The 42,926-nt window shown below is 72.8% G+C and carries 43 protein-coding genes; 30 read left to right on the forward strand and 13 right to left on the reverse strand.

What is annotated here, in order from left to right; translation table 11 throughout:
- From FK498_RS19175 to FK498_RS03750, 11 genes are all read left to right on the forward strand, one after another.
- Positions 1 to 336 (forward strand): hypothetical protein (locus FK498_RS19175; protein WP_202614729.1); only part of this gene is annotated, 336 nt, incomplete at its 5' end.
- A 24-nt stretch (positions 337 to 360) separates the two neighbouring features.
- A complete protein-coding gene (locus FK498_RS03705; protein ID WP_141851655.1) occupies positions 361 to 1,788 on the forward strand; it encodes an aldehyde dehydrogenase family protein in 1,428 nt (475 codons plus the stop codon).
- Between the two features lie 152 nt (positions 1,789 to 1,940).
- Positions 1,941 to 2,711, forward strand: a complete 771-nt coding sequence (locus FK498_RS03710) for an ABC transporter ATP-binding protein (protein WP_141851657.1) — start codon at positions 1,941 to 1,943, stop codon at positions 2,709 to 2,711.
- Complete coding sequence (locus tag FK498_RS03715; protein ID WP_141851659.1) at positions 2,708 to 3,436, forward strand: ABC transporter ATP-binding protein; 729 nt, start codon at positions 2,708 to 2,710, stop codon at positions 3,434 to 3,436. The genes FK498_RS03710 and FK498_RS03715 overlap by 4 nt, the downstream gene beginning before the upstream one ends.
- Before the next feature lie 43 nt (positions 3,437 to 3,479).
- Entirely contained in the window at positions 3,480 to 4,673 is a 1,194-nt protein-coding gene (locus FK498_RS03720) for an ABC transporter substrate-binding protein (RefSeq protein WP_141851661.1), read from the forward strand.
- A 4-nt stretch (positions 4,674 to 4,677) separates the two neighbouring features.
- Positions 4,678 to 5,568: a branched-chain amino acid ABC transporter permease gene (locus tag FK498_RS03725; protein WP_141851663.1), complete on the forward strand. Its 891-nt coding sequence runs from the start codon at positions 4,678 to 4,680 to the stop codon at positions 5,566 to 5,568.
- Entirely contained in the window at positions 5,568 to 6,482 is a 915-nt protein-coding gene (locus FK498_RS03730) for a branched-chain amino acid ABC transporter permease (RefSeq protein WP_141851665.1), read from the forward strand. The genes FK498_RS03725 and FK498_RS03730 overlap by 1 nt, the downstream gene beginning before the upstream one ends.
- Complete coding sequence (locus FK498_RS03735; protein WP_141851667.1) at positions 6,479 to 6,979, forward strand: GAF domain-containing protein; 501 nt, start codon at positions 6,479 to 6,481, stop codon at positions 6,977 to 6,979. Before FK498_RS03730 ends, FK498_RS03735 begins: the two co-directional genes overlap by 4 nt.
- 10 nt (positions 6,980 to 6,989) lie before the next feature.
- Entirely contained in the window at positions 6,990 to 8,180 is a 1,191-nt protein-coding gene (locus FK498_RS03740) for a Xaa-Pro peptidase family protein (protein WP_141851669.1), read from the forward strand.
- Between the two features lie 229 nt (positions 8,181 to 8,409).
- Positions 8,410 to 9,726, forward strand: coding sequence for an NAD(P)/FAD-dependent oxidoreductase (locus FK498_RS03745; RefSeq protein WP_141851671.1), 1,317 nt, complete (start codon positions 8,410 to 8,412; stop codon positions 9,724 to 9,726).
- A gap of 11 nt (positions 9,727 to 9,737) precedes the next feature.
- Complete coding sequence (locus tag FK498_RS03750; RefSeq protein ID WP_141851673.1) at positions 9,738 to 10,130, forward strand: DUF5368 family protein; 393 nt, start codon at positions 9,738 to 9,740, stop codon at positions 10,128 to 10,130.
- Here the strand turns inward: FK498_RS03750 and FK498_RS03755 are convergent.
- From FK498_RS03755 to FK498_RS03775, 5 genes are all read right to left on the reverse strand, one after another.
- A complete protein-coding gene (locus FK498_RS03755) occupies positions 10,100 to 11,014 on the reverse strand; it encodes an ABC transporter permease (protein WP_141851675.1) in 915 nt (304 codons plus the stop codon). The genes FK498_RS03750 and FK498_RS03755 overlap by 31 nt on opposite strands.
- 4 nt (positions 11,015 to 11,018) lie before the next feature.
- Positions 11,019 to 12,053 (reverse strand): extracellular solute-binding protein, encoded by a 1,035-nt coding sequence (locus FK498_RS03760; RefSeq protein WP_141851677.1) that lies wholly within the window; start codon positions 12,051 to 12,053, stop codon positions 11,019 to 11,021.
- Entirely contained in the window at positions 12,053 to 13,144 is a 1,092-nt protein-coding gene (locus FK498_RS03765) for an ABC transporter ATP-binding protein (RefSeq protein ID WP_141851678.1), read from the reverse strand. The genes FK498_RS03760 and FK498_RS03765 overlap by 1 nt, the downstream gene beginning before the upstream one ends.
- Before the next feature lie 4 nt (positions 13,145 to 13,148).
- A complete protein-coding gene (locus tag FK498_RS03770; RefSeq protein ID WP_141851680.1) occupies positions 13,149 to 14,021 on the reverse strand; it encodes an ABC transporter permease in 873 nt (290 codons plus the stop codon).
- Between the two features lie 68 nt (positions 14,022 to 14,089).
- Positions 14,090 to 15,325 (reverse strand): amidohydrolase family protein, encoded by a 1,236-nt coding sequence (locus tag FK498_RS03775; RefSeq protein WP_141851681.1) that lies wholly within the window; start codon positions 15,323 to 15,325, stop codon positions 14,090 to 14,092.
- A gap of 110 nt (positions 15,326 to 15,435) precedes the next feature.
- Here FK498_RS03775 and FK498_RS03780 point away from each other — a divergent pair, with 110 nt between their 5' ends.
- Both FK498_RS03780 and FK498_RS03785 read left to right on the forward strand, forming a co-directional pair.
- Positions 15,436 to 16,659, forward strand: coding sequence for a Xaa-Pro peptidase family protein (locus tag FK498_RS03780; RefSeq protein WP_141851682.1), 1,224 nt, complete (start codon positions 15,436 to 15,438; stop codon positions 16,657 to 16,659).
- Positions 16,660 to 16,671: 12 nt separating this feature from the next.
- A complete protein-coding gene (locus FK498_RS03785) occupies positions 16,672 to 17,640 on the forward strand; it encodes a D-2-hydroxyacid dehydrogenase (RefSeq protein ID WP_202614730.1) in 969 nt (322 codons plus the stop codon).
- Between the two features lie 3 nt (positions 17,641 to 17,643).
- Here FK498_RS03785 and FK498_RS03790 read toward each other — a convergent pair whose 3' ends face one another.
- A complete protein-coding gene (locus FK498_RS03790; RefSeq protein WP_141851684.1) occupies positions 17,644 to 18,810 on the reverse strand; it encodes an FAD-binding oxidoreductase in 1,167 nt (388 codons plus the stop codon).
- A 56-nt stretch (positions 18,811 to 18,866) separates the two neighbouring features.
- On the opposite strand from FK498_RS03790, the gene FK498_RS03795 reads away from it, so the two are divergent.
- The 17 genes from FK498_RS03795 to FK498_RS03875 all read left to right on the forward strand — a co-directional run bounded on the left by FK498_RS03795 (position 18,867) and on the right by FK498_RS03875 (position 36,870).
- Positions 18,867 to 19,796 (forward strand): ornithine cyclodeaminase family protein, encoded by a 930-nt coding sequence (locus FK498_RS03795; RefSeq protein WP_141851685.1) that lies wholly within the window; start codon positions 18,867 to 18,869, stop codon positions 19,794 to 19,796.
- A complete protein-coding gene (locus FK498_RS03800) occupies positions 19,793 to 20,797 on the forward strand; it encodes an NADP-dependent oxidoreductase (RefSeq protein ID WP_141851687.1) in 1,005 nt (334 codons plus the stop codon). Before FK498_RS03795 ends, FK498_RS03800 begins: the two co-directional genes overlap by 4 nt.
- Before the next feature lie 86 nt (positions 20,798 to 20,883).
- Positions 20,884 to 21,867: an ABC transporter substrate-binding protein gene (locus FK498_RS03805; protein WP_141851689.1), complete on the forward strand. Its 984-nt coding sequence runs from the start codon at positions 20,884 to 20,886 to the stop codon at positions 21,865 to 21,867.
- Positions 21,864 to 22,700 (forward strand): ABC transporter ATP-binding protein, encoded by an 837-nt coding sequence (locus FK498_RS03810; RefSeq protein ID WP_141851690.1) that lies wholly within the window; start codon positions 21,864 to 21,866, stop codon positions 22,698 to 22,700. Before FK498_RS03805 ends, FK498_RS03810 begins: the two co-directional genes overlap by 4 nt.
- On the forward strand, positions 22,697 to 23,452 hold the full coding sequence (locus tag FK498_RS03815) for an ABC transporter permease (protein ID WP_141851692.1): 756 nt from the start codon (positions 22,697 to 22,699) through the stop codon (positions 23,450 to 23,452). The genes FK498_RS03810 and FK498_RS03815 overlap by 4 nt, the downstream gene beginning before the upstream one ends.
- The gene (locus tag FK498_RS03820) at positions 23,449 to 24,213 is read left to right on the forward strand and encodes an ABC transporter permease (protein ID WP_141851694.1); all 765 of its coding nucleotides are present in this window, start codon (positions 23,449 to 23,451) and stop codon (positions 24,211 to 24,213) included. The genes FK498_RS03815 and FK498_RS03820 overlap by 4 nt, the downstream gene beginning before the upstream one ends.
- A 62-nt stretch (positions 24,214 to 24,275) precedes the next feature.
- Positions 24,276 to 25,487, forward strand: a complete 1,212-nt coding sequence (locus FK498_RS03825; protein ID WP_141851696.1) for an ABC transporter substrate-binding protein — start codon at positions 24,276 to 24,278, stop codon at positions 25,485 to 25,487.
- Positions 25,488 to 25,560: 73 nt separating this feature from the next.
- Positions 25,561 to 26,433, forward strand: coding sequence for a branched-chain amino acid ABC transporter permease (locus tag FK498_RS03830; protein ID WP_141851698.1), 873 nt, complete (start codon positions 25,561 to 25,563; stop codon positions 26,431 to 26,433).
- Positions 26,430 to 27,401 carry a branched-chain amino acid ABC transporter permease gene (locus FK498_RS03835; RefSeq protein ID WP_141851700.1) on the forward strand — a complete coding sequence of 324 codons (972 nt, stop codon included), beginning with the start codon at positions 26,430 to 26,432 and terminating at the stop codon, positions 27,399 to 27,401. Before FK498_RS03830 ends, FK498_RS03835 begins: the two co-directional genes overlap by 4 nt.
- Positions 27,398 to 28,150 (forward strand): ABC transporter ATP-binding protein, encoded by a 753-nt coding sequence (locus tag FK498_RS03840; RefSeq protein WP_141851702.1) that lies wholly within the window; start codon positions 27,398 to 27,400, stop codon positions 28,148 to 28,150. Before FK498_RS03835 ends, FK498_RS03840 begins: the two co-directional genes overlap by 4 nt.
- Before the next feature lie 4 nt (positions 28,151 to 28,154).
- Complete coding sequence (locus FK498_RS03845) at positions 28,155 to 28,856, forward strand: ABC transporter ATP-binding protein (protein WP_141851727.1); 702 nt, start codon at positions 28,155 to 28,157, stop codon at positions 28,854 to 28,856.
- A 6-nt stretch (positions 28,857 to 28,862) separates the two neighbouring features.
- Entirely contained in the window at positions 28,863 to 30,248 is a 1,386-nt protein-coding gene (locus FK498_RS03850) for an MmgE/PrpD family protein (protein WP_141851704.1), read from the forward strand.
- Positions 30,249 to 30,250: 2 nt separating this feature from the next.
- Entirely contained in the window at positions 30,251 to 31,108 is an 858-nt protein-coding gene (locus tag FK498_RS03855; RefSeq protein ID WP_141851706.1) for an oxaloacetate decarboxylase, read from the forward strand.
- Positions 31,105 to 32,841, forward strand: a complete 1,737-nt coding sequence (locus FK498_RS03860) for a hydantoinase B/oxoprolinase family protein (RefSeq protein WP_141851708.1) — start codon at positions 31,105 to 31,107, stop codon at positions 32,839 to 32,841. The genes FK498_RS03855 and FK498_RS03860 overlap by 4 nt, the downstream gene beginning before the upstream one ends.
- Positions 32,838 to 34,889 (forward strand): hydantoinase/oxoprolinase family protein, encoded by a 2,052-nt coding sequence (locus FK498_RS03865; RefSeq protein WP_141851710.1) that lies wholly within the window; start codon positions 32,838 to 32,840, stop codon positions 34,887 to 34,889. Before FK498_RS03860 ends, FK498_RS03865 begins: the two co-directional genes overlap by 4 nt.
- Positions 34,886 to 35,482 carry a cysteine hydrolase family protein gene (locus FK498_RS03870; RefSeq protein WP_141851712.1) on the forward strand — a complete coding sequence of 199 codons (597 nt, stop codon included), beginning with the start codon at positions 34,886 to 34,888 and terminating at the stop codon, positions 35,480 to 35,482. The genes FK498_RS03865 and FK498_RS03870 overlap by 4 nt, the downstream gene beginning before the upstream one ends.
- Positions 35,479 to 36,870, forward strand: a complete 1,392-nt coding sequence (locus tag FK498_RS03875) for an FAD-dependent oxidoreductase (RefSeq protein ID WP_141851714.1) — start codon at positions 35,479 to 35,481, stop codon at positions 36,868 to 36,870. Before FK498_RS03870 ends, FK498_RS03875 begins: the two co-directional genes overlap by 4 nt.
- Here FK498_RS03875 and pqqE read toward each other — a convergent pair.
- The 7 genes from pqqE to FK498_RS03910 all read right to left on the reverse strand — a co-directional run.
- Positions 36,854 to 37,978, reverse strand: coding sequence for a pyrroloquinoline quinone biosynthesis protein PqqE (pqqE, locus tag FK498_RS03880; protein ID WP_141851716.1), 1,125 nt, complete (start codon positions 37,976 to 37,978; stop codon positions 36,854 to 36,856). The two genes, FK498_RS03875 and pqqE, sit on opposite strands and share 17 nt — an antisense overlap.
- Positions 37,975 to 38,253: a pyrroloquinoline quinone biosynthesis peptide chaperone PqqD gene (pqqD, locus tag FK498_RS03885; protein WP_202614732.1), complete on the reverse strand. Its 279-nt coding sequence runs from the start codon at positions 38,251 to 38,253 to the stop codon at positions 37,975 to 37,977. Before pqqD ends, pqqE begins: the two co-directional genes overlap by 4 nt.
- Complete coding sequence (gene pqqC / locus FK498_RS03890; protein ID WP_237560822.1) at positions 38,250 to 39,011, reverse strand: pyrroloquinoline-quinone synthase PqqC; 762 nt, start codon at positions 39,009 to 39,011, stop codon at positions 38,250 to 38,252. The genes pqqD and pqqC overlap by 4 nt, the downstream gene beginning before the upstream one ends.
- Positions 39,008 to 39,925 (reverse strand): pyrroloquinoline quinone biosynthesis protein PqqB, encoded by a 918-nt coding sequence (pqqB, locus tag FK498_RS03895; protein ID WP_141851720.1) that lies wholly within the window; start codon positions 39,923 to 39,925, stop codon positions 39,008 to 39,010. Before pqqB ends, pqqC begins: the two co-directional genes overlap by 4 nt.
- 250 nt (positions 39,926 to 40,175) lie before the next feature.
- Positions 40,176 to 40,937 (reverse strand): SDR family NAD(P)-dependent oxidoreductase, encoded by a 762-nt coding sequence (locus tag FK498_RS03900; RefSeq protein ID WP_141851722.1) that lies wholly within the window; start codon positions 40,935 to 40,937, stop codon positions 40,176 to 40,178.
- Entirely contained in the window at positions 40,934 to 41,872 is a 939-nt protein-coding gene (locus tag FK498_RS03905; protein ID WP_237560823.1) for a 3-hydroxyacyl-CoA dehydrogenase family protein, read from the reverse strand. The genes FK498_RS03900 and FK498_RS03905 overlap by 4 nt, the downstream gene beginning before the upstream one ends.
- A partial coding sequence (locus FK498_RS03910; protein WP_141851725.1) for a thiamine pyrophosphate-binding protein occupies positions 41,872 to 42,926 on the reverse strand: 1,055 nt, incomplete at its 5' end. The genes FK498_RS03905 and FK498_RS03910, both read right to left, overlap by 1 nt.

The following is a 42,926-nucleotide window of genomic DNA, read 5'->3' on the forward strand; positions in this document are numbered from 1 at the left end:
GCGCTGCCCCTCGTCGTGCCGCTGCTCGGTGCCGCAGGCGGGTTCTTCGCCGCCACCAATGTCGGCTCGAACAGCATCCTGATGCCGGTCGTCGCCGCGCTGCCGCTGTCGCTGCCGCCGGCCTTCGCCGCCGCGGTGCAGAACTTCACCGGCTCGGCCTTCTGCGTGATCGCGCCGATGCGGCTCGCGGCGACCGCGGCGCTCGCGGCGGACGGCACCAGCCCGGGCGCCATCGGGCGGCGGCTGCGGGCGGCGGGCGCGGCCGCGGTGGCGGTGGCCTGGATCGCGACCGGAGCCCTTGCGGTCGCCGGCGCACCCGGCAATGGTCCAGCCTGACAACGAACACCAAGGAGACCGCGCATGCCCGATGCCGCGCACCTGATCGGCGGCCGCTGGCAGGAATCCGCCGCCACGCTCGACGTGATCGACCCGTCCGACGGGGCGGCCTTCGCGCGCATCGGCCGCGGCGGCGCGGCCGAGATCGACGCCGCGGTCGCCGCCGCGCAGGCCGCGCTGGACGGCGCCTGGGGGCGGATGACGGCGACCGAGCGCGGCCGGCTGCTCACGCGGCTTGCGGCGCTGATCGCACGCGACGCGGAGCGGCTCGCCGCGCTCGAGAGCCGCGACGTCGGCAAGCCGATCCGCCAGGCGCGCGCCGATGCCGCCGCCTGCGCGCGCTACTTCGAGTTCTACGGCGGCGCCGCCGACAAGGTGATGGGCGACACGATCCCCTACCAGGACGGCTTCACCGTCTTCACGCTCTGGGAGCCGCACGGGGTGACCGCCCACATCGTGCCGTGGAACTACCCCCTGCAGATCGCCGGGCGGTCGGTCGCGGCGGCGCTGGCGATGGGCAATGCCTGCGTGCTGAAGCCGGCCGAGGACGCCTCGCTCACCTGCCTCGCGATCGCGCGCCTGGCCGAGGAGGCGGGCTTCCCGGCGGGCGCGCTCAACGTCGTGACGGGCCTCGGCGAGGAGGCCGGCGCGGCGCTCTCGGCCCATCCCGGCATCGGGCACGTCTCCTTCACCGGCAGCCCGGAGGTCGGCCGGCTGATCCAGGCCGCGGCGGCGCGCAACACGATCCCGGTGACGCTCGAGCTCGGCGGCAAGTCGCCGCAGCTCGTCTTCGCCGATGCCGATCTCGACACCGCCGCGGCGACGGTGGTGAACGCGGTGATCCAGAACGCGGGGCAGACCTGCTCGGCCGGGTCGCGCGTGCTGGTGGAGGGGCGCATCTACGATCGTTTCGTCGCCGATCTCGGCGCGCGCTTCGATGCGCTGGTCGCCGGCCCCGCCGATCGCGATCTCGACCTCGGCCCGGTGATCAGCGCGGCGCAGAAGGCGCGCATCGAGGGATATCTGGCGCGCGCCGAGGGGCTGCGCGTCGCCGGGCGCGGGCAGGTCGCCTCGAACGCGCCGCCGGGCGGGTTCTATGTGCGCCCGGTGCTGTTCGCCGACGTGCCGCCCGACCACGTGCTGGCGCAGGAGGAGGTGTTCGGCCCGGTGCTGGTGGCGATCCACGTCAGGGACGAGGAGGAGGCGTTGCGCGTCGCGAACGGTACGCCCTACGGGCTCGTTTCCGGTGTCTGGACCGGCGATGCGGGCCGCGCGATGCGGCTCGCGCGGCGGCTGCGCACCGGCCAGGTGTTCGTCAACAACTACGGCGCCGGCGGCGGCATCGAACTGCCCTTCGGCGGCATGAAGGGTTCCGGGCACGGGCGCGAGAAGGGCTTCGCCGCGCTCTATGGCTTCGCGACCATGAAGACCGTGGCGGTGAGGCACGGCTAGGGCGGATCGCGTACGGCTGGAACCAGCCGGATGCGTGAAGATGCTCGCCTGACGGGTTGGAGCGGTTTCCACTGGTGCGGAAACCGCTCGAGAGCCGCCGGGCAAGGGCCATGGGCCCTTCCCCGCCACCCCCATCCCGTTAATCTCCCCCCATGCCCCTGCTCGAGGTCCGCGGCCTCGCCCGCAGCTTCTACGGCGTCCAGGCGCTGACCGGCCTCGACCTCGACGTCGAGGCCGGCACCATCACCGGCCTGATCGGCCCGAACGGCGCCGGCAAGACCACCGCCTTCAACGTCATCACCGGCCTCGTCCCGCCGGATGCCGGCACGGTGCGCTTCGACGGCGTCGACATCACCGGGTTGCGCCCCGACCGCATCACCGGCCTCGGCCTCGTGCGCACCTTCCAGATCGCGCGCGGCTTCCCGCGCCTCTCGGTGCTCGAGAACCTGATGCTCTACGGCGCGCGCCAGCCGGGCGAATCCCTCCCCCTCGCCATCCTTCCCTCCCGCGCCGCCCGCGCGCGCGAGGCCGAACTGCTCGAGCGCGCCATCACGACCGCCCGGCGTCTGAACCTGCTGCGGGTGGCGAACAATCCGGCCTCGGACCTCTCCGGCGGCCAGAAGAAGCTGCTCGAGCTCGGCCGCGCCCTGATGACCGACCCCAAGCTCATCCTGCTCGACGAGCCGATCGCCGGCGTGAACCCCACGCTCGCCGGCGAGATCGGCGACCACCTGATGCGGCTGCGCGACGAGGGGATCACCTTCCTCATCATCGAGCACCACATGGACGCGATCGCGCGGCTCTGCGCGCCCGTCATCGTCATGGCCGAAGGCCGCAAGCTCGCCGAAGGCGCGTTCGACGCGATCGCCGCCGACCACGCCGTCCAGGAGGCCTACATGGGCCGCCGCTTCGCCTCCGCATGAGCGGTCCGCTGCCCTCCGCGCCCCTGCTCAGCGCGCGTGGCGTGGTCGCGGGCTACGCCGTCGCCGACATGATCCTCAAGGGCGTGGATCTCGACGTCCACCCGGGCGAGGTCGTCGCGGTCATCGGGCCCAACGGCGCCGGCAAGTCGACGCTCCTGAAGGCGATCGCCGGCATCCTCGTCCCCTCCGCGGGCACCATCACGCTCGCGGGCGCGCCGATCGCCGGCCATCCGCCGCGCGAGATCGCCGCGCGCGGGATCGCCTTCGTGCCCCAGGAGCAGAACGTCTTCCCCACCATGTCGGTGCGCGAGAACCTGGAGATGGGCGGCTTCATCAGCCCCAGGGAGACGCCGCGCCGCATCGAGGCGATCTTCGCCCGCTTCCCCGTGCTCGCCGAGAAGCGCCGCCAGGCCGCGCGCACCCTCTCGGGCGGACAGCGCCAGATGCTGGCGATGGCGATGGCGCTGATGGTGGACCCCAAGGTGCTGCTGCTCGACGAGCCCTCCGCCGGCCTCTCGCCGGTCGCGGCCGAGGCGCTGTTCGACACCATCCGCGCCATCAACGCCGAGGGCACCGCGATCGCCATGGTCGAGCAGAACGCGCTCGAGGCGCTCGCGATCGCGCGCCGCGGCGTGATCCTGGTGGACGGCCGCAACGCCCGCACGGGCGACGCCGCAGCACTCGCCGCCGACCCCGAGGTGCGGCGGCTCTTCCTCGGCGGCTGAAACCACGCCATCCTCTGACGGAAAGGCCCGAGGGAGACCACGCATGCCGATGTCCCTGAACCGCCGCGGCCTGCTCGCCGGGACCGCCGCCGCGCTTGCCGCCCCCTCCGTCATCCGCGCCCAGGCGGAGCCGATCCGCCTCGGCGCGCTCAACCCGCTCACCGGCGCCGGCGGGCCCTACGGTCCCTCGATGCGCAAGGCGATCGAGGGGATCGTCGAGGCGGTGAACGCCGCCGGCGGCATCGGCGGCCGGCGCGTCCAGCTCTTCGGCGAGGACACCCAGACCAATCCCGACGCCGCGGTGCGCGCCGCGCGCAAGCTGATCGACGTCGATCGCGTCGCCGCCATCATGGGGACCTGGGCCTCCGCCGTGACCACCGCCGTCGCGCCGCTCTGCTGGGAGAGCCGCACCATGCTGTTCACCGTCTCGGGCGCGGACAGCATCACCCAGCTGCCGCATCGCGGCTTCATCATCCGCACCCAGCCCAACTCGAGCCTGCAGATCACCAAGCTCGCCGAGTTCCTGGGCGAGCGCGGTGCCAGGAACATCTTCATCCTCGCCGCCCAGACCCCGTTCGCCGAGCCGAACCGCGTCATCCTCGAGCGCGAGATGCCGAAATACGGCGGCAGGGTCGCCGGCCAGGTGATCTACGACCGCGACAAGACCGTGTTCCGCTCCGAGGTCGACCAGGCGCTCCGCGCGAGGCCCGACTACATCTTCCTCAACGGCTACACCCCCGACGTGACCATCATCCTGCGCGAGCTGTTCCGCGCCGGCTGGACCGGCGGCAAGGTCGCGCCCGCCTACGCGGTGAACCAGCGCCTGCTCGACTCGCTGCCCGCCGAGGTGACCAACGGCACCGTCACCTGGGCGCCGAGCCCGGATGTCGAGAGCCCGGCCTTCAAGCGGCTGCAGGCGCTGCTCGGCACCAACGATCCGGACCCCTATTCGTGCCAGACCAACGACCACGCCTCGCTCGCCTGCCTCGCCATCGCGCGCGCCGGCGCGGCCACGGGCGAGGCGATCCGCGAGCATGTGCGCCAGATCAGCCAGGGCGGCGGCGAGCGCGTGACCGACGTGGTCGAGGGGCTCAGGCTGCTGAGGGAGGGCAGGAAGATCGACTATGCCGGCGCCTCCGGCGCCTGCGACTTCACCGACACCGGCGACATCCTGACCTGCCCGTTCCGCTACGAGATCGCGGAGGGCGCGAAGCTGCGCACGCTGCGCATCGCCTGAGCGCGTGCTGTCCGATCTGATCGGGGAGCTGCCCCAGCTTCTCGTCAACGGGCTTGTCGCCGGCACCATCCTCGCGCTGCCGGCGATCGGCTTCACCGCCATCTACGCCGTGCTGCGCTTCCCGAACTTCGCGATCGCCTCGCACGCCACGATGGGCGCCTATGCGGGCTATGTCGCGAATGTCTGGCTCGGCCTGCCGGTGATCCCGAGCCTGCTCGCCGCCTTCGTCGTCCCCGCCCTCTCCGGCATGGCCTGCGACGAGGTGGTGCTGAAGCCGCTGCGCCGCACCGGGCCGCTCACCGCGGCGATCGCGGCCGTCGCGCTGACCATCGCGCTCGAGAACGTCATCCGCTTCGTCTTCGGCAACGACCTGCGCGGCTACGACCTGCCGGTCTGGCGCGACTGGCGCTTCGATCTCGGCTTCGCCGTCCTGCGCGTCGGCCCCCAGCAGGTCGAGAACGCGGCGATCAGCGTCGCGGTCATGGCGATGGTGTTCCTGTTCCTCGCCTTCACGCGCACCGGCAAGATGATGCGCGCGGTCGCCGACAACCCCATGCTCGCGGGCATCAAGGGGATCAACGCCGACACGGTCGCGCGGCTCGGCTCGTTCATGGGCATGGGGCTGGTCGGCGTGGGCGGGATGCTGCTCGGGCTCGACACCTCGATCGATCCGCTGACCGGCTTCCGCGCCGTGCTCTCGGTGTTCGCCGCCGCGGTGGTGGGCGGGCTCGGCTCGATCCCGGGGGCCGTGGTCGGCGCGGCGGTGGTCGGCGTCGGCGAGGAGCTCTCGCTCCTGGTGCTCGACGCCTCCTACCGCACCGCGGTCGGCTTCCTCGCCATCGTCGTCGTGCTGCTGGTGCGCCCGCGCGGCATCCTCGGGGAGCGCGCCTTCTGATGGAGAACTACCTCGTCGCGATGGCCGTGTTCGCCGGGCTCTACGGGCTGATGGCCTTGGGGCTCAACGTGATCTGGGGCATGGCCGGGATGATCAATCTCGGCCTGGTGGGCTTCATGGCGGTCGGCGCCTACACCTCGGCGCTGCTGACGGTGCGCCACGCCACCTGGCCGATCCCGCTCGGCATCCTCGCCGCCGTGCTGGTGACCGCGACCGCGGGCGCGCTGGTCGCGCGCATCACGGCGAGGATGCGCGGCGACTACCTCGCGATCGTGACACTCGGCTTCTCGGAGGTGGTGCGTCTGGTCGCCGCGAACGAGATCCGCTTCACCAACGGCACGGACGGGATCAGCGCGATCCCAGGTCCCTGGCGCGGGGAGGTCGCGCCGGCCACCTTCAACCTGATCTTCCTCGGCCTGACCGCGCTCGCGGTGCTGGTGGTCTATCTCGTCTGCCAGCGCATCCGCCACTCGCCCTACGGCCGCGTGCTGCGCGCGATCCGCGACGACGACCAGGTGACGGCGGTCGCCGGCAAGCCCGTGCTGCGCTTCAAGACCGAGGCCTTCGCCGTGGGGGCGGCGATCACCGGCTTCGCCGGTGCGCTCTACGGCCACTACAACGCCTACATCGCGCCCGAGGGCTTCGTGCCGCTGATCACCATCTATGTCGTGCTGGCGCTCACCGCCGGCGGCACCGGCACCAATGCCGGCGCGGTGGTCGGAGCCGTGCTGGTGGTCGCCTTCATGGAGGGCACGCGCTTCGTGGTCGCGGCGATCCCCGGCCTCGCCGCGGTCCAGATCGCCGCGGTGCGCGAGTTCCTGATCGCCGCCCTGCTGATCCTGCTGCTGCGCGTCCGCCCCCAGGGCCTGTTCCCCGAACGCCACATCCGCCATCCGGTCCCCGATCCGCGATGACCGACCGTTCCGATCCGCTGCCGCATCTCCTGGCCGTCGCGCAGGCCGTCCGCCGCGAGGGCCAGCCGCGCGCGACCTTCGCCGCCCTGCAGGCCGGCATGGGTGCCGCGATCGGCCAGATCCTGTTCACCGTGCTGCTGCACCACGCCGACAGCGGCGAGAGCGAGCGCGTCTGGACCAGCCACCCGACCCAGTATCCGGTCGGCGGCCGCAAGCCCCTGAACCCGACGCCCTGGACGCGGCAGGTCCTGCGCGACCTGCGCGCCTATGTCGGGCACACCGCCGAGGACATCCGCGCCGTGTTCGCCGACCATGCGCTGATCGCCTCGCTCGGCTGCGAGTCGGTGCTGAACGTGCCGGTGGTGTGGAACGGCCGCGCGCTCGGCACGCTCAACCTCCTGCACCGTGCGCACTGGTACCGCGAGACCGACGTGCCGGTGGCGGAGGCGTTTGCCGCCCTCGCCGTGCCGGCCTATCAGATGCTGCTTCACCGCTGAGAGGACCCCGATGGCCAACTTCCTGAGCCGTGCCGTGTTCGACTATCGGCGCGGGCTGATGACCGCGCTGATGGACCGCGAGCGCTGGGACGCGATCGCCTTCACCACGCCCGACTTCTTCCAGTTCGGCACCAACTTCCACACCGACGTGCAGACCTGGGAACGCCCGATCCTGCTGGTCGTGCCGCGCGACGGCGCGCCCTTCGCGGTGATGCACGAGCTCTCCACCAACCACATCCGCTTCGCGCGCGAGGCAGGACGGCTCTGGGTGGAGGACATCACGCTCTACGCCGAGCATCCGCGCATCGGCGCGCGGCTGGCGCTCTATCCGCAGTGGCCCGACCTCGTCGCCGAGACGCTGAAGGCCAGGGGCCTGGGCCGCGCGCGGATCGGCGCGGACGCGGGCGGCGGCCCGCTCGCCCGCGCGTTCTCCCTGCTGCCCGAGGCGACGCTGATCCCGGCGACCGCGGCGATCCGCACGCTGCGCCTCGTCAAGTGCGACGAGGAGATCGCGCTGATGCGCGAGGCGGCGGCGCTGTCCGACTGGGTGCAGGACCGCTACCGCGAGAACATCCGCCCCGGCCGCCTGGTGCAGGAGCTCGACATGAGCATGGCCGCGCTGATGGCCGAGGAGGCGGCGCGACGCTTCCCCGGCCAGAACGTGGAGCTGCGCTGCTTCACCCTCTCCGGCCCCGCCTCCTGCGCCCCGCACGGCGACGGCCAGCCCACGGGAGCGCGCATCGAGGCCGGCCACGTGCTGGTCAACATCGTCATCCCGCGCCTGAACGGGCTCGTGGTGGAGAACGAGCGCACCTGGTTCTGCGGCAAGCCCTCCGACCTCCAGGTGAAGGCCTTCGAGGCGGCGAACGCGGCGAACGAGGCGGCGATCGCGGCGCTGGTCGAGGGCAACCCGGTCTCCGCCTTCGACGCGGCGGCGCAGAGCGTGATCGAGCGCGCGGGCTTCGGCGCCAACATCCTGCACCGCACCGGCCACGGCATGGGCACGCTCGGCCACGAGTTCCCCGACGACACCGCCTTCCTGCACCGGCCGCTGATGGCCAACGAGGTCTATTCCTGCGAACCGGGGATCTATCTCTGGGGCGTGGGCGGGTTCCGCCAGGACGACACGGTGGTGGTGGGCAGGACGCCCGAGGTGCTGACCAGGGCGCCGAAGGACCTGAGGAGCCAGACGGTGGGCTGATACCCTCCGCACAAAGGCTCGACCTTTGTGCGGAGGGTATCGCGCGCGGGGCTGGTGGGGCGGCCGCGCGCGAACATGACCCCGTACCAGCCCGCCGAAGGTCAACCCTTCGGCGGGCTGGTATGAGACGTCCCGCAGCGGAACCTCTGACATAGATCAACGACAGGGAGGGACCCGGCAGCGTTATTTGTGACCTTCGAAGATAAAAATCTTCGCGGAGGAGAACGCCATGCCGGGCCCCGCCCTCGCACCCCTGAACCGCCGCGATCTCGTCCGTCTCGCGGTCGCCGCCGGCGTCGCCGCGCCGGTTGCGGGTGCTGCCCGTGCCCAGCCCCTGCGCACGCCGGCGCGCGTCGTCATCGCCGGCGCCGGCGCGGCCGGGCTGACGATGGCGTCGAAGCTCTCGCGCCTGCTGGAGGGTGCGCGCATCACCCTCATCGGCGCCCGCACGGCGCACTGGTACCAGCCCGGCTTCACCATGGTCGCCTCCGGCGTCTGGCCGGCAACCAAGGTGGTGAGCGAGACCGCCGACTACATCGCCCCGGGCGTCACCTGGGTGCGCGCCGACGTCGCCGCGTTCGAGCCCGAGGCGAAGCGCGTGGTGGCGACCGACGGCTCGACGCACCCCTACGACGCGCTGGTGGTCGCCACCGGCTGCACGCTGGAGTGGAGCCGGATCGAAGGCATGGACCCGACGCTGATCGGCCGCGAGGGCATCGCCTCGGTCTATGCCGGGCCGGAGGGTGCGGCGGCGACCTGGCGCGTGCTGCAGCGCTTCATGGAGACCGGCGGGGTGGCGCTGCATGGCCGTCCGCCGACCGAGATGAAATGCGCCGGCGCGCCGCTGAAGGGCGCGCTCCTGTGGGATGCGCGGCTGCGCGAGGCAGGCACGCGCGGCCGCGCCGAGCTCCACTACTTCACGCCGTTCCGCAACCTGTTCGCGGTCGCGCCGGTGCACGCCAAGGTGCTGGAGCTGTTCGCCGCGCGCGACATCGCCTTCGCCTACGACCACACCCTGACCGCGGTCGATCCGGCTGCCAGGACCGCGACCTTCCGCACGCCCGACGGGCCGAAGACGCTGCGCTACGACTACCTGCACGTGGTGCCGCCGATGGCAGCGCCGCAGCCGGTGCGCGAGAGCGCGCTCGCCTGGGGCTCCGGCCCCTTCGCCGCGGACGGCTGGGTGGAGGTGAACCGCGACACCCTGCAGCACCCGCGCTTCCCGGAGGTGTTCGCCGTCGGCGATGTCGCCGGCGTGCCGCGCGGCAAGACGGCCGCGAGCGTGAAGACGCAGGCGCCGGTCGCCGCGGCCAATCTCGTCTCGTTCCTCGCCGGCGAGCAGCTCGAGGCGGCCTACAACGGCTACACCTCCTGTCCGCTGATCACCCGGCCCGGCCGGGCGATGCTGGTGGAGTTCGACTACGAGGGCCGGCTGACCCCGACCTTCCCCTTCATCGATCCGCTCGCCGAGCACTGGGTGCCCTGGGTGATGAAGGACAGGCTGCTCGGCCCGATCTACCGGGCGATGCTGCACGGCTCGATCTGAGGGAGGCGACCATGGAGCTGTTCGCACCGCGCGCGCTCGCCGCGATCCTCGGCGAGATGTTCGGCGGGCTTCTGTGGGTCGCCGCGGCCACCGCCGCGCTGGCTCTCGCCCTCTGCCTGCTGGCCCTGCGGCGCGGCGTGCGCTGGCGGCTTGCCCTGCGCGGCGCGGCCGCGTTCGGTGCGCTGGTCGCGGCCGGCGTGCTCGCAGCGCTTCCGGGCTTCACCAACGCCACGCATGCCGACCTCGCGGGCGCGCTCGACTGGCTGATCTGGGGGGTGGTCGGGCTCGGCGTCGGCCTCGCGGCTGCGCTCGCGGTGCTGCCGATGCTGGCCCTCGCACTCGGCGAGCGCGCGGACGCGCCCGCGCGGAGGCCTCAGCGCGGCGCGGCCTCCAGCCTGCGATGATGCATCCGGCGTGACAGCACGGTGGTGCCGATCACCGTCAGCACCAGCGTCGAGACCATCAGGATGAAGGCGAGCGCCGCGCCGAACGGCCAGTTGGTCGTGCGCACGAACTGGTCGTAGAGGGCGGGCGCCATCATCTTGAACTGCGGCCCGCCCAGCAGCACGGGCGTGGCGTAGGCGTTCATGCACAGGATGAACACGAGCGTCGAGCCCGCGATCACGCCCGGCAGCGAGAGCGGCAGCAGCACGCGGCGGAACACCGTGATCGGCCCCGCGCCGAGATTGCTCGCCGCCTCCTCGACGTCGCGGCCGATCCCCTCGATCACGCTCTGCAGCGTCAGGATCATGTAGGGCAGCACCACCGCGATGATGCCCACATGCACCGCGAAGGGCGTGTACATCAGCCGCACCGGCTGCGTGACCAGGCCGAGCCCGAGCAGCGCATGGTTGACGATGCCGTCATTGCCGAGCACCGCCATCCAGCCGGCGGCGCGCACCACGTTGCCGACCATCAGCGGGAACACCACCGCGATCACCAGCGCGCTCTTCCAGCGGCTGTCGGTGCGCGCGAGCAGGTAGGCGAGCGGGAAGGCGAACAGCAGCGACACCGCCGTGCACACCGCCGCCACCTGCACCGTGGTGGCGAGCACGCCGATGAAGTAGGCGTCGGTGAAGAAGCGGATGTAGTTCTCCGCCGTCACCGCATCGATCATGAACTCGCGCGGGCTGTAGCGGTTCAGCGAGTAGCGGAACAGCACCGCGAGCGGCGCGGCGAGGAAGGCCGCGACCAGCAGCGCGGCCGGCACGGCCAGCGCCGGGCCGAGGCTGAACGCCCCCGCCCGGCGCCCGGAACGCGCGGCCGCCAGTGCCGCCGCCCTCGCCACCGCCTCAGCCCTTGAACTCGCGCGTCCACCAGTCGAGATAGGCCGCGTTGTTGTCGGCGATGTACTGGTAGTCGATCTTGACGAACTTCTCCTGCTCGGCCTCGGTGAAGCTGATCTGCTTCGCCAGATCCTCGGGCAGGGTGGCGTTGCGCACCGTCGGCACGTAGCCCATGCGCGCGGCGAAGCCCGCCTGGGCCGAGGGTTCGAGCATCGCCTGCATCCACTTCCAGCCGTTCGCCTTGTTGGGCGCGTTCCTCGGCACCGCCTTGTCGAACACGATCGGGGTCGCGCCCTCCTCGGGCACCGCGTGCTCGACCGGGATGCCGGCCTGCTTCCACATGAAGCCGCGCGCGAGCCACATGATCGTCGCCCACACCTCCTCGCCCTTCAGCGCCGCCGCCAGCGCCTCGTTCGAGGGATAGACCTTGGCGCCGAGCGCCTTCAGCTCCAGGAGCTTCTTCTTCGCCGGCTCGAAGTTGCTCGGGCTGCCGCCGTTGATCAGCGCCGCGGTCTCGATGAACTGCATGTAGAGCCCGTCGGCGAGGCCGACGCGCCCGCGCAGCTTCGGATCCCACAGGTCGTTGTAGGACCTGGGCTTGGCCATCTTCGCCGGGTTGTAGAGGATCACCTTGCCCGAATAGATGTGCGGCAGGGCGTAGCGCTTGGCCAGCGCCGGGATGACGTTGCGCATGTTCGGCACGAGGTCGGGGGTGGGCTCGTCGAACAGGTTCTGCTGCGCCATCTCGAACATGTCGATGTCGGACAGGCAGGCGACGTCGAAGGTGCCGCGCCGCGTCATCCGCTCGGCGAGCAGCTTGGTCTTGCGCGGCGGCGCCACCGCGACGTCGTAGAGCACCTCGATCCCCTGCGGCTTCATCAGCGGATCGTCGATGTTCGCCTTCAGCAGGTCCTGGTAGTCGCCGCCCCAGGTGCCGACCACGCAGCGCCCGCCGCCCTGCGCGCGCGGCACCCCGGGTGCCGCGAGCAGCCCCGCCGCCGCGCCGACCAGCGCGCGCCGGCCGATCGTCATCCGTGTCATCATGAGCCTCCTTCGTCCGTTGGGGCGCCCCGGTCGGGCGCGAGCAGCCGGCAGGTCTCGGCCGGCCAGGTCAGGGTGACGACGTCGCCGGCGCCGACCCGCTTCAGCGGATCGCCCGGCCGCGGCGTCGCCATGGACGCGGTGAGCGACTCGCCGCCGTCGAGCGTGACGCGGTACTCGGTCGCGGCACCGAGATAGGTGACGAGCGCGACCCGTCCGCTCACCCCGTTGCCGGCCGCGCCGGGGATCACGGTGATCCGCTCCGGCCGGAGCGCGAGCGCGGCCGCCCCCGGTTCGAACCCGTCGGTCGGCACCGCGAGCGCGAGCCCGGCCTCGGTGACGAAACGGCCCCGCTCCACCACGCGCCCGCGCAGCACGTTGGAGCGGCCGATGAAGCCGGCGACGAACAGGTTGGCCGGCGCCTCGTAGAGTTCCTCCGGCGTGCCGACCTGCTGCACCACGCCGTGGTCCAGCACCACCAGGCGGTCGGCCAGCGTCAGCGCCTCCTCCTGGTCGTGGGTGACGAAGACGGTGGTGAGCCCGAGCCGCTTCTGCAGCTCGCGGATCTCGACGCGCACCTCGAGCCGGAGCTTGGCATCGAGGTTCGAGAGCGGCTCGTCGAGCAGGAACACGCCCGGGTTCACCACGAGCGCGCGCGCGAGCGCGACGCGCTGCTGCTGCCCGCCCGAGAGCTGGCGCGGCAGCCGGTCGGCGAGATGGCCGAGCCGGACCAGGTCCAGCGCCCGGCGCACCCGCGTCTCGGCCTCGGCGCGCGGCACCTTGCGCATCTCGAGGCCGAAGGCGACGTTCTGCGCCACCGTCATGTGCGGGAAGAGCGCGTAGGACTGGAACACCATCCCCGTGTCGCGGCGGTAGGGCGGGTCCCAGGTGACGTCGCGCCCGCCGATCGTGATCCGCCCGGCGGTCGGCTCGATGAAGCCCGCGATCATGCGGAGCGTGGTGGTCTTGCCGCAGCCCGAGGGGCCGAGCAGGGCGACGAGCTCGCCCTCCCGCACGTGCAGCGAGACGTCGTCCACCGCGACGAAGCTGCCGTACTCCTTGCGCAGGCGGTCGAGGACGAGTTCGCTCATCGGCTCAGACGATCCGCGAGAGCTTCACGAAGCGGTCGGTGATCAGCATCAGCGCGCCGATCAGCACGATCTGCACGGTCGCGACCGCGGCGATGGTGGGGTCGATGCGGAACTCGAGGTAGTTGAGCATCGCCACCGGCAGGGTGGTGCGGCCCGGGCCGACCAGCAGCAGGGTGAGTTCCAGGTTCTCGAAGGACTGGATGAAGCTGAACAGGGACGCCGCCACCAGGCCCGGGCGCATCATCGGCAGGGTGATGCGGCGGAACGTGGTCCAGGGCCCCGCGCCCAGGTTCATCGCCGCCTCCTCGACCGCACGGTCGAGCCCGATCAGCGAGGCCGAGACGAGGCGCACCGTCCACGGGATGGTCAGCAGGATGTGGCCGAGCACCAGCCCGTGCAGGGTGGCGCGGAAATCCATGTCGAGGATGTTCTCGACCATGATGTAGTAGACGTAGAGCGAGGTGCCGGCGACGATCCCGGGCACCACCAGCGGCCCGAGCAGCAGCGTGTTCAGCGCCTCGCGCCCGGGGAAGCGGAAGCGCACGATCGCGTAGGCGGCGGCCGCGCCGGAGGTGACACCGATCAGCATGGCCAGGAAGGCGACCTGCAGGCTCAGGCCGAAGCCGTCGCGGAACTCGGTCCGCGCGAAGGCGTTCTCGTACCAGCGCAGCGTGTAGCCCTCGGGCGGGAACGAGACGATCTGCTGCTGGAACAGGCTGATCCAGACGACGAAGATCACCGGGATGAAGATGAAGAAGAACACCAGCGCCGCGATCGCGCGCAGCACCCAGCGTCCGGCGCGGCGCTTCAGCCGCGCGGCGCGACCCGCCGGCGCCATGACGACCTCCTTCCCCGCCGCCAGCGCGCGCGTGGTCACGTCCCGTCGGTCTCCCTCGCCTCTCGTGCGTCGATCCTAGGAACGGCGCGCCCGCGCGGCAAGCGCGGTCAGTGCAGCCGGTTGCGGCGGATCGCGCCCGCCAGCATGACCAGGGGGATTCGCTCGCCCTGGCCGGTCAGCACGCCGATGTCGCGGATCGGATCGCCCTCCACCACGATCAGGTCGGCGAGCGCGCCGCGCGCGACCGTGCCGAGCTCGCCTTCGCGGTTGAGCAGGGCGGCGTTGCCGCTGGTCGCCTGGGCGAGGATCTCGGCCGCGGGCAGCACCTCGCGGCGGATCACGAACTCGTCCGACTGGCGGCGGTGCATCCCGGCGAGCAGGTCGGTGCCGAAGCCCATGCGCACCCCGGCGGCCTTGAGGATCTCCAGGCTCCTGAGCCCCGCCGCGCGCACCACCTTCAGCTTCTCCTGGCTCTCCGCCGGCAGGCCCATGGCCGGACCGTCCTTCTCCAGCGCGTCGTAGGTGACGAGGGTGGGCACGGCGAACGCCCCCTTCTCCGCCATCAGCCGCGCGGTCGGCTCGTCGATCAGGTTGGCGTGCTCGATCGAGCGCACGCCGAGGCCCACCGCGCGGCCGATCGCCTCGGGGGTGTAGGCGTGCGCGACCACGTAGGTGCGCCAGGCCCTGGTCTCCCACACCGCAGTCGCGATCTCCTCGTCGCTGTACTGCAGGGTCCAGATCGGGTCGGAGGGCGAGGCGACCCCGCCCGAGGCCATGATCTTGATCGCGTGCGCGCCGCGCTTGAGCTCGGCGCGGATGGCGCGGCGCACCTCGTCCACCCCGTCGGCGATCACGCCGATCGAGAGCGCGGGCGCGGAGCAGCCGCAGAACTGCTCGAGCCAGGCGTTGGGGCGCGAATCGCCGTGCCCGCCGGTGGGCGAGAGCGCGCGGCCGCAGAACAGGAGGCGCGGCCCGTCGATCAGCCCGGATTCGCAGGCGACCGCGAGGCCGAAATCGGCGCCACCCACGTCGCGGATGGTGGTGAAGCCGCGGCCGAGCGAGGCTTCCAGGAAGCGGCGCGCGTGCAGCGCCATCAGGCTGCGCGGCATCAGGTCGAGCCGGCCGATATTCGCGTCCGCGGCATAGGCGTGGTAGTGCGCGTCGATCAGCCCGGGCATCAGCGTGCGCCCGCCGAGATCGATCACATGCGCCCCGTCGTGGCGGATCGGCCGGTCGGAGACCTCGGCGATCCGCTCGCCCTCCACCAGCACCTCCGCACCCTCGATCAGATGCGGAGTCGCGCCGTCGAACAGGCGCAGGTTGCGGAACAGTGTCGCCGGCATGGTCTCTCCTTCGTCGGCGTGATGGTCGGGCCGGCCGAGGCGCGGGTCAACGGGTGGACGGCCGAGCCCGGCTGGGGCAGGGTCGCGCCGCCACGCATGAGGGGAGAGCGATGACGGTCGGTGTCGGCGGATCGGATGCGGCGACGGAACTCGCCGCGATCGTGAACGAGCGCGAGGCGGTGCCGCCGATCCCGGTCGAGGAGCACGAACGCCGCATCGCCGCCGCCCGCGCGCTGATGGAGGAACGGCAGGTCGAGGCGCTCTGGCTCGACGGGTCGACCAACCTCGCCTACTTCACCGGCGTCAGCCACGGCCAGTCCGAGCGCATGGTCGGCGCGATCCTGCCCAAGCGCGGCGAGATCACCTGGATCTGCCCGGAGTTCGAGGCCGAGCGCATCCGCGCCATGCAGACGATCCCCGGCCCGGTGCGCGGCTGGGAGGAGGACGAGAGCCCCTATTCCCTGTTCGTCGATGTGCTGCGCGAGCTCCAGATCGGCTCGGGCACGATCGCCATCGACGACCACGCCCGCTTCTTCATCGCCGACGAGATCCGCTCGGCCGGCGGCGAGGACTACCGCTTCGTCCGCTCCGCCGCGATCGCCTCGCACCTGCGGAGCCGCAAGAGCGAGCACGAGCTCGCCCTGATCCGCCAGGCGATGCGCATGACGGTCAAGATCCATGCCGCCGCGGCGCGCATCCTGCGCGAGGGGATCGCCACCACCGAGGTGCAGTCCTTCATCGACGCCGCCCACCGCAAGGCCGGGTTCGACGGCGGCTGCCCGTTCAACATCGTGCTGTTCGGCGCGGCGTCCGCCTATCCGCACGGCGTGCCCTATGCGCAGACGCTCAAGCCGGGCGATGTCGTGCTGATCGACTGCGGGGCGGCGCTGCACGGCTATCGCAGCGACATCACGCGCAGTTACGTCTTCGGCACGCCGACCGACCGCCAGCGCTTCCTGTGGGACACGGTGAAGGCGAGCCAGGCGGCCGGCTTCGCGGCGGCGCGACCGGGTGTCGCCTGCGGGGCGCTCGACGACGCCGCGCGCGCGGTGATCGTGGCGGCCGGGTTCGGCCCCGGCTACAAGGTGCCGGGCCTGCCGCACCGGGTCGGCCACGGCGTCGGCATGGACGGGCACGAGGAGCCCTATTTCGTCAAGGGCAACGCCCAGCCGCTCGAGATCGGCATGTGCGGCTCGATCGAGCCCACCCTCGCGGTCTATGGCGAATGCGGGATAAGGCTCGAGGACCACATCCACGTCACGGAGACGGGGGCGGCGTGGTTCACCACGCCGTGCAGATCCGTGGACGACCCGTTCGACCTCGATCGCGGCTGAGGGAGGATCGCGATGCTGCCACCGAAGGACCGGCTCACGGTCTGCTTCGCCCATGTCGCCTACCGTTTCGGCGAGCGGTTCGCCCTGCGCGATACCGGCATCCGCTTCCACGAGGTGCGCGACCGCGAGGCGCTGGAGGCGCGGATCGGCGAGGCGGACGTGCTGGTCGTCTCGGGGATGTGGCGGAACGACCTCGCACCGAAGGCCGGGAAGCTCCGCTTCATCCAGTCGATCAGCGCGGGCGTGGACCAGTACGACAGGCAGGTGCTGGCCGCGCACGGCATCCGGCTCGCCTCCGCGCAGGGGGCGAACGCCAACGCGGTCTCCGAGCACGGCATGGCGCTGATCCTGGCGGTCGCGCGCCGCATCCCCGAGGCGGTGCGGAACCAGGACAAGCGGTTCTGGCGCGGCATGATCGGCGACCTGGGAAGCCGCGAGGACGAGCTCGGCGGCAAGACCCTTCTGGTGGTCGGCATCGGCCGGATCGGCGGGCGGCTCGCGCGGCTGGCCAAGGCCTTCGACATGCGCGTGATCGGCGTGCGCCGCGACCCCTCCGCCGGCGCGGCGGGCGCGGACGAGGTCCACGGCTTCGCCGCCCTGCCCTCGCTCTGGGGCCGGGCGGACATCGTCGCGCTCACCTGCCCGCTGACGCCGGAGACGACGGGGCTTGTGGACGCGACGGCGCTCGCGGCGATGAAGCCCGGCGCGCAGCTCGTCAACCTCGCGCGCGGCAAGGTGGTGGACGAGCCGGCGCTGATCGCGGCGATGCGCGCGGGGCATCTTTCGGCCGCGGCGCTCGACGTGACGGCGGAGGAGCCGCTGCCGGCGGACAGCCCGCTCTGGACGCTGCCGAACGTGCTGATCACGCCGCACACCGGCGGCGAGACGCGGCGTTACGAGGACGCCGTGATCGACCTGTTGCTGGAGAACCTCGACCGGCTTTGGCGCGGCGAGACGACGTTGCGCAACCAGGTGGTGTAGCGCTCAGACGACGCTGCGCTCCAGCACCAACCGTCCCTCGCCCAGCCGCGCGAGGGCAAGCGGCGCGAGATCCAGCGCCACGCAGCGGCCATGCATCGCGAGTTCGGCGAGCCCGCGCCCGATCGCCGGGGCCTGCTGGATGCCGTGGCCGGAGAAGCCGCAGGCCGCCAGCAGCCCCGCCACGCCCGGCACGGGTCCGACCAGCGCGTTGTGGTCGGCGGTGTTGAGGTCGTAATGCCCCGCCCAGGCGCGCTCCACGCGCAGCCGTTCGAGCGCGGGAATGCGCGCCGCGAGCACGGGCCAGACGCGCTCCTCGAAGAACCCGGGTGTCACGTCGAAATCGTCCTCGGCCACGTCGGGGTCGGCGTCCGCGGGCGGCGCGGTGCCGCAGATGAACCCCTCGCCCTCGGGGCGGATGTAGACGCCGGTCGGGTCGATCAGCAGCGGGCAGGAGGGCAGCGCGGCAGGCGTGCGGATGTAGAAGATCAGCCGCTTGCGCCGCCGCACCGGCAGGTCGGTGAACGGCCGCAGCAGGTCGGGCGTCGCGGTGCCGGCGGTGACGATCACCGTGCCGGCGGCGATCGCGGTGCCGTCGGCGAGACGCACGCCGCGCACGCGGCCGCCCGACGCCTCGATCGCCGCGACCTCCGCCGTGCGCCAGGCCACGCCCGCCTCGCGCGAGGCGCGCCGCATCGCCTGCATCACGCCGAAGCCGTCGAACCAGCCCTCGCCCGTCCGCCCCCAGGTGCCGGCGGCGATGCCGTCGAGCGCGAGCCAGGGGAACCGCGCGGCGAGCGCCGGCGGATCGAGCCACACGACATCCGCGCCCTCCGCGATCTGCACCGCGTGGTTGGCCGCCAGCGTCTCCCGCCCCGCCTCGGTCGCGAGGAACAGATACCCGCCCTCGCGGAACGCCGCATCGATGCCGAGCCGCGCGCGCGCATCCCGCAGCAGCGCCACGCCGTAGCCCGAGACGCGGACATTGATCGCGGCCGAGAACTGCCGCCGGATCGAGCTCGCCGAGAGCGCGGTCGCCGCGCGCGCGTAAGCGGGGTCCTTCTCCAGCACCAGCACGCGGCCGGCGAAGCCGAGATCGCAGGCGAGATGCCACGCGGTCGAGGCGCCCATGGCAGCCCCGCCCACGATCACCACGTCGAAGCGCTCGCTCATGCGGCCACTCTGCCGTGCGGGTGGACGGTCGGGAAGTCTCCGCGCATCCTGTGCCGATGCGCGTCATCGACGGACCCGAACTCGAACGCCGCACCCCCTATCCGGCGCTGATCGCGGCGCTGCGCGCGCGGCTCGCGGACCCGATCGCCGCACCGCAGCGGCTGATCCTCGACCCGACGGGGCAGGGCGATGCGCTGCTGCTGATGCCGGCCTGGCGCGAGGGCGGGCTGATGGTGGTGAAGCTCGTCACGGTCTATCCGCGCAACGCCGAGAAGGGGCGGCCGGCGCTGGATGCGAGTGTTGCCGTGTTCGACCAGCGCGACGGGCGGTTGCGCGCGCTCCTCGACGGCGTGGTGCTGACGGTGCGGCGCACGGCGGCCGCCTCGGCGCTCGCCGCGGCGCTGCTCGCGCGGCCCGACGCGGCGACGCTGCTGGTGATCGGCACCGGTGCGCTCGCGCCGGCGCTGGCGCGCGCGCATCTCGCCGCGCAGCCGGGATTGCGGCGCGTGCGCGTCTGGGGCCGCACGCCGGCCAAGGCCGAGGCGCTCGCCGCCGGGCTGCGCGCGGAGGGCGTGCAGGCGGACGCCGCGCCCGATCTCGACGCCGCGATCGCCGATTCCGACACGATCGTCGCGGCCACCACCGCGACACGGCCGATCATCCGCGGCGCTGCGGTGCGGCCGGGCACGCATCTCTCGCTGGTCGGCGCCTTCACCCCGGCGATGGCCGAGGCCGAGCCCGCGCTTCTGCCGCGCGCGCGTCTCTTCGCCGACGACCGCGCCTCGGTGCTCGCCAAGGGGGGCGAGGTCGCGCAGGCGATCGCCTCGGGGCTGATCGGCGCGGACGCGGTCGCCGCCGACCTGCCGGAACTCGTGCGCGGCGGCCCGCCAGCGCGAGGCCGCGACGACATCACCGTGTTCAAGTCCGTGGGCTTCGCAGCGCTCGACCTGATCGCCGCCGAGCTCGCGCTCGAGGAGGAGGCATGACCGAGACGAACCGCCGCATCGTGCTGAGGCGCCGCCCCGTCGGCATGCCGGTGCCGGACGACTTCGCCTTCGAGGAGGTGCCGGTGCCCGAACCGGCCGAGGGCGAGGTGGTGCTGAAGCATCTCTACCTCTCGCTCGACCCGTATCAGCGCGGCCGGCTGTCGGAGGCGAAGTCCTACGCCGCGCCGGTGCCGATCGGCGGCGTGGTGGAGTGCCGCGCGGTCGGGCGCGTGCTCGCCTCGCGCGACGGCCGCTTCGCGCCGGGCGACGTCGCGCTCGGCGGCTTCGGCTGGCAGACGCACTCGGTGATGCCGGGCAGGCAGCTCCTGAAGCTCGATCCGGCGGAGGCGCCGGTCTCCACCGCGCTCGGCGTGCTCGGCATGCCGGGGCTGACCGCGCATGTCGGGATGAGCGACATCGGCCAGCCGAAGAAGGGCGAGACGGTGGTGGTCTCGGCCGCCTCGGGCGCGGTCGGCGCGGTCGCGGGCCAGCTCGCGAGGCTCGCGGGCTGCCGCGTGGTCGGCATCGCCGGCGGGGCCGAGAAGTGCCGCTTCGTCATCGAGACGCTCGGCTTCGACGCCGCGATCGACCACCGCGCGGAGGACCTGGCGGCGGCACTCGACCGCACCTGCCCGGACGGCATCGACGTCTACTGGGAGAATGTCGGCGGCGCGGTGCAGGCGGCGGTGTTCCCGCGCCTGAACGATTTCGCCCGCATGGTGATGTGCGGGATGATCGCGCAGTACAACGACGCCGATCCGCCGCCCGGCCCCAATCTCGGCCCCGTCGTGCGCAAGCGCCTGCGCATCCAGGGCTTCATCGTCTCCGACCAGTGGCACCGCCTTGCCGAATGGCGGGCGCTCGCCGCCCCGATGCTGCGCGACGGCCGGCTCAGGCACCGCGAGGACGTGGTCGAGGGGCTGGAGGCCACCCCGGCGGCCTTCATCGGCCTCCTGCAGGGCCGCAACTTCGGCAAGCTGCTGGTGCGCCTGCCGGAGTGACCGACCCGCTTGCCGGCCCCGGCCGCCGGGCCTAGGTGTAGCTCAGGGCCGGGACAGCCGGCCGCAACAACGGGAGGTGTCCAAGCATGACCGTCACCATCGGCCGTCGCGGCCTGCTCGCCGGCACCGCCGCCGCGACAGTGCTCGCCCCTGCCGCGCAGGCATCGGGCGAGCAGATCTCCGTGACCCACTGGGGCGTGCTGATGTACGGCGCGCCCTATGCGGTGGCGATGGAGAAGGGCTTCTTCCGGGAGGCCGGCGTCAACATCACCGGCATCCTGACCAGCAAGGGCGGCGGCACCACCGTGCGCAACGTGCTCGCGGGCGGCCTGCCCTACGGCGAGGTCTCGCTCGCCGCCGCCGTCGCCGCCGCGCGGGAGGGGCTCGACATCAGGATCGTCAATGCCGGCGCGGCCACGGTCGCCGACATCCTCTGGGTCACCACGCCCGACAACCCGGTGAAGACGATCAAGGATCTGGAAGGCCGCAAGATCGCCTTCACCAGCCCGAAATCGGTCACCGAGATGCTGGTGATCATGTCGCTGACGGCCTCCGGCATCGACCTGAACAAGGTCGAGCGGATCAGCACGGGCGGCATCGGCGCGGGGCTGACCGCGCTGCGCCAGGGCGGGGTGGCGGCCGCGCCGATCATGGATCCGATCTGGGCGCGCGAGCAGGGACGCTGGCGGCCGGTGTTCTTCGTCAAGGACATCCTGCCGAAGATGACGCAGACCGTCGGCATCACGACCACGCAGTTCGCCCGCGAGCAGCCCCAGAAGCTGCGCGCCATCATCGCCGGGCGCCGCAAGGGCGTGGACTTCACCTATGCCAATCCCGAGGAGGCGGGGAGGATCTTCGCCGAGGCCTACGAACTGCCGCGCGAGCTCGGCGTGCGCGCGGTCAAGAACATGGTCGAGGTCGGCTACTGGAGCCGCGGCGAGATCGACACCAGGGCGCTCGACGCCATGGTCGAGGGGCTGCGCATCATCGGCGAGGTCGAGGGACCGGTCGACTGGTCGCGGCTCGTCGATCGCAGCTTCCTGCCGCCCGACCTGCAGGCGACGGGATGACACTTGCCGCCGTGGCCGGCCCGGGCCTGCGGGCCGGCGAGGCGCACGCGGCGCTGCGCGGGGTGACGCGGGTCTTCCCGCCCGCGGATCGCCGCCAGGCGCCGGTGCATGCGCTCGGTCCCGTCGATCTCGACCTCGCGCGCGGCGAGTTCTTCGCGGTCGTCGGCCCCTCGGGCTGCGGCAAGTCGACGCTGCTCGAGATCCTCGCCGGACTCGCCGCGCCCACCGAGGGCGAGGTCGTGTTCGAGGGCGCGCCCGTGCGGGGCAGCCCGCCCGACGGGGTGGGCGTGGTGTTCCAGGAGGACGCCTCGTTCCCCTGGCTCACCGTCTGGGACAATGTCGCCTTCGGGCTGCGCCGCGCCGGGACGGACGCCGCGGAGACCGCGCGCCGCGTCGATCATGCGCTCGGCTTCATGGGGCTCGCGGGCTTCGCGCGCGCCTATCCGGCGCAGCTCTCGGGCGGGATGCGCCAGCGCGTCTGCATCGCGCGCACGCTGGTGCTCGAGCCCCGCCTGATCCTGCTCGACGAGCCCTTCGGCGCGCTCGACCAGCAGACGCGCCTGCTGATGGGCGACGAGCTCCTGCGGCTCTGGCGCGACACGGGCGCGACCATCCTGCTGATCACGCACGCGCTCGACGAGGCGGCGATGCTGTCGGACCGCATCGGCGTGATGAGCGCGCGGCCGGGCCGCTTCATCGACATGGTGGCGACCGGCTGGCCGCGCGAGCGCGACTCGACGATCGTCGCCGACGCCGCCTTCGGCGAGGTGACCGCGCGGCTCTGGTCCTCCTTGCGCGCCGAGAGCCTGAAGGCGCTCGGGGGCGAGCGGTGACGCGCGCGGGCTGGATCCGGATCGCGATCGTGCTGGGCGCGGTGGCCGCGCTCGAGGTCACGACGCGCGCGGGCTGGATCGATCCGCACACCATCATCCCGCCCACCGCCATGGCGGCGGCACTCGCCGGCCTGATCGCCTCCGGCGCGATCCTGCCCGACATCGCCAAGACGCTCTCCAACGTCGCCGCCGCCTTCGTGCTGTCGGTGGGCGGAGGGTTCCTGCTCGGGCTCCTGATCCACGCCGCACCACGGCTGCGCCGCGCGCTCGACCCCCTGCTCGCCACCTACTACGCGGTGCCGTTCTTCGTCTTCTACCCGCTGCTGATCGTGGTGTTCGGCATGTCGGACCTGCCGATCATCGTCATCGGCTTCCTGTTCGGCGTGGTGGCGATGATCATCGCCACGCTGAACGGGCTGGATCGCGTGCCGCGCGTCGCGCTGAAGGTGGCGCGGCTTGCGCGCATGGATCCGGTCTCGACCGCGCTCGTGATCAAGTTTCCGGCCGCCGTGCCCCATCTCTTCACCGGCATCAAGCTCGCGGTCGCCTACTCCTTCATCGGCGTGATCGCCTCCGAGTTCATCCTCTCCGGCGCGGGACTGGGTTACGCGATCGCCTATGCCTACAACAACTTCGACAACCCCAGGATGTACGCGCTGATGCTGTTCATCCTGGTCAGCGTCACGGCGGTCAACATGGTGCTGCACGGCTTCGAGCAGCGCATGCTGCGCCGCCGCGGCCTCTCGCGATGAGCGCGCGCGCCCCGGCCTGGCAGCGCTACGGCGACATCCTCGCCCTGCTCGCCGCGCTGGTGCTGCTGTGGTGGGGGCTCGCGCGGCTCGCCGGGCCGGAGGCGCTGACCGGGCCGGCCGAGACGCTCGCGCGCGCGGGCGAGCTGCTCGACAGCCGCCGCTTCCACGGCCACATCGCCGAGAGCCTGACCGCGCTCGGCTACGCCCTGCTGCTCGCCGCGCTCGGGGGCCTGGGCCTCGGCACCTGGCTCGGCGTGCGCAGGCTCGCGGGCCAGGTGGCCGAGCCGATCCTGGTCGCGCTCTACGCGCTGCCGAAGATCACGCTCTATCCGGTGATCCTGCTGATCTTCGGCCTCGGCCTGCCGGCCAAGGTGGCGTTCGGCGCGATCCACGGCATCATCCCGGTGACGATCTTCACGCTGAACGCGGTGCGCACCATCCGGCCCGTGTACCTGAAGGTCGCGCGCACGCTCCGGCTGACCCCCTGGCAGGCGTTCCGCACGGTCTGGCTGCCGGCGGCCCTGCCCGAGATCGTCTCCGGCCAGCGCGTCGGCTTCGCGCTGACGCTGCTCGGCGTGCTGATCGGCGAGATGTTCGCCTCGCAGCGCGGGGTCGGCTTCGTCATCATCAACGCGATCGGGCTGAACGACGTGCCGACCATCATGGCGGCCGCGTTCCTGCTCGCGGCCTTCGCCGCCACCGTCAGCGCCATCCTGCTGAAGATCGACCGCGCCCTGCACCGCCGCACCCTGCGCGCCTGAGGGCTTCTCCCGCCCCGCGCGGCGCGATAAATGGGCGAGGCTCATCTGGGAGAGGCCCCGCCATGACCACGACATCCTCCGGCATCCGCCGCCGCGGCCTGCTCGCCGCCACCGCCGCTCTGCCGCTCGCCGCCCCGCATGTCCGCGCGCAGCCGGCGGCCGTGAAGATCGGCATCCTCCAGCCGGTCACCGGCGCGCTCGCCCAGGACGGCGAGCACGGCCGGCTCGGCGCCGAGATCGCGATCGACCACGTCAACAGGGCCGGCGGCATCAGGTCGCTCGGCGGAGCGCGGCTCGAGATGGTGTTCGGCGATGCGCGCTCGAACCCCGAGGGCGGCGTGGCCGAGGTCGAGCGCATGCAGGCCGAGGGGGTGGTGGCGATCGTCGGCGGCTTCGCCTCGCCGATCTGCCTCGCCGCCAGCCAGGCCGCGGCGCGCTACGACCTCCCCTACATCGTCGATGTCGGCGTCTCCGACCAGATCGTGCAGCGCGGGCTCAGGAACACCTTCCGCTTCGGCCCGGGCTTCGGCACGGTCACCAGGGCCGCGCTCGACAACCTGGTCGCGATCAACGACGCCGCCGGCAAGCCGGCGAAGACGGTGGTGATCGTGCACGAGGACGGGCTGTTCGGCTCCGGCATGGCGCGGCTCCTGAACGCCCAGCTGCCCGAGCGCGGCTTCCAGGTGCTCGAGACGATCGCCCATCCCACGCCCTCGCGCGACATGTCGAACGTGGCGCTGCGCATCCGCGCCCTCGGCCCCGACCTGCTGATCCCCTCGTCCTACTACGGCGAGTTCGTGCTGCTCGCGCGCACCATGCAGCAGCAGCGCATCCGCCCGAAGGCGGGCATCTACGCGGTGCTGAACGGTGCCGCCTCGAACTTCCGCTTCGTGCGCGAGTTCCCGGAGGCGGCCAACCACATCATGGACTGCAACCACTGGGCCGATCCGCGCAAGCCGCTGACCGCCGAGGTGCGCAAGGCGGCCGAGGCGACGGGGCGGTTCTGGCTCTACAACATCCCGCTCAACTACTCCTGCGTGCGGCTGCTCGCGGATGCGATCGAACGCGCCGGCGCGGCCGACCGGGGCCGGATCATCGAGGCGCTCGCCGCCTCGACCTTCGACGGCCACATCATGCCCTACGGCCCGACGCGGTTCGAGAACGGCCAGAACACCGGTGCGGCGCCGGTGAACACCCAGGTGCAGAACGGCGACATCAAGGTGATCTTCCCGCGCGCATTCGCCGACGCCCAGCCGGTCTTCCCGGCGGCGTGACCGGCCGATCCGGGCGGCGCCCGCGCCGCGCCGCCCCCTCCCGCCACCGCCCCCGCCACCGCCGCGGCGCGTGATGTACTCGCCCGAGATCCTGCTCACCGCCGTCCTGAACGGGCTGATGACCGGCGCGGTCTACGCGCTGATCGCGGTCGGGCTGACGCTCGTCTACGGCGTGCTGCACATCATCAACTTCGCCCACGGCGCGACGCTGACGGCGGCGATGTTCGCGGTCTACGTGCTGCACGCCGCCTTCGGGCTCGATCCCTATCTCGCGATGGCCGTCACCGTGCCCGGCTTCTTCGCCCTCGGCTACGCGGTGCAGCGCCTAGTGATCGGCCCGGCCAGCCACGGCGACGACGGCAACATCCTGCTCGTGACGCTCGGCCTTGCGATCATCATCGAGAACGCGCTGCTCGTGGTCTTCCGTTCCGACACGCGCTCGATCGACGTGCCCTACGGCTTCGCGGTGATCGAGGTCGGGCCGCTGTTCCTGTCGCTGCCGCGCGTGATCGCGGTCTTCGTCGTGCTGCTGGTGGCACTGCTGCTGTGGCTGTTCCTCGCGCGCAGCACCACCGGCCAGGCGATCCGGGCGGTGGCGAAGGAGAAGATGGGGGCGGCGCTGGTCGGCATCGACGTGGGCCACATCTATGCCGTCACCTTCGGCCTCGGTGCCGCCTGCCTCGCGGTCGCGGCCTCGCTGCTGATGCCGACCTTCCTGGTCAATCCGCGCATCGGCAACGCCTTCGTGCTCGTCGCCTTCACCATCGTCGTGCTCGGCGGCATGGGCTCGATCCCGGGCGCGCTGTTGGGCGGGCTCTTCATCGGCGTGGTGGAGAGCCTCTCCGGCCTGTTCATGGGCGAGAGCCTGGGCCAGATCGGCATCTTCCTGATCTTCATCCTGGTGCTGCTGTTCCGCCCGACCGGGCTGTTCGGGGCGAAGGCATGAGCGCGCTCCGCCCCTATCGCGCGATCCTGCTCGCGCTCGCCCTGCTCGCGCTGCTGCCGGTGCTGTTCACCACGGGCACGGTGCGGAACTTCCTGATCTTCACCCTGATCGTCGCGCTCGCGGCGCAAGGCTGGAACCTGCTCGGCGGCTATGGCGGCCAGTTCAGCTTCGGCCATGCGAGCTTCTTCGGCACCGGCGCCTACGCGATCGCGATCCTGCAGGCACGCGCGGGGCTGAACCCCTGGCTCGCGCTGCCCGTCGCGGTCGCGCTCGGCGCCCTGGCGGGCGCGGTGATCGGCACGCTCGCCTTCCGCGCGCGGCTGCGCGGCTCCTACTTCGCGCTCGTCACGCTCGCCTTCGCCGAGGTGCTGCGCATCGTCGCCAACGTGCTGCCGATCACCGGCGGCGCCGCCGGCACGCTGATCCGCCTGAACGTCGATCCGCTGAACTTCCAGTTCGCCGACCGGGCGCATTTCTACTGGGTCACGCTGGTCTTCCTCGGCGCGGCGATGGTGCTGGTGCGCGCGCTCGAGCGCGGCCGCTTCGGCGCGCGGCTCGTCGCGGTGCGCGAGAACGAGGATGCGGCGCGCGCGCTCGGCGTCGATGTGCTGCGGGTGAAGATCGTCGCGATCACGCTCTCGGCCGCGATCACGGCCGTCGCCGGCTGCCTCTACGCGCAGAACTTCCTCTATCTCGACGCCGCCATCGCCTACGGCCCCTGGATCTCGGTCGAGGCGCTGCTCGCGCCCATCATCGGCGGCCTGGGCACGGTGTTCGGTCCGCTGATCGGCGCGCTCGTGCTGCACGGGCTGGGCGAGCTCACCAAGGTCTGGATCGGCGCGCTCACCGGCGGCAGCGTGCCGGGGATCGATCTCGTGCTGTTCGGCATCCTGCTGATCGCCACCGTGGGCTTCGCGCCGCGCGGCATCCTCGGCCTGGTTGCGCGGTTGAGGATGCTCCCGGCATGAGCGCGCTCCTCGCGGTCGAGGGCGTCACGATGCGCTTCGGCGGGCTGACCGCGGTGGATGGCGTCACCCTGGCGGTGGCCGAGGGAACGATCACCGGGCTGATCGGGCCGAACGGCGCGGGCAAGACCACGCTGTTCGCGGTGATCTCGGGCTTCCTCGCGCCGACCGCCGGGCGCGTGCGCTACCGGGGCGAGGACATCACGGCGATGCCCGTGCATCGGCGCGCGGAGCGGGGCATCGCCCGCACCTTCCAGATCGTGCAGCCCTTCGCCGGGCTCTCCGTGCGCGAGAACATCGCGGTCGGCGCCTATCTGCGCCATCCGGGGCGCGAGGCCGCCCTCGCCGCCGCCGATGCGGTGGCGGAACGCGTGGGGCTGGCGAGGCTCCGCGACCTGCCGGCCGGCGCGCTCACGGTCGCCGGGCGCAAGCGGCTCGAACTCGCCCGCGCCCTCGCGACCGCGCCCACGCTGCTGCTGCTCGACGAGGTGCTCGCCGGGCTCAACCCCTCCGAGATCCGCGACATGATCCCGGTGATCCGGCGCATCCGCGACGACGGCGTCACGATCCTGATCGTCGAGCACGTGATGCAGGCGGTGATGAATCTCTGCGACCGCGTGCACGTGCTGGCACAGGGGCGCCTGATCGCCGAGGACACGCCCGCCGAGATCGCGCGCGACCCGAAGGTGGTGGAGGCCTATCTCGGCCATGGCGCGGCCGAGCGCATGCGGCGCGCGCAGGGCCATGGCTGAGCCGCTGCTCCGCGTCGAGGACGTGGTCGCCGGCTATGGCGGCGTGCCGGTGCTGCGCGGCGTGTCGCTCGAGGTCGCGCCGGGCGAGGTGGTCGCGGTTCTGGGCGCGAACGGCGTGGGCAAGACCACGCTGAACAGGACGATCTCGGGCCTCGTGCGCGCGAGTTCGGGCACGATCACCTTCGAGGGAGCGCGCATCGAGCGTGCCGCACCGCCGGCGATCGTGCGCGCGGGCCTGATCCACGTGCCGGAGGGACGGCGCATCTTCCCCAACCTGACCGTGCGCGAGAACCTCGAGCTCGGCGCCTATGCGCGCGCGCGGGAGAACCGCACCGCGAATCTCGAGCGCGCCTTCGCGACCTTCCCGCGCCTGCGCGAACGCGCGGGCCAGCTCGCCGGCACGCTCTCGGGCGGCGAGCAGCAGATGCTCGCGATCGGGCGCGGGCTGATGGCCGAGCCGCGCCTGCTGATCCTGGACGAGCCCTCGCTCGGCCTCTCGCCGCTCCTGGTCGAGGAGCTGTTCGCCCTGATCGCGCGCATCGCCGCCCAGGGGCTCGCGGTGATGCTGGTGGAGCAGAACGTCGTGCAGTCGCTCGCCCTTGCCGCGCGCGCCTATGTGCTGGAGAACGGCGCGGTGGTGATGCAGGGACCCGCCGCCGAACTCGCACGCAACCCCGACCTGGAGAGGGCCTATCTCGGGCTCTGAACGACGATGGACGTGATCCGCGCCAGCCAGCTCACGGTGGACGACGCCTGGCTCGTCGCATGGTCGCGCTTCGCCGCCGGGCTCCGCGTCGAGGACATCCCCGCGGAGGTGGTCGCGCGCGCGCGCCTCGTGCTGCTCGACACGCTGGGCGCGATCGCCGCCGGCGCGCAGGAGCCGGAGATGGTCGCGCTGACCGCGCGCATGGCGGCGCTGCACGGCACGGGCGGCATCGCCACGGCGGTGATCGGCGGCCGCACCCGCCTGCCGCTGCCGGTCGCCGCGTTCCTGAACGGCACCGCCGGTACGATGCTCGAGCTCGACGAGGGCAACCAGTACTGCCGCGGCCATCCGGCGATCCATGTCGTGCCGGCCGCACTCGCTGAAGCCGACCGGGGCGGCGCCTCGGGGGCGGCGCTGATCCGCGCGCTCGTGCTCGGCTACGAGATCGCCGCGCGCATCGGCATCGCCTCGCGGCTGCGCGTCACCATGCACCCGCACGGCACCTGGGGCACGGTCGGCGCGGCGGTCGCGGCCGCGTCGCTTGCGGGCGCGGACGCCGCGACCATGCGCGAGACGATCAACGTCGCCTCCACGCTCGGCCTCGCGACCAGCCGGCGCACCATGCTCCAGGGCGGGACGGTGCGGAACGCCTATGCCGGGGTGTCGAGCCAGCTCGGGCTCACGGCGGTGGAGCTGGTCGGCGCGGGCTTCGTCGGCGAACCCGACGGGGTCGCGACCGTCTTCGGCACCGTCGCGGCCGACGACTTCCGCCCCGAGGAGATGACGCGCGAGCTGGGATCGCGCTGGGAGATCGCGCGCAACTACTTCAAGCGCCACGCCGCCTGCCGCTACACCCACGGCGCGCTCGATGCGCTGGGCGCGATCCTGGCCGAGACCGGCCCCGTCGCGCCCGACGAGGTCGCCGCCCTGGAGGTGGACACCTATGTCTGGGCGGCGCAGCTCGACGATCCCGCCCCGCGCAACATGCTGGCCGCGAAGTTCTCGCTCCCCTTCGCGCTCGCGACCATGATCGTCAGCGGCGAGACGGGCGTGGCGTCGTTCCGCGACCCGGCGCGCCAGGACGCGGCGACACGGGCGCTCGCGGCGCGCGTCACGGTGCGCGAGGACCCGGCCTTCACCGCCGCCCTGCCCGCGCTGCGGCCGGCGCGCGTCACGCTCGCGCTCCGCGACGGCCGGCGCGTGCAGCGCACGGTGACGACCAATCGCGGCGACGCCGAGGCGCCCTATCCGCCGGAGGAGATCCTCGCCAAGTTCGACACCCTCGCCGCGCCGGTCTGGGGCGCGCAGCGCACGGCGGCGATCCGAGCGGCGGTCGAGACCATCGACACGGCCGGGGATGTGCGCGCGCTCACCGCCCTGCTGGCAGGATGAGCATGGACCTGAGGCAGCGACTCGCCGAACCGCGCATCGTGCTCGCCCCCGGCGTGTGCGACGCGCTGACCGCCGCGATCGCCGCCGCGGCGGGGTTCGAGGCGCTCTACGTCTCGGGGGCGGCGATCGCCTACACGCGGCTCGGCCGGCCCGATCTCGGCCTCGTCGCGATGACCGAGGTCGCCGATCACGTCGCGCGCATCGCCGACCGCGTGGACGTTCCGCTGATCGTCGATGCCGACACCGGCTACGGCAACGCGCTGAACGTGCAACGCACGGTGCGGGCCCTCGAGCGCGCCGGCGCGGCGATGATCCAGCTCGAGGACCAGACGTTCCCGAAGCGCTGCGGCCATCTCGACGGCAAGGCCGTGATCCCGGCGGCCGAGATGGTCGGCAAGATCCGCGCCGCGGCGGATGCGCGGCAGAACGCCGCCACGCTGATCCTCGCGCGCACCGATGCCGCGGCGATCGAGGGTCTCGACGCCGCGCTCGACCGCGCGCGCGCCTATGCCGAGGCCGGGGCCGATGCGCTGTTCGTCGAGGCGCCGCGCACGCGCGCGGATCTCGCCCGCGTCACGGCCGCGCTCGGCACGCTGCGTCCCCTGCTCGCCAACATGGTCGAGGGCGGCAAGACGCCGGTGCTGTCCGCGCCGGAGCTGGAGGCGATCGGCTTCCGCATCGTCATCTTCCCGGGTGGCATCGTGCGTGCGCTCGCCCGCACCGCGCGCGAGTTCTACGCGTCGCTCGCCGCGACGGGCACCACCGAACCGTTCCGCGACCGCATGCTCGACCTCGCCGGACTGAACGACCTGATCGGCACGCCCGCGATGCTGGCGCTCGGGAAGAGGTACGATGCATGAGCCTTGATCCCGTCACGCTCGCGGTGCTGAAGGGCAGGCTCGAGCAGATCGCCGACGAGATGGACGCGACGCTGGCGCGCTCGGCCTTCAACCCGATCATCGCCGAGGCGCGCGACCTCAGCCACGGCCTCTACCACGCCGAGACCGGCGAGACGCTGGTGCAGGGCCATGCCGGCCTGCCGATCTTCGTCGGCGCGACCGCCTTCGCCGTGCGCGCGGTGATCGCCGCGGCGGCGCAGGAGGGCGGGGCGCGGCCCGGCGAGACCTGGATCTTCAACGACCCCTATGACGGGGGGACCCATCTGAACGACTTCCGCCTGGTGCGACCGGTGTTCCGGCAGGGGCGGCTCTTCTGCTGGATCGCCTCGGTCGGGCACTGGCTGGACATCGGCGGCAACGTGCCGGGCGGCTACAACCCCCGCGCGACGGACGCGCACCAGGAGGGCGTGCGCATCCCGCCCGTGCGGCTGATGCGCGAAGGCATGGTCGATCCGGCGATCGTCGCGATCCTGCAGGCGAACACGCGCGTGCCGCTCTCCAACTGGGGCGACCTGAACGGACAGATCAACGCGCTCGATCTCGGCGAGCGGCGGCTTCACGCGCTGCTCGACGAGGCGGGCGAGGAGGTGGTCGCCGAGGCGCTCGCCGCGCTCTCGGCCCGCGCCGAGGCGCTGATGCGGAGCGAGATCGCCCGCCTGCCCGACGGCACCTACGCGGCGGAGGATTTCCTCGACAACGACGGCATCGCCGATGCGCCGCTGCCGATCCGCCTCGCCATGACGATCGCGGGCGATGCCATGACGCTCGACTTCACCGGCTCGGCCCCCGCCTGCGCGGGGCCGCTCAACATCAGCCGCGCGACCACGATCGCCTGCTGCTATGTCGCGCTGAAGCACCTGTTCCCGGAGGTGCCGGCGAATGGCGGCTGCCTCGCGCCGATCCGTTTCGTCGTGCCGGAGGGATCGCTGCTGGCGGCGAACGCACCGAAGCCGGTGGCGGGCTACACCGAGACGATCCTGCGCGTGATCGACACGGTGTTCCGCGCCTTCGCCCAGGCCGCGCCCGCCCGCGCCACCGCCGGGCCCTTCGCCACCATCAACGCGCTCTCGATCAGCGGCTGGCGCGAGGCGGCGACGCGCTGGGTGATGTTCTGCTTCTTCGGCGGCGGCCTGGGTGGCAACCCGGAGTCCGACGGGCTGAACCACGGCAACAACCCCATCAGCACCGCGACCATCCCGCCGCTGGAGATCCTGGAGGCCGCATACCCTGTCCGGTTCACGCAATGGGCGCTGCGGCCGGACAGCGGGGGGCCGGGCCTGCATCGCGGCGGCCTGGGCGCGATCTACGAGATCGCGGTCGATGATCCGCGCGGCGCGGAGGCGTTCCTGCTCGGCGAGCGCGGGCGCTTCCCGCCCTTCGGCGTGAACGGCGGCGGCAACGCGGCACCCAACCGGTTCGGCTACGAGACGGAGTCTGGCTGGGAATCGCCGCCGATGGTCTCGAAAGTCTTCGGCGTGCGCCTCGCACCCGGCGCACGGGTGCGGCTGGAGACGCCGGGCGGCGGCGGCTGGGGCGAGGCGCGCGCGCGCGATCCTGCGCGCGTCGCACGCGACGTGCGGCTCGGCTACGTCTCGGTCGAGGCGGCGCGCCGCGACTATGCGGTGGTGGTGAGCGCCGACGGCACCGTCGATGCCGCCGCGACCGCGGCGCTGCGCGAGGGCGGCGCGGCATGAGCGCGATCGTCGGGGTGGATGTCGGCGGCACCTTCACCGACCTCTTCGCGCTCGATCCGGCGACGGGGACGTTCCGCACCGGCAAGGTGCCGTCGCGGCGCGGCGACGAGGCGGCCGGCTTCCTCGACGGCCTGGACACGGTGGGCGGTGTCGGCGGCCTCGCCGCGGTGGTGCACGGCACGACGGTCGGCACCAATGCGCTGCTGGAACGGAAAGGTGCCCGCATCGGCCTGATCGCCACGCGCGGCTTCCGCGACGTGCTGGAGATGCGCCGGCGTGACCGGCCCCACACCTGGGGCCTCTGGGGCGACTTCGTGCCGGTGGTGGACCGCGATCTCAGGGTCGAGGTGGACGAGCGCACGCGCGCCGACGGCACGGTCCTGCTGCCGGTCGATCCGGCGCAGGTCGCGGAGGCCGGGCGGGCCCTGCGCGCGCGCGGCGTCGAGGCGATCGCCGTCGCCTTCATCAACGCCTACGCCAACCCGGCGAACGAACGTGCCGCGATGGCGGCGCTGCGCGCGCTCTGGCCGGAGGGGCATCTCTGCTGCTCCTCCGACATCCTGCCGGAGATCCGCGAGTTCGAGCGCACCAGCACGACGGCGCTGAACGCCTATCTCCAGCCGGTGGTCGGCGCCTATCTCGGCCGGCTCGAAGCGGCGCTGGATCAGCGCCGCTTCCGCGGCGCGTTCCACATCGTGCAGTCGAACGGCGGGGTGATGAGCACGGCGATGGCGCGCCGCCTGCCGGTGCGCACCGCGCTCTCCGGCCCTGCCGCCGGGGTGATCGCCGCGGCGGCGATCGCGCGCGCGGCAGGCTTCCCCGACGTGATCACCGGCGATCTCGGCGGCACGAGCTTCGACGTCTCGCTGATCGCGGACGGCCAGCCTGCCTTCGCCGCGCAGGCGTCGATCGATTTCGGCCTCGTCATCCGCACGCCGATGGTCGAGATCACCACGATCGGCGCCGGCGGCGGCTCGATCGCGCGCGTCGATGCCGGGGGCCTGCTGCAGGTGGGGCCGGAGAGTGCCGGCTCGGTGCCCGGGCCGGTCTGCTATGGCGGCGGCAACGACCGGCCGACGCTGACGGATGCCAACCTGGTACTCGGCCGCATCAACGCCGACCGTCCGATCGGCGGCGCGCTCGCGCGGCTCGACGTGGACGCGGCGCGGGAGGCGATCGCGCGCCATATCGGCGCCCCGCTCGGGCTCGATGCGCTCGCGGCGGCGGAGGCGATCGTGCGCGTGGCGAACGCCAGGATGGCGGGCGCGATCCGGCTGCTCTCCATCGAGCGCGGGCACGATCCCGCGCGCTTCGCGCTGATGCCGTTCGGCGGCGGCGGCGCGCTGCACGCGGGGGCGCTGATGCGCGAGGTCGGGCTGAAGGCGACGCTCGTGCCGCGCTTCCCCGGCGTCACGTCCGCGCTGGGCTGCGTGCTCGCCGATCTGCGCCACGACCAGGTGCAGACCGTGAACCTGATGCTCGACGGGCTGGATGCGGCGGCGCTGGACGCGCGGCTCGCCGCCGCCGGCGCGGAGGCGCGCGGCGTGATCGAGCGCGCCGGGCTGCCGATCGAGGGCGTGGAGGTGCGGTTCGAGGCGGACATGCACTATCTCGGGCAGACGCACACCGTCGCGGTGCCCCTGCCGTTCCGGCTCACGAGCGGGGGGACGGTCGGCGTGCATGCCGAGGCGATCCGCAGCGCCTTCGAGGCGGCCTACAGCGCGGCCTTCTCGCGCCTGCTGCCGGAGATTCCGATCCGCATCGCCAATCTCCGCACGATCGCGATCGGTCGCCGCCCCCCGCTCGACCTCGCCTCGCTCGCCCCGCCGCCCGGCGCCTCACGCGCGGCGGCCGAACGCGGCACGCGCCCGGTGTGGTTCGACGGCACGGCGCACGAGACGGCCGTGTGGTCCCGGCTTGACCTGCCGGTCGCCGCCGAGATCCTGGGTCCCGCCATCCTCGAACAGCCGGATGCGACGATCGTCGTCGATCCGGGCCTGATGGCGCGGGTCGACCGGCTCGGCAACCTGGTGATCACGCGCGCATGACCGACCCCACGACCACGGCGCTCCTGCTCTGCGACCTGCAGAACGACTTCCTCCACCCCAAGGGCGCCTATGCGCGCGGCGGCCAGACCGCACCCGAGATCGCCGCATTGCCGGCGCGGCTCGCGCCGCTCGCCGCGCGGCTGCGCGCGCGCGGCGGCTGGGTGGTGGCGACGCTGTTCACGCTGGTGCCGGGCAGGGGGGGCGAGCCGTTCATCTCGCCGCACCTGAAGGCGCTGCGGCCCTTCCTGCGCGCGGGCGACTTCGCGCCCGGCTCCTGGGGCCAGGCGCTGGTCGACGAGCTCGCGCCGGCGGACCTGACGGTGGAGAAGGTCGCCTACAGCGCCTTCTACATGAGCCGGCTCGAATGGGTGCTGCGCAAGGCCGGGATCGAACGGCTGCTGGTGGCCGGGATCGTGACGAACGGCGGCGTGGCCTCGACCGTGCGCGACGCGGCAGTGCGCGACATCCCCTGCACGGTGCTGGCGGATGGCTGTGCGGCCTTCGATGCGCGCACGCACGAGGTCGCGCTCGAGGCGCTGCGGCCGGTCGCGCGCCTCGCGACCGTCGCCGAGACGCTGGACGCGCTCGGATGACGGAGCCGACCGTCGCGCCCGCGGAAGGCATCGCGTTCGGCGCCGAGGCCGAGGTGGTGATCGTCGGCGGCGGCGCGGCGGGGATGGTGGCGGCGCTGGCCGCGGCGGAAGCGGGCGCGGAGCCGGTGGTGGTGGAGCGCGACGCGGTGCCGCGCGGCTCCACCGCGCTCTCGGCGGGGCTGATCCCGGCCGCGGGCACGCGCTGGCAGCGCGCGGCGGGGATCGCGGACGACGCGGCGCGGTTCGCGGCCGACATCCAGCGCAAGGCGAAGGGGGAGGCGGACGAGGCGGTGCTCGCGGCCGTCACGCGGACGATCGCGGGCACGCTCGAGTGGCTCGCGGATTCGCACGGGCTCGCCTTCTCGGTGGTGACGGATTTCCTCTACCCGGGGCATTCGGCGCATCGGATGCACGGGCTCGCGAGCCGGTCGGGGGCGGAGCTGATCGACCGGCTGCGGAGCGCGGTGGAGCGGGCGGGCATCGCGGTCGCGACCGAGGCGGCGGCGCGCACGCTGTTCGTCGCTGGCGACGGCACGGTGCGCGGGATCGGCATCGCGCGGCCGGACGGCAGCGGGGAGCGGATCGGCTGTCGCGCCCTGGTGCTGGCCTGCAACGGCTATGGCGGCAACCGCGCGCTGGTGCGCCGGCACATCCCGGAGCTCGCCGAGGCGGTGTGGTTCGGCCATGACGGCAACCGCGGCGAGGCGGTGCTGTGGGGCGAGGCGCTGGGGGCCGAGCTTCGCCACCTCTCCGGGCATCAGGGCCACGGCTCGGTCGCGCATCCGCACGGCATCCTGATCACCTGGGCGGTGATCATGCAGGGCGGCGTGCAGGTGAATGCGCTGGGCGAACGGTTCAGCGACGAGACGGAAGGATATTCCGAGCAGGCGGCGCGCGTGCTGGCGCAGCCCGGCGGCATCGCCTGGGACGTGTTCGACGCACGGATCGCCGCGATCGCGCGGCAGTTCGAGGATTTCCGCGCCGCCGAGGCGGCCGGGGCGGTGCTGCGGGCAGACAGCCTGGAGGCCTTGGCCGCGGCGATGAAGGTGCCGCCATCCGCGCTCGCGGCTTCGCTCGCGGAGCGTGGCGCGCCGGACCGGTTCGGGCGCGACTGGACGGGGGTGGCGCCGCTCGCGCCGCCCTATTGCGCGGTGCGCGTCACGGGCGCGCTGTTCCACACGCAGGGTGGGTTGGCGATCCGCGACGATGCGCGGGTGCGGCGCGCCGCGGGCGGGGTGTTCCCGAACCTGTTCGCCGCCGGCGGCGCGGCGGCCGGGCTCTCGGGCTCGCGCGCCGCGGGATATCTCTCCGGCAACGGCCTGCTGACGGCGGTCGCGCTCGGCGCGATCGCGGGCAGCGAGTCGGCGCGTCTCAGCCGGGCGTCGTGACCCGGGGTCCAGGGGCCTTGCGGCCCCTGGCGGGGGGTGCGGGGGGCGGAGCCCCTCGCCTGTACTGTGTGTCCGGCTCGCCAGGTCTGGCGTTGGAGACGAGCGCGTGATCCGGCGCGAGCGCGCAGGCGGGGTCGGTGCGCGCGGCATCGCCCGTCAGCGCAAACGCCTGGCACCGGCACCCGCCGAAGTCGAGCGCACGCCGGTCGCAGCTCCGGCACGGCTCCGGCATCCAGTCTTCGCCGCGATAGGCGTTGAAGCCGGGGTTGTCGCGCCAGATCGCGTTGAGGGCGTGCTCGCGCACGTTCCACCATTCGAGCGGCAATGTGTGCGCGGCGTGACACGGCAGGGCGGTGCCGTCGGGGCCGACGACGATGAAGCGGCGCGCCCAGCCGTCCATGCAGGCCTTGGGGCGACCCGTGAAGTAGTCGGGCAGCACGAACAGCACCTCCATGCGGCCTTTCAGCCGCGTGCGCGCCGCGGCGGCCTCGGCGCGGGCGCGGTCGATCTGTGCGCGCGTCGGCAGGAGCGAGTCGCGATTGGCAAGCGCCCAGCCGAGATACTGGGTGTTGGCGAGTTCCAGACGTTCCGCGCCCCACTCCTCGGCCAGCGCGACGATCTCGGGCACGTGGTCGAGGTTGGCGCGGTGCAGCACGACGTTCAGCGTCAGCGGCAGGCCGAGCTCGCGCACCCAGGCCGCGACCGCGCGCTTGTGCGCGAAGCTGCGCGTGCCGGCGATCCGGTCGGAGCGTGTCTCGTCGGCGTCCTGGATGGAGAGCTGCACGGCATCGAGCCCGGCGTCGCGCAAGCCGGCGAGGCGGGCGCGCGTCAGCGGCACGCCGGAGGTGATCAGCGTCTGGTAGAGCTCGAGGCGCCGTCCGTGCGCGACGATCGCGTCCAGGTCGTCGCGCAGCAGCGGCTCGCCGCCGGTGAGCGTGACCTGCATCACGCCGAGGGCTTCGGCCTCGGAGAGCACGCGGATCCAGTCCGCGGTCGCGAGCGCGTCGTGGCGCTCCGTCCAGTCGAGCGGGTTGGAACAGTAGCCGCAGCGGAGCGCGCAGCGATAGGTGAGCTCGGCGACGAGCGTGTAGGGGCGCGGCGCGGTCACGGCACGATCCGGACGAGCGCGCGTTCGGCGAGCGCGGAAAGCAGCGCGATCGTCTCGGCCTCGATCCGCTCCGCGGGTGCGGCGTGCGTGGCGGCGAGGGCGGCCGCGACCTCGCGCACCGAGCGCGTGCCATCGAGCGCCTTCAGCACGGCGACGGCCGAGGCGTTCAGTTCGAGGCCGCGTTCGGGCGCGAGCAGGACCGTCCTGCCGGTGATGCGGTCCTCGCGCAGCCGCACCTTGGGCGCGAGCGCGACGACGCTTTCGGGCGCGATCACGAGACGTCCTCGGCGAAGGCCGGCGGGGCCATGCGCGGCTCGGCGAAGTGGGCGAGCCAGACGCAGTCGAGCAGGTGCCAGAGGATCTGCGTCTTGGTGATCAGCGCCTCGACGCATCTCCTCTGCATCGCATAGGTGTCGGCATGGGCGACGACGTACGCGATCGCCTCCTCGCTGTCGCGGCGGGCGCGCGGCACGCGCGAGCGGAAATAGGCGAGCATGTCGGGGCTGACCCAGGGGTAGTGCTTCTCCCAGGCGGCGATGCGCCGGCTCATCAGGTCGGGGGCGAAGAACTCGGTGAGCGAGGAGGCGACCGCCTCGACCAGCGTCCGCTCGCGCACGAGCTGGACATAGGCGTCGCAGGCGAAGCGCACGCCGGGAAGGACATCGACGCAGGAGGCGACGCGGTCGCGATCGAGCCCGACGCCCTCGGCGAGGCGGAGCCACAGCGCCAATCCGCCCTCGCCGTCCGCCTCGCCGATATGGTCGTGGATGCGGCGGACCCACTGGCGCGCGAAGGCCGGATCGTCGCTGCGGCTGACGATGATCGCGTCCTTCACCGGGATGCGCGTCTGGTAGTAGTAGCGGTTCAGCACCCAGGCCTGGAGCTGCGCCTTCGTCAGCTTCCCCTCGTGCATCAGGACGTGCACGGGATGATGGTCGTGGTAGCGGCGCGCGCCCTCGCGGCGCAGCCAGGCGATGAAGGCGTCCTTCGGCAGGGGCGGGCGCGCCGCCTCGGCGATCGTGATGTCGTTCACAGCGCGATCTCCATCCCGTCCTCGGCGACCGTCCAGCCGGCCGCCTCCACCCTGGCCCGCTCGGCGCTGTCCTCGCGCAGGATCGGGTTGGTGTTGTTGATGTGCACGAACAGCTTGCGCGCGACGGCGAGATCCGCAAGCCGGGCGAGCGAGCCCGCCTTCCCGCCGATCGGCAGATGCGCCATCTCGGCCGCGCGCCTGTCCATCAACCCGGGCTTGGCGAGTTCGTCCTCGGACCAGAACGTGCCGTCGAACAGCAGCGCATCCGCGCCGTCGATCGCCGCGCGCATCGCGGGGGTGATGCCGCCGGCGCCGGGAAAGGCGGCGAGACGGCGCCCCTGAAGGTCGCGCACGATCAGCCCGACCGCCTGGTCCTCGCGCGCGGGCGCACGGCCTTCCAGGTGCACCGGCGGCTTGCCCGGCACCGGCACCGGGGTGGCGAACAGCGCGGCGCGCGCGGGGTCGGGATGATCGAGCGGCACCTCAAGGCCGGCAACAAGCGTCCGCCACGTCACCTGGCCGGGGAAGCGTTCGAGCGTGCGGTAGAGCGCGTTGCCCTCGACGAAGCCGTGCCGCACCGTCTCGGTCGCCAGCACCGTGAGCGGGTGGTTCTCGCGGAGCGAGAGCAGGCCGAGGGTGTGGTCGAGGTCGCCGCAGGTGAGCACGATCGCCGCGATCGGCGAGTGGCGCGGCGCGCGCGGCCAGAGCGCGGGGAAGGCCTCGATCTGGGCGCGGATCTCGGGGCCGCAGTTCACCAGCACCCAGCGGTCGGCATCGCCCGAGAGCGCGATCGTCACCTGGCTGCGCGGCCTGGCGCGGATCGTGCCGCGGCGCAGCCCGTCGCAGTTCGGGCAACCGCAGTTCCATTGCGGGAAGCCGCCGCCCGCAGCGGCGCCCAGGATGCGGATCAGCATCGGCGCAGGCGGCCGCCGCAGACGAGGCCGCGGCGGCCGTCGGGATCACTCGGCGCGGTCGTCCTCGCCGAACTCGCCCTGATAGCTCGAGATCTCGGCGTCCATCTTGATCTCGACGAACGCCGGGGTTTCCCAGGTCATTCGCACCCTCCCGTTTCCGGTTGTGCCGCGGGCCGAGAGCCCGCCGGGCGGTTGCGCCCGCCCCCTGTATATGAGCGCCGGGGCGCGCCGGTGGCAATGGCCGGAACGATCACCCCAGCGTCAGCCCGGCATCCACCACCAGGGTCTGGCCGGTGATCGGGGCGGGGGTGGTGGCGAGGAAGACGATCGCCTCGGCGATGTCCTCGGCCGTGCACTGGCGCTTGAGCAGCGCCCGCTCGGCGGCGGCCCGCTTGCGCTCCTCCGGCCATTCGGCCTGCCAGGGCGTCGCGACCGAGCCGGGGGCGACCGCGTTGACGCGGCAGTCCGGGGCGAGCGCGCGGGCGAGATTGCGCGTGAGATCGATCAGCGCGGCCTTGGAGGCGCCGTAGGCGAGCGAGGAGCCGAGATGGCCGAGGCCCGCGATCGAGGCGGTGTTGACGACCGCCCCCTTGGCCGCGCGCAGCGCGGCGGCGGCGGCGCGGGTGCAGCGGAACGGGCCGAGGAGGTTGGTGTGCAGGATCCTCGCCCAGAACGCCTCCGTCATCGCGTCGAGATCGGCGGGCGGGATCGGCGCGCGGGTGTTCGGCGTGCCGGCGTTGTTGACCAGGATGTCGAGCCGGCCGAGCCGGTCGATCGCGCGCGCGACCATCGCCTCGGCCTCGCCCGGCAGCGAGACGTCGCCGGGCGCGGTCTCGACCCCCAATCCCTCGGCGCGCAGGCGCGCGGCCTCGCGCGGGCCGGCCGGGTCGTCCGGCAGGTGGTTCAGCATCACGGCGCAGCCCGCGCGCGCGAGCCTCTCCACGGTGGCGAGGCCGATGCCCGAGGCGCCGCCCGTGACGAGTGCGGTCCTGCCCGCGAAGGCGGACGTCATCGGATCATGCTCCCGATCTCCTTGAGCGCGCGCTTGAGCGCGATCAGCCGCCGGTCGCGCTCCCCGAACAGGCGGGCGGGCTCGGCGCCGCCGTAGTCGTAGAAGCCGCGGCCCGCCATCACGCCGGTGGCGCCTTCGGCGATCAGCCGGTCGAGCGCCGCGCTGCGCGTGATCGGCGGCGGCGGCGGCACCATGCGGGCGGCGAGCGCCTTCTGCACCAGAGGCAGGCCGGTGAAATCGGCCTTCATGAAATGGCCGAGCAGCGGCAGGCGCAGGCTGAGCCCGTGCACGATCGCGGCGTCGATCTCGGCCGCATCGGCCACCCCTGCGTCGAGCAGCGTGTAGAGCTCCATCGCGATGACCGCCTGGATGCGGTTGGCGATGTAGCCGGGCACGAATTTGCGCAGCACGATCGGATGCTTGCCCATGCCCGCATAGAGGTCGCGCAGCCGGATCGGCACCTGCGCGTCGCAGCGCGGCCCGCCGACCACGTCGACGAGATCGACCAGATAGGGCGGCGTGTACCAGTGCGCGATCGCGGCGCGGTGCTGGCGGCCCTCGGGCATCAGCGGGAAGGGATCGAGATAGGAGGTGTTGGAGGCGAGGATCGCGTCGCGCGGCGCGTGCGGGTCGAGCGCGGCATAGAGCGCGCGCTTCGCCTCCGCGTCCTCGGTGATCGCCTCGACGATCAGCTCGGCGTCCGCAACCGTCTCGGCGAGCGAGGTGTGCGTGGTGACGACGGAGGCGAGCCACGCCGCGTCGCGGTCGGTCTCGCCGGCCTCGCGCAGCGTGGCAAGCGCCTGCGCCATCAGCGCCGGCGCGACCTCGAGCGTCGGCGCGTGCGTGTCGGTCAGCCGCACGCGGCAGCCGCCGAGCGCATGCACCAGCGCGAGCGCATGGCCCATCACGCCGGCGCCGAGAACCGCGACGCGCATCATCGGTGCTCCTCCGGGATCCAGGGTTCGGGCGCGCGGACCTCGATGTCGGTCGCGACATCGACGACCACGGGGCCGGGATGGGCGAGCGCATCCTTCAGCGCCGGCGCGATCGCGGCAGGGTCCTCGACGCGGATGCCGCGCACGCCGAACGCTCGGGCGACGGCCGCGAAATCGGTCGGGCCGAAGCGGATGATCTCCGCGAAGTTGCCGGGCCGGTTGCCCTGGAGCCGGCGCACGTTCGGCAGGCCCTGGCCGAAACCGCCGTTGTTGTTGATCACGACCACGAGCGGCAGGCCGAGCCGGCGCGCGGTCTCGAGCTCGCCCAGGTGGTAGTGGATCGCGCCGTCGCCCGCGAAGCACAGCACCGGGCGGTCGGGACAGGCGCATTTCGCGCCGATCGCCGCCGGGAACGACCAGCCGAGCGAACCGGCCGCGCGCAGATAGGTCTGCGGAGGCGCGAGCTCGACGCAGGTCGCGGTCCAGATCCCCGAGTAGCCGGTGTCGGCGACCAGGATCGCGTCCTTCGGCAGGGCCTCGGTGATCGCGGCGCAGAGCCGGTCGGGCCGGATCGGCACCGCGTCGGAGGCGAAATGGGGCGCCATCGCCGCGCGCCAGGCGGCCATGCGGTCGGCGGCCCGGCGCGCGAAGGCGTCGTCGCGGGGCGTGGCGGCCAGCATCTCGGCGAGCGCTTCCAGGGCCGTGCGCGGATCGGCCGGCAGCGGCAGGGTGTGGGGGTAGTTGCGGCCGATCTCGGCCGGATCGGCATCGATCTGCACGATGCGCGTGCCGGGCGCGGGCACGCGCCAATCCAGCGTCGGCTGGTCGCCGAGATGGCTGCCGACCACCAGCACGCAGTCGGCCGCGTGCACGATCTCGTTCGCCGGCGGCGCGCCATAGCCGCCGACCGTGCCGATCGAGAGCGGATCGCGCGTGTCGATGATCCCGCGCGCGCCGAGGCTGGTCGCGACCGGCGCGGCGAGGAGGCGCGCGAGGCGGTGCAGCGCCTCGCCGGCGCCGGACAGCACCGTGCCCGCGCCGGCGACGATGGCGA

The sequence above is a fragment of the Elioraea sp. Yellowstone genome (assembly GCF_006704265.1).
In the GTDB taxonomy this organism is placed as follows: Bacteria; Pseudomonadota; Alphaproteobacteria; order Acetobacterales; family Acetobacteraceae; genus Elioraea.

Excerpts from the sequence above, each read along its gene's own strand:
- FK498_RS03905 (WP_237560823.1), bottom strand. The coding sequence starts at position 41,872 with ATGCGCGTCGCGGTTCTCGGCGCCGGCGTGATGGGCCATGCGCTCGCG.
- FK498_RS03750 (WP_141851673.1), top strand. The coding sequence starts at position 9,738 with ATGGAGCTGTTCGCACCGCGCGCGCTCGCCGCGATCCTCGGCGAGATG.
- FK498_RS03745 (WP_141851671.1), top strand. The coding sequence starts at position 8,410 with ATGCCGGGCCCCGCCCTCGCACCCCTGAACCGCCGCGATCTCGTCCGT.
- FK498_RS03875 (WP_141851714.1), top strand. The coding sequence starts at position 35,479 with ATGACGGAGCCGACCGTCGCGCCCGCGGAAGGCATCGCGTTCGGCGCC.
- FK498_RS03780 (WP_141851682.1), top strand. The coding sequence starts at position 15,436 with ATGACGGTCGGTGTCGGCGGATCGGATGCGGCGACGGAACTCGCCGCG.
- FK498_RS03795 (WP_141851685.1), top strand. The coding sequence starts at position 18,867 with ATGCGCGTCATCGACGGACCCGAACTCGAACGCCGCACCCCCTATCCG.
- FK498_RS03710 (WP_141851657.1), top strand. The coding sequence starts at position 1,941 with ATGCCCCTGCTCGAGGTCCGCGGCCTCGCCCGCAGCTTCTACGGCGTC.
- FK498_RS03765 (WP_141851678.1), bottom strand. The coding sequence starts at position 13,144 with ATGAGCGAACTCGTCCTCGACCGCCTGCGCAAGGAGTACGGCAGCTTC.
- FK498_RS03715 (WP_141851659.1), top strand. The coding sequence starts at position 2,708 with ATGAGCGGTCCGCTGCCCTCCGCGCCCCTGCTCAGCGCGCGTGGCGTG.
- FK498_RS03900 (WP_141851722.1), bottom strand. The coding sequence starts at position 40,937 with ATGACGTCCGCCTTCGCGGGCAGGACCGCACTCGTCACGGGCGGCGCC.
- FK498_RS03740 (WP_141851669.1), top strand. The coding sequence starts at position 6,990 with ATGGCCAACTTCCTGAGCCGTGCCGTGTTCGACTATCGGCGCGGGCTG.
- FK498_RS03820 (WP_141851694.1), top strand. The coding sequence starts at position 23,449 with ATGAGCGCGCGCGCCCCGGCCTGGCAGCGCTACGGCGACATCCTCGCC.
- FK498_RS03850 (WP_141851704.1), top strand. The coding sequence starts at position 28,863 with ATGGACGTGATCCGCGCCAGCCAGCTCACGGTGGACGACGCCTGGCTC.
- FK498_RS03735 (WP_141851667.1), top strand. The coding sequence starts at position 6,479 with ATGACCGACCGTTCCGATCCGCTGCCGCATCTCCTGGCCGTCGCGCAG.
- pqqB (WP_141851720.1), bottom strand. The coding sequence starts at position 39,925 with ATGCTGATCCGCATCCTGGGCGCCGCTGCGGGCGGCGGCTTCCCGCAA.
- FK498_RS03855 (WP_141851706.1), top strand. The coding sequence starts at position 30,251 with ATGGACCTGAGGCAGCGACTCGCCGAACCGCGCATCGTGCTCGCCCCC.
- FK498_RS03790 (WP_141851684.1), bottom strand. The coding sequence starts at position 18,810 with ATGAGCGAGCGCTTCGACGTGGTGATCGTGGGCGGGGCTGCCATGGGC.
- FK498_RS03705 (WP_141851655.1), top strand. The coding sequence starts at position 361 with ATGCCCGATGCCGCGCACCTGATCGGCGGCCGCTGGCAGGAATCCGCC.
- FK498_RS03835 (WP_141851700.1), top strand. The coding sequence starts at position 26,430 with ATGAGCGCGCTCCGCCCCTATCGCGCGATCCTGCTCGCGCTCGCCCTG.
- FK498_RS03805 (WP_141851689.1), top strand. The coding sequence starts at position 20,884 with ATGACCGTCACCATCGGCCGTCGCGGCCTGCTCGCCGGCACCGCCGCC.
- FK498_RS03730 (WP_141851665.1), top strand. The coding sequence starts at position 5,568 with ATGGAGAACTACCTCGTCGCGATGGCCGTGTTCGCCGGGCTCTACGGG.
- FK498_RS03840 (WP_141851702.1), top strand. The coding sequence starts at position 27,398 with ATGAGCGCGCTCCTCGCGGTCGAGGGCGTCACGATGCGCTTCGGCGGG.
- FK498_RS03870 (WP_141851712.1), top strand. The coding sequence starts at position 34,886 with ATGACCGACCCCACGACCACGGCGCTCCTGCTCTGCGACCTGCAGAAC.
- FK498_RS03720 (WP_141851661.1), top strand. The coding sequence starts at position 3,480 with ATGCCGATGTCCCTGAACCGCCGCGGCCTGCTCGCCGGGACCGCCGCC.
- FK498_RS03760 (WP_141851677.1), bottom strand. The coding sequence starts at position 12,053 with ATGACACGGATGACGATCGGCCGGCGCGCGCTGGTCGGCGCGGCGGCG.
- FK498_RS03810 (WP_141851690.1), top strand. The coding sequence starts at position 21,864 with ATGACACTTGCCGCCGTGGCCGGCCCGGGCCTGCGGGCCGGCGAGGCG.
- FK498_RS03830 (WP_141851698.1), top strand. The coding sequence starts at position 25,561 with ATGTACTCGCCCGAGATCCTGCTCACCGCCGTCCTGAACGGGCTGATG.
- FK498_RS03800 (WP_141851687.1), top strand. The coding sequence starts at position 19,793 with ATGACCGAGACGAACCGCCGCATCGTGCTGAGGCGCCGCCCCGTCGGC.
- FK498_RS03785 (WP_202614730.1), top strand. The coding sequence starts at position 16,672 with ATGCTGCCACCGAAGGACCGGCTCACGGTCTGCTTCGCCCATGTCGCC.
- FK498_RS03865 (WP_141851710.1), top strand. The coding sequence starts at position 32,838 with ATGAGCGCGATCGTCGGGGTGGATGTCGGCGGCACCTTCACCGACCTC.
- FK498_RS03825 (WP_141851696.1), top strand. The coding sequence starts at position 24,276 with ATGACCACGACATCCTCCGGCATCCGCCGCCGCGGCCTGCTCGCCGCC.
- FK498_RS03860 (WP_141851708.1), top strand. The coding sequence starts at position 31,105 with ATGAGCCTTGATCCCGTCACGCTCGCGGTGCTGAAGGGCAGGCTCGAG.
- FK498_RS03775 (WP_141851681.1), bottom strand. The coding sequence starts at position 15,325 with ATGCCGGCGACACTGTTCCGCAACCTGCGCCTGTTCGACGGCGCGACT.